Below are 57,671 nucleotides of genomic sequence, written 5' to 3'. Positions count from 1 at the left end.
CATGAAAACACAACAAGAAGACCAAGCTAGTGTGAAAAAAGATGTTGCAACGGTAAAAGAAAAACAAAAAGAATTAAAAGAAGCACAAGCTCAAATTGAAACTGCTAAGAAAGAACTTGACGCTGAAAAAGAGAAAAAAGCAACAGCGGTAAACGATTTAAGCGGTAAAATGGATACAGTTGTAACTTCAATGACAAGTACGGAAGGTCAATTGAAAGAGCTTGAGAAACAAGCATTACAATTACAACGCATTGCCGAAGAAGAAGCACAAGCAAAAGCTGCACAAGAAGCTGCTGCTCAAAAACAAGCAGAGCAAGCTGCACCAGCAAACAATGGTGGACAAGCTCAAAAAGAAGAGCCTAAAAAAGAGGCACCTAAAGCAGAAAAGAAAACACCAGAGCAAAACCCAGCACCAACTCCACCGGATACTGGCGTAATTGGTAAAGCTAAGCAATATTTAGGTAAGCCATATGTTTGGGGAAGTGCATCTCCATCAAACGGTGGTTTTGACTGTAGTGGATTCATTTCTTACATCTTTGGTGTAGGTCGTCAAGACGTTAGGGGTTACTGGAACTCAGTTTCTAAAGTAGATAGCCCACAACCAGGAGACTTAGTATTCTTCCAAGGTACTTATAAAGCAGGTCCATCTCACATCGGTATTTACGTTGGTAATGGCCAAATGATCCATGCTAGTGATAAAGGAATTGCGTACGGTGATATTAACAGTTCGTATAACAAAAAACATTTCTTAGGATACGGTCGATTCTAGGATTTATAAAAGAATAAAACATGTGTATAAAGTCGATAGCTTACTATTTTATAAGTAGGTTATCGGCTTTTTTGAGTTTTTACGAGATGATGAGAAAGGTTTATAGTAGTGCTGGAGGTGATTGTTGATGCTATCGGGGAAACAGTTGCTATTAGAAGAACTTTCTTCAGATTTACAGAGGGAATTAAACGATTTGAAAAAGAAGGGAGAGATCGTATGTGTACAAGGTGTAAAAAAGAAGAATTCTAAATATATGTGCCAACGCTGTGGAAATGTAGATCGGCGGCTATTTGCATCGTTTTTATGTAAAAGGTGCAGTAAAGTGTGCACATATTGCCGGAAGTGTATAACGATGGGGAGAGTAAGTGAATGTGCTGTACTTGTTCGCGGGATTGCTGAAAGAAAGAGAGAAAAGAATTCAAATTTGTTACAGTGGAACGGGACGTTGTCTACTGGCCAGAATTTGGCGGCGCAAGGAGTTATAGAGGCTATTAAGCAAAAAGAATCATTTTTTATTTGGGCTGTATGCGGGGCTGGGAAAACAGAGATGTTGTTTTACGGAATTAACGAAGCGCTTCAAAAAGGAGAAAGAGTTTGTATCGCAACGCCGAGAACGGATGTTGTTCTGGAATTAGCACCGAGATTGCAAGAAGTATTTCCATATATACAGGTAGCGGCTTTATATGGAGGGAGTGTGGATAAAGAAAAAGATGCAGTACTAGTCGTTGCGACTACGCATCAATTATTACGTTATTATAGGGCGTTTCATGTCATGGTTGTAGATGAGATAGATGCTTTTCCATATTGTGCAGATCAAATGTTACAGTACGCGGTAAAACAAGCGATGAAAGAAAAAGCGGCGCGTATTTATTTAACTGCGACTCCAGATGAAACATGGAAGCGAAAACTTAAACAAGGTAAACAAAAAGGTGTTATTGTTTCTGGACGATATCATCGTCATCCTTTGCCAGTTCCTTTATTTTGTTGGTGCGGGAATTGGAAAAAAAACCTCATTCATAAAAGAATTCCTCGAGTTTTACTACAGTGGTTACAAACATACTTAAATAAAAAATTCCCTATTTTTTTATTCGTCCCCCATGTGCGATATATAGAAGAAATAAGCTTGTTGTTAAAACCATTAAACAATCGAATTGAAGGTGTACATGCAGAAGATCCGGAGAGAAAAGAAAAAGTAGCGGCTTTCAGAAAGGGAGAAATCCCATTATTAGTTACAACGACAATTTTAGAGCGAGGCGTAACGGTGAAAAATTTGCAAGTCGCAGTTTTAGGGGCGGAAGAAGAAATATTTTCAGAAAGTGCGCTCGTACAAATTGCGGGCCGAGCAGGGCGGAGCTTTGAAGCACCGTATGGAGAGGTCATTTATTTTCACTATGGCAAGACAGAGGCGATGGTGCGCGCGAAAAAACATATTCAAGGTATGAATAAAAATGCGAAAGAACAAGGATTGATCGATTAATGCATTGTTTACTTTGTGATGAGTGTTTTGTAGAAAAGATTAGTTGGTACACTTTTTTTGTAAAGTGTCATAGAAAATATATATGTGATAGATGTGAGCAGAAACTTTCCTATATTATAGGAGAAATTTGCATGGAGTGCGGGTGACCTTTAGAATTTGTTCCTGCCTCATTTCAAGAAGACGGTATTTGTATAGATTGTATAAGGTGGACGAAAGAGGAGAAGTATCGTTCTTTTAAAAACCGTTCGTTATATATGTATGATGATGAGATGAAAGAAATAGTAGCACAGTTTAAGTTTCGGGGGGATGCAGAGTTAGTGCACATTTTTTATCGTCCTTTTCGAAGTTTATTTCAAAAGTATTTTGCCAATGTTTCAACCGTTATCGCTGTTCCGCTTAGTAAGGAAAGGGAAATTGAACGTGGTTTTAATCAAGCTGAGTTATTAGCAACTTGTTTGCCTGTCAAAATTTCTTATCCATCATTAAGAAGAAGGGAAACAGAAAAGCAAAGTAAGAAGACACGTAAAGAAAGGGTGTCAGGAAGCAATCCTTTTTATTTTCAGGGAGAAGAGATGTTTTCTGGGCAACATATTTTACTCGTTGATGACGTGTATACGACAGGGATTACAGTTAGGCAAATCGGAAGTTTGTTATATGAAAGAGGGGCAAGGGAAGTATCTAGTTTGACACTTTGTAGAAGTTAATATGGAAGTGTCGAAAGGGATAATAAAAAGGCGATAAGTCTTCTTTGACTTCATATGTTGTCATTCGTTATAGTCAAAATATGGGGCGAATGCCCTGATTTTTAGAGTGAAGGGAATGGAATGAACATGCAAGGAAGAGTGAAATGGTTCAATGCAGAAAAGGGATTTGGGTTTATTGAGCGTGAAGATGGTGACGATGTATTTGTCCATTTTTCTGCTATTCAACAAGATGGATATAAGTCATTAGAAGAAGGGCAACAAGTAGAGTTTGACATTGTAGATGGAGCACGTGGACCACAAGCAGCTAATGTTGTGAAACTGTAGGGTATATTGTTTTTGGAAGAGAAAGCTGCATTTGTGGCAACGTTATATATAGTAGAACCTCTTGTTTTTCGCAAGGGGTTTTTGTTATAGGATAAGTTGTCAAAAAGTTGTTTCTTTTCTGTAACGAATTGTCCACAGAAATATTCGTTATTCACGATGTTAATAGGATAAAATAAAGATAGAAACGATGCATCTTTTCATTTCAACAAAAAACGATAAAAAAATCGCAATTCCACTAATTTTTTTAAAAAAGTTAGAAGGAGTTTTTAAGCCAATGTCGAAATTATAATACATAGGCTTGAAAGGAGGAATTCATCTATGAAATTCAACATTCGTGGTGAAAATATTGAAGTAACTCCAGCATTAAAGGAATATGTAGAGAAAAAACTAAGTAAGTTAGAGCGTTATTTTGATACATTCCCAGAGATTAAAGTTAATTTAAAAGTATACTCTGACAAGCAACGTGTCGAAGTAACAATACCATTTACTGATTTATTACTTCGTGCAGAAGAAACTAATAGCGATATGTACGCTGCTATCGATTTAGTAGTTGATAAAATTGAGCGACAAATTCGTAAACATAAAACAAAAGTCAATCGTAAGTTACGTGAGAAAGGTTCTATGAAAACGAACTTTATCCTTCCAGAAGCAGTAGCTGTTTTGGATGAGGTAGAAGAAGATGAATTAGAACTTGTACGTACAAAACGATTCGATTTAAAACCGATGGACGTTGAAGAGGCAATCCTACAAATGGATATGCTAGGACATAATTTCTTCGTCTTCACAAATGCTGATACAAACGAAACTAATGTTGTATATGGCCGTAAAGATGGGAAATACGGTTTAATCGAAACTAAATAATAATTCGAAAGCGCAGCCGAAATGGCTGCGCTTTTTTGTATTTTTCGCAGCAAGGTTAAAAAAGTTTTATAAGTAGCCGATTTCATTAAGAAGTGATTTTTAGGCGGTATTTCCTCAAAACAGCAGGAGAAAATTCGAAACTTAGAGAGGTGAGTTACTCTTTATTATTTGGAACAAGCATAGGAATGTAGCTACCTTTACAAGTAATTCTTTGCTAGGGATATAGTATTGTTTTTAAAAATTTAACGAAATGTTCGCAAGTGTAAAAGTAATATTAAATATTCTGAAATCCATTGAAGGTGTGTTGAGGTGTTGTTACCATAATATTGTATTATATTGATTTTATTCATTCAGTGGAAAAATACAATCAATATAATGCTACAAATTATCGGAGGTGCTTTTAGTGAGCATTAAGAAAAAAAGTCGTTTTATGTTTGGATCTGTTTTATCGTTAGGTATTTTAGCTAGTACTTTCGCTTTAACCGAACCGGCTAAGGCTAGTACAAGGGATGACCATGTGAATTTTACCTTTAGACTTTGGAGTCCATATGATTATACTAATGCACGTCCTAAAGAGACGCCTACCTCTATGTATATGCGTGTGAAGAGCAGTGAGAAGGGCGGAGGTTCTTTCAATGTTTGGACAGAAGCAGATAAAAATAAAAATGTAGAAGATAGAAAATGGGTAAATGTTTCAGGTAAGCATGAAGGAACAGTGATACCAGGTAGAACATATCTTTTTCAAAATTATGCATATGAAAACCATGGGAAAAATGTGCCTGTGAGATTTGGTGGTTATTCTAGAGAAAATAATGCTTATCCTACTGCTTGGAGTCCTGATAGTGTAAGACCTAGTGGACCTTACATTGAATATTGATTTAGAAATTATAAATTGAAATTATTTATTTTATAGTGCTAGAAAAAGTCGTATAGTTTCAAATCCGGATTATACGACTTTTCCTGTTATTTCATTTTTAAAATAGGAGGAGCTGTAATGAGGTTTATTTCAAAAAATATTTTAGTTTGTTTTTTTATATTGAGTATTAGTTTCTTAGTTTCTTGTCAAAAGAAAGTAGATGAACCTATTGTACATATTGAAGATACTTTAACGGAAAAAGATAATTTGAAAAGTATTGAATTAAAAGGAATTAACAAAAATACTATTTTTGAACAAGTGTTTTTGGAAAGTGAAAATGGTGATGATTTCTTTCAAGGACAAATAGAAAAAAATGATAGTTTAATAGAGGATAAGCTTTCAAATAAAAAATTGAAATTAGGAGTTATACCAGAAAATTATTATGTTTTTTTGACGGGTGTTACGAATAAGAAAAAACCAACGTATCTCTTGGGACGGATTGAACAAACTGATGGAGAAGTAATTCAGTGGAAACAAGAAGTTAAGAGTGTAAAAAGAAAAGGCACAAATGATGTTTATCAGTATGAAGTTGGGTTTCCTAAATTTGAAGGAGAGAGAGCAAATGTTTCTTTTCGTTACATTTGGTTAAATAAAGAAAAGAAATGTTATGGTGTTGCGGATCAATTGTTCATATTAAAAAAGATTTAAATTTAATGGTTTATGGAGGAGCTATAGATGAGTTACTTTTTAGGAAGGATTTTAAAAGGTAGGATGTTTTGGTTGTCTTTATTTATTATGTTAGTAATTGTTATTGCTCAATATATTGCTATGTTTGTGACAACTAAAGGATTTAACGATGCTGGGATTATAAAGGTATCCCCATATTTATCTAATATTTTATATTTTAATAGATTATCGTTTTATAGTGAGTTTTATTTACTTATATTTCCTATGCTTTCCGCAATGGCTGTAGCAGGGATTTATAGAATTGATAAAAATTATGGATTTATTTATCCTGTTATTTCTAAGATGGGAACATGTTATTATTTTAAGCTGCTTTATTTTATTAATTTTATTGTATCTTTTTTTATTATAAGTGTCCCTTTACTATTTAATTTTTATTTATATGTGATGACTTATCCAACAGTTGCTCCGCATCCAATATTAAATTATATGGCTTCTACTGTTTCGCCAACAGCTCAATTTCATATAGTTTATTATAAGTACCCTACTTTATATTTTCTAATGTATGTATTTTTAAATGGTTTATACGGTGCGGTTTTTTCGAGTTTAGCTTTATCAGTTTCGTTTTTTATAAAACGAGTTTATTTTATTTATTTAGTTCCATTTATTTTACATATTTTTTGGCTTGGTATTGGAAAAGGGATTCTCAATCCTAAAGATTATTTAATTAAAGATTTTGGCTTTTTTGAATTACAAATTTTTCTTAGTGTACTGTTATGTATTTGGTTTTGTTCTGTAGTTCTTTATTTACGGGGGAGTAGGAAGCATGTTCTTTTATAATGTTATGAAAGAAACTATAAGGATGAAATATGTTTGGTTAAGTATTCTCTTTTTACTTAATGTCAGTATCATTGGTTGTTTGTTCAATTATTTTGAAACCGGAATTATAAAAGAGCAAATGAACGAATTGGAAGCTTTGTATAAGGTTATGTCGTTGTATAATTTGTCGACTATATTTATTCCTTTAACAATTGTTTTTTCTGTATATTCTATGTCGAACTTTTTTAGTATTTATGTTGTTTACAGAGTGAATAATGCATTGAAATTAGTTTCTATATATTATTTAAAATTATTCGTTTTTGTTTACTTTTTTGCTGGGAGTATGATTTTACAGTTGTTTTTGATGTCAACTATGATGGCTGTAACTAGTGTTGATGTAAATTATCCATTATTATTTTGCATTCAATTATTTGCGAGTGTTTTTATATGTATGATAAGTGCTTTATTGCAATTATTTTTACCTAGTTTACTTGTAATAATATGTATGATTACTGCTGTTTTATTAGATAGATTTATATTACATGGATTTTTATTTACAAATGCTTTTTATATAAATGTCTTTGAAGATGCTACTGGTTTATTTATACGCTTATTTGGCTGTTTTTTTATCTTTTTTATAAGTGTATGGATTTTATCTAAAAAAAGTTATATTTCTATGAATGATGAGACAGAGGTGGTCTAGTTTACATTATGATCTTATATTATTTGTTAAAAAGAGATTTATATGTAAGGTTTCGAGATTCCATCAAGATAATGGTTTTTTTATTCTTAATTTACGCTATTATTGCAATTGCTTTTTTATACAATCAGCCTCTTGGTAATGGTAAAGAATCTGTATTAGTAGATGTTACCTTTTATCGATTTTTTCATGGAGTAGACTTTGTGGATTTATCTTATTTTTATAAGGAGGGGCGATTTTCTATCCCTTTTTATTGGATATTCTTTCAAATCACTCCTTTGTTGCTTGTAGGGAATTTTGCTTTTTCAGATATTCAACAGAATGGTGTTTATTTATTTCCTCGTGTTAAGAAGAAGCATTTTCTGTGGTTAACGAAAATATTATCTTTGTTTTTTTATATAATTATTATTTGGATTGGTATGTATTTTATTTGGTTTAGCGCTTACTATTTGCTTTCTTTAGGCGAGTATAATTTTTTGAATTTATATAGTCAATTTCCTTATAAGATATTAGGTACTATGCTAATTCAAATAATTATAAGCTTTTTATTAGCTTTGATTTTTGAGTTTTTAACTTTTTATATACCGATAACTATTGTTTTTGTACTAATGTTGTTGTACCTATTTTTGTCTATTTTCTTTCATAGTATTTATTTTTTAGGCTCTTTTGTTATGCCAAATCGTTGGTATTTTGTTGATCACAGTTCAATTCAATTGACTTTAGGTAATAATCAATCTATTCAATATAATGATTTACTTTTAATAGGAGTAGTAATTGTTGTTGTAATGATTTTATTAGGTAGTTTTTGTTTTAAAAAACTAGATGTGATAGGTGAATAATTTATGGACAATTATATTAAATGTGAATGTATGACGAAAAGATTAAAAGGAAATATTGTGTTAGATAATATTAGTTTGTCAGTAAAAAAAGGCGAATTTTTAGTTTTGAAGGGGCATAATGGCTCTGGTAAAACGATGATTTTACGCGCTATATCAGGGTTAATGCGCTTGAATTCTGGAGTTGTTTATATAGATAATGAAATAATTGGAAAACAAAAGCAATTTCCTGATTCTATGGGAATATTGATTGAATATCCAAGTTTTATTCCAGGGTATACTGGTTTTCAGAATTTGAAATTTTTATCATCGATTAACAATAAAATCTCCGATGAGGAGATTTATAATATTATTCAAAGGGTTGGACTTGATAAAACAGATAAGAGAAAGTATAAAAGATACTCTTTAGGTATGAAACAACGTTTAGGGATAGCGCAAGCTTTAATGGAACAACCAAAATTACTGTTATTAGACGAGCCAACTAATGCTTTAGATAGTGATGGGATAAAAGATGTTTTAGATATTTTGAAAGTAGAAAAAGCCAAGGGAACGACTATTGTTGTAGCCAGTCATGATGTGCATGTTCTAGATAATGAAATGGTAGATCGTATTGTACATGTTAATAATGGAAAGTTGGTAGATTAAGAGTGACGAGAAAACATATCTTAATAAGTATTGGATTATGTCTGTTGCTATGTATATTTGCTAGTTTATTAAGATTTAAAACATTAAATCTTAATAATGAATCTTATAAAGTGGTAAAAGATGAGTTTTTATCTAATAGAACTTTTGAAGATGGGCAAGGAGTTACATTTCATGCACTCAATCCTCTTGATCCTACAAAAGTTTATGATCCCTATGAAGACCGTGAAGTAGTGACGTATGTTTTACCTTTAGATATTACAAATACAACAAATCGAGATATTAACTTGCTTAGTAATAAGTCTATTTCCGATACAATGTTTTATTCTAAAATAGGTGAGTTTTATAATTTAATCCCTTATTCAATGGAATTACCTAAAAAATATCAGTTTGATCCTGTAATACCTGCTGGTAAAACAGTACGAGGGTATATAGGGACAAATTATTTTATAGGAGATGACCCTTATAAAAATTATAAAAACTTTTCAAATGAATCAACTAAAGTGAAATTCATTTCTTGTATAAAGGATAAGAAAGGGAAATATCATGAATTAGAAATACCGATAAATTAATAAAATTTATGATTGATACAGCTATATTTTAATGGTGTTTGTAGATCTTGCAACATAACAATATCTTTTAAAGTCGGAGTTTTTTTGTAGGTGTAAGTATCTATGGATGCTGCACCTGCAAAGTTTCCGGCTTTTTGTAATTGTTGATTTAGATTTTATTAAGGAATTTCTGGTAGTCATATTCTTTAAAAGGAAACTTGAAAGAATATGACTTAGATTGAATACGAAATTTGTAACGTGAAATTGAAATAGCGAGACAGAGAAAAGGAACGTAACAAATGAAATAAAAACTTTTTTTGAATATAAGGCCCGACATCTTGCCGATTGTTGTCATAGTTATAAGACAAGTGTTACAATTATCATTAGGTATATACATTTTAGTTTTTTTAATTAGGAGAAAAATTGGCATAACATACATTTGATTTTTATAACGACTGATTGTAATAGAGAAAAAGAAAAACAATCGGAAGTTTTATTTTGATAAAAAGAGGAGCGTATTTCCTATGATCGGTATTTTAAAAAAGGTGTTTGATGTAAATCAACGCCAAATTAAACGTATGCAGAAAACAGTTGAGCAAATTGATGCATTAGAGTCATCTATTAAGCCACTAACTGATGAACAATTAAAAGGAAAGACGCTTGAATTTAAAGAACGTCTAACAAAAGGTGAAACAGTAGATGATCTACTACCTGAAGCTTTCGCGGTTGTTCGCGAAGCGGCAACTCGTGTTCTTGGAATGCGTCCATATGGCGTACAGTTAATGGGTGGTATTGCCTTACATGAAGGGAATATTTCTGAGATGAAAACGGGTGAAGGTAAAACGTTAACATCTACATTACCTGTATATTTAAATGCTTTAACAGGAAAAGGTGTTCATGTTGTTACAGTCAATGAATATTTAGCACAACGTGATGCGAGCGAAATGGGACAACTTCATGAGTTCCTCGGCTTAACGGTAGGAATTAACTTAAATAGTATGTCACGCGAAGAGAAACAAGAGGCTTATGCTGCTGATATTACGTATAGCACAAATAATGAGCTTGGATTCGATTACTTACGTGATAACATGGTTTTATATAAAGAGCAGTGCGTTCAACGTCCACTTCACTTTGCTATTATCGATGAAGTCGATTCTATTTTAGTCGATGAAGCACGTACGCCGCTTATTATTTCAGGACAAGCTCAAAAATCAACAGAGCTATACATGTTTGCAAATGCATTTGTTCGTACGTTAGAAAATGAAAAAGATTATTCATTTGATGTGAAAACGAAAAATGTAATGTTAACAGAAGATGGTATTACGAAAGCAGAGAAAGCTTTCCATATTGAAAACTTATTCGATTTAAAACATGTAGCACTTCTTCACCATATTAATCAGGGACTTCGTGCACACGTTGTTATGCACCGTGATACAGATTATGTTGTACAAGAAGGCGAAATCGTAATTGTAGACCAATTCACTGGTCGTCTTATGAAAGGTCGTCGTTATAGCGAAGGATTACACCAAGCGATTGAAGCAAAAGAAGGTGTAGAAATTCAAAATGAAAGCATGACGCTTGCAACAATTACATTCCAGAACTACTTCCGTATGTATGAAAAATTATCTGGTATGACTGGTACAGCGAAAACAGAGGAAGAGGAATTCCGTAACATTTACAATATGAACGTTATTGTAATTCCGACCAACAAACCGATTATTCGTGATGATCGTGCCGATTTAATCTTTAAATCAATGGAAGGTAAGTTCAATGCTGTTGTTGAGGATATTGTAAATCGTCATAAAAAAGGACAACCTGTTCTTGTAGGTACAGTTGCAATTGAAACTTCAGAGCTTATTTCAAAAATGTTAACGCGTAAAGGTGTACGTCATAACATCTTAAATGCGAAAAACCATGCTCGTGAAGCAGATATCATTGCAGAGGCTGGTATGAAAGGTGCTGTAACAATCGCGACGAACATGGCAGGTCGTGGTACAGATATTAAGCTTGGAGACGATGTGAAAAACGTTGGTTTAGCAGTTATCGGTACAGAGCGTCACGAAAGTCGTCGTATTGATAATCAGTTACGTGGTCGTGCTGGTCGTCAAGGGGACCCTGGTGTTACGCAGTTCTACTTATCGATGGAAGATGAATTAATGCGCCGATTTGGTTCAGATAATATGAAAGCAATGATGGACCGCCTTGGTATGGATGATTCTCAGCCAATTGAAAGTAAAATGGTTTCTCGTGCGGTAGAATCTGCACAAAAACGTGTTGAAGGAAATAACTATGATGCACGTAAGCAGTTACTGCAATATGATGATGTACTTCGTCAACAACGTGAAGTTATTTACAAACAGCGTCAAGAGGTAATGGAGTCTGACAACTTACGCGGCATTATTGAAGGTATGATGAAATCTACAGTAGAACGTGCTGTTGCCCTTCATACACAAGAGGAAATTGAAGAAGATTGGAACATTAAAGGTCTTGTTGACTACTTAAATACAAACCTTCTTCAAGACGGAGATGTAAAAGAAGAAGAATTACGTCGCCTTGCTCCTGAGGAAATGAGCGAACCGATTATCGCGAAATTAATAGAGCGATACAATGAAAAAGAAAAGCTTATGCCAGAAGAGCAAATGCGTGAGTTTGAGAAGGTTGTTGTATTCCGCGTTGTAGATACGAAATGGACAGAGCATATTGATGCGATGGATCACCTTCGTGAAGGTATTCATTTACGTGCTTACGGTCAAATCGATCCACTTCGTGAGTACCAAATGGACGGATTCGCGATGTTCGAGTCAATGGTTGCCTCTATTGAAGAGGAAATTTCTTGTTACATTATGAAAGCTGAAATTGAACAAAACTTAGAACGTCAAGAAGTTGTTCAAGGTGAAGCTGTTCATCCTTCTAGCGATGGCGAAGAAGCAAAGAAAAAGCCAGTTGTAAAAGGTGACCAAGTGGGCCGCAACGATTTATGTAAATGTGGTAGCGGTAAAAAATATAAAAACTGCTGTGGTATCGTTCAGTAATATAGGACGGTAGCTTTGGCTGTTTTGCAAACTTTTATATCAAAAATGTATAATCAAGAAGGATTAAACTCTCTCCGTAATAAGTGGAGAGAGTTTCCCTTGTTTTCATACGAAAGTAATAGCAATTACATAGAGGTGAAGGAAATGGAATTAGTAGAAATTAGACAGGAATTAGAGAAAATGGCTAAGCGATTAGCGGCTTTTAGGGGGTCTCTTTGACCTCCCTACTAAGGAGAAACAAATTGCAGAATTAGAAGAAAAAATGATGGGCGCAGGATTTTGGGATGACCAACAAGGCGCACAAGCTGTAATTAATGAAGCGAATGCGTTAAAAGATATGGTTGGAAAGTTCCGTCAGTTAGATGAGACGTTCGAAAATTTAGAAATCACGCATGAGCTTTTAAAAGAAGAGTATGATGAAGATTTACATGAGGAATTAGAATCAGAAGTAAAAGGCTTAATTCAAGAAATGAATGAGTATGAGCTTCAGTTACTATTAAGTGATCCTTATGATAAAAATAATGCGATTTTAGAATTACATCCAGGTGCAGGTGGAACTGAGTCACAAGACTGGGGTTCTATGTTATTACGTATGTACACACGCTGGGCTGAAAAACGCGGATTCAAAGTAGAAACGGTTGATTATTTACCAGGTGATGAAGCTGGTATTAAGAGTGTAACTTTATTAATTAAAGGTCATAACGCTTACGGTTACTTAAAAGCAGAGAAAGGTGTACATCGTCTTGTACGTATTTCACCATTCGATTCTTCAGGGCGCCGTCATACATCGTTCGTATCTTGTGAAGTTGTACCAGAGTTCAATGATGAAGTTGAAATCGAAGTACGTACAGAAGACTTAAAAATTGATACGTACCGAGCAAGTGGAGCTGGTGGGCAGCACGTAAATACGACAGATTCAGCAGTTCGTATTACACATACACCGACAAATACGGTTGTAACATGTCAGTCGGAGCGTTCTCAAATTAAAAACCGTGAGCATGCGATGAAAATGTTAAAAGCGAAATTATATCAAAAGAAACTAGAAGAGCAACAAGCAGAATTAGATGAAATTCGCGGAGAGCAAAAAGAAATCGGATGGGGTAGCCAAATCCGTTCTTACGTATTCCACCCGTATTCTCTTGTAAAAGACCATCGTACAAATACGGAGGTTGGTAACGTACAAGCTGTTATGGATGGAGAGATTGATCCATTTATTGATGCTTACTTACGTTCTCGTATCTAATAAGCGAAAAAAAGCCAACGAAATTGTTGGCGCATGCTGAGGACAATAGAGGATATAAAGAATTTGATTCTATTTTTATAGATGAAGTAAAGAGGAAGAGAAGTTGGAAACGACAACTTCTCTTTTTGATGGGATTATATGTAGATTACAATGCTGTATATTGTTTTGTAAAAAGTAGAGAATAGTAAAATAGAGCGGTAATAGGGTAAAGATTTATATAGAACTTTTCTAATTTTCCTTTTAAAAAGGATACTTTATAGAAGTTTTTTAAGTTGTTCACAGAATTGAAACAACTTATGAAAGCTTTATTTTATCAAGGTTCTCACTGTATTTTTGAGGAATATGAAATACACCTTAGTTTTTCTATATAAAGATAATGCTTATAATGAAAATGAGTGTGTTAGGAATAAAAAGAATATCAACAATGGGGAGCGATAGAAGTGAAAAAGAAATTGTTGGCTATTGCGCTAGGGACATCGGTTGTTTTTGCTTTAGGAGCATGCGGAAATAAAGAAGAGAGTAAGTCTTCGAAACAGTCTGCAAGCACAGACAGCGCAGAACAAATTTTCCAAAGAAGTTGTGCGGGATGTCACGCAACAGATTTATCAGGGGCAACTGGACCTGATTTAAGAAAAGTAGGCGGTAAGTACGACGCTGCAGATATCGAAGAGATTATTAAAAAAGGCCGTGGTTCAATGTCACCAGGACTTATTCAAGGTGAAGATGCGAAAAAAGTATCTGCATGGTTAGCTGAACATAAATAAAAAGGTGAAATGGGCGAGTTGATAATATAGTCAGCTCGTTTTCCTTTTTTCTGGTATGTAACATAACTGTAACAAAAATGTATCCAAATTGGAAACCGTTTGATGTTACAATGGGGTTTGTAGAATTTTGCTGAAATATATTACATAGAGTGGTATTGCTTATGAGAAAGCATAAGTAAACTACCTTCAACAAGGATGACTAAATGAAAATGAAGGATGTCTTTTATTTTCAGATGTACAGAAAAGTATTTCGAAAAAAATCATTAAGTATTGGGTGATAAATAATGATAAAAATGACGAATGTTTATAAGGAGTACCCGAATGGTATGAAAGCCATTGCTGGTCTTACAGTTAACATTAAACAAGGTGAATTCGTATACGTAGTTGGACCGAGTGGAGCCGGGAAATCTACATTTATTAAAATGATGTATCGTGAAGAGAAACCATCTACAGGATCTATTAATGTAAATGGACTTACTATCGAAACATTGGCAGAAAGAGACGTTCCGTATTTTCGTCGTCAATTAGGTGTAATTTTCCAAGATTTCAAATTGCTGCCTAAATTAACGGTATATGAGAATGTTTCGTTTGCTTTAGAAGTAATTGAAGAAGAACCGGATGCAATTCGTGAGCGTGTAACAGAAGTTCTAGGTCTTGTAGGCCTTGAAGATCGTGCAGACGCACTTCCAAGTGAGCTTTCAGGTGGGGAGCAACAACGTGTGGCTATTGCAAGAGCAATTGTAAATAGACCAAAGGTTGTAATTGCCGATGAGCCAACAGGTAACTTAGATATTGAAACAGCTCTTGATATTATGAATATTTTTACTCGCATTAATGAGCGCGGCACAACGATCGTTATGGCGACGCATAATGCAGATATCGTAAATACAATCCGTCATCGTGTAATCGCGATTGAAGGCGGAAAAATTGTTCGAGATGAGATTGAGGGAGGATACGGATATGAAGGCTAAGACCCTTAGTCGACATTTGCGAGAAGGTGTAAAGAATCTATCACGTAACGGATGGATGACATTTGCTTCTGTTAGTGCAGTAACAGTTACATTATTACTTGTAGGTGTCTTTTTAACAGCGATTATGAATATGAACCATTTTGCGACGAAAGTAGAGCAAGATGTAGAGATTCGTGTACACATTGATCCAGCTGCAAAAGAAGCGGATCAAAAGAAATTAGAAGAAGATATGAGTAAGATTGCAAAAGTAGATTCTATTAAATATTCTTCTAAAGAAGAAGAGTTAAAACGTTTAATTAAAAGCTTAGGTGATAGTGGAAAAACGTTTGAGTTATTTGAACAAGATAACCCACTTAAAAACGTATTCATTGTAAAAGCAAAAGAACCAACCGATACAGCGACAATCGCGAAGAAAGTTGAAAAAATGCAGTTTGTTAGTAATGTTCAGTACGGAAAAGGGCAAGTTGAACGATTATTTGATACTGTAAAAACTGGTCGTAACATTGGGATTGCGTTAATTGCTGGTCTTTTATTCACAGCGATGTTCTTAATCTCTAATACAATTAAAATTACAATTTATGCTCGTAGTACAGAAATTGAAATTATGAAACTTGTTGGTGCAACAAACTGGTTTATTCGTTGGCCATTCTTGCTAGAGGGATTATTCTTAGGAGTATTAGGATCAATTATTCCAATTGGCCTAATTCTAATTACGTATAATTCGTTGCAAGGTGTGTTTAACGAAAAACTTGGCGGAACAATTTTCGAGCTTCTACCATATAGTCCGTTCGTATTCCAATTAGCTGGTTTACTAGTGTTAATCGGTGCTTTAATCGGTATGTGGGGAAGTGTAATGTCAATTCGTCGCTTCTTAAAAGTATAAAAAGTTGCAAACATAATTCGTACAAGCTTATCATATAGTAGAAATAGGTAAAGGCATCACACACTGTGTGATGCCTTTTGCTACACCACCTGTGTGTTTTGGAAAGGGGAATTCCGCATTGAAACGTAGAGTTGCAATTATTGGAATGGTTGTTGCATTTTTAATTGGTGCTGGCGGAATGTTTGCAGGCATGTCTGTATTTGGGGTTACCCCATCAGAAGTAACGCAAACAATTTCGAGTGGGAATGCTAGCACTGCGCAAGGAAATTTGGCAAAAATTAATGAGGCGTATGCACTAATTGATTCACGTTATGTGGAAGACGTGAAAGATGAAAAGTTAGTTGAAGGTGCAATACAAGGTATGTTGTCTACGCTGAAGGACCCTTATTCCACGTATATGGATAAAGAAACAGCCAAACAGTTTAGTGAATCGCTTGATCCCGAATTAGAGGGGATTGGGGCTGAGGTGAACAAGACGGACGGTAAGCTTATTATCGTATCGCCAATTAAAGGTTCACCAGCAGAAAAGATAGGAATTAAACCGAATGACCAAATTTTATCTGTAGATGGAAACAGTGTGAAAGACTTATCACGTGAAGAAGCAGTATTAAAAATTCGTGGTAAAAAGGGAACGACTGTCGCAATTGAAATTAAACGTGCGGGAGTAACTGATCCGATCGTATTTAAAATTAAGCGTGAAAAAATTCCAATCTTTACAGTGTTTAGTTCTGTGAAGCAAGAGAGCGGAAAAGATATCGGTTATATGCAAATCACTTCTTTTGCTGAAAATACAGCGAAAGAATTTAAGGATCAGTTAAAAGAGTTAGAGAAGAAAAATATAAAAGGCTTAGTTATTGACGTGCGTGGTAATCCTGGTGGCTATTTAAATAGTGTAGAAGATATACTAGGGGAAATTATGACGAATAAAAAGCCGATGCTACAAGTAGAGCAGCGAAATGGTGAGAAGAAGAAATTCTCTACGGAACTGAAAGAGAGAAAACCATATCCAATTTCAGTATTAATTGATAATGGAAGTGCTTCTGCTTCAGAGATTTTAGCGGGTGCGCTAAAAGAAGGAGAAGGATACGATTTAATTGGTGAAAAGACATTTGGTAAAGGTACTGTCCAGCAAGCTGTTCCATTTAAAGACGGCAGCAACATTAAATTAACGATGTTTAAATGGTTAACACCGGATGGGAACTGGATTCATAAAAAAGGAATCGCGCCAACAGTAGAAGTGAAGCAACCAAATTATTATCATGCGACACCAATTCAAATTGAAAAAACACTTTCATACAATTCAAATGATGTACAAGTAAAACATGCTCAAGAAATGCTTAAGAGCTTAGGGTATGTACCAGGTCGTGAAGATGGATACTTTAGTAAAGAGACAGAATCGGCTCTGAAAGCATTCCAAAATGCAAATGAGATGGAAGCGACAGGACAGCTTGATAAAAAGACAGCTGAAGCGATTCAAACTAAAATTATCGAAAAAATTCGTTCTGGAGAAAATGATCTACAATTACAGTCAGCATTAAAATTAATGGCAAAATAAGAAGAAATACAGGCAGTTTGCTGCCTGTATTTTTTTGTGTTAAACAAACGTTTGTTTAGTTATGATAATATAAAAAGAAAGAATGATATAAATGGTGGTGAATGAGTTCATGGAGGCGTGGATTTTTGAAATAATGCGGGCAGTTGGACGTTTTTTCTTACACCCTGCTGTCTATATATTTGTAATAAGTAGTATCTTCGTTGGATACTTACGTATGTTAAGAGAACGAAAAGATTTTTCTTTTAAAGTTTATGATATTTGGTTTGAACTGCGAACCTCTCTATTTGCAGGGATTGGATACGGATTAGTAGTATCTATTATTACGATTGGGCTTGGACTTGTTGTTTCTAAAGCAAGCTTATGGGCCATTTTAATTTGGACGTTATTATTTGGATTAACGGCTATGTATCGATATTTATCGGCAGCTTATACATTTAGCATTGCGATTGTATGTGTTTTATTATCTTCTAAGCTACCAGTTTCCTTCTTACAGCTTCGAGAAGGTGAAGAGAGTACCATTGTATCCCTTGCTATTTTACTAGGCGTTATGCTTATTGTAGAAGGTTTATTGATTTCTAAAAACGCAGTAGGATATTCGACGCCGAGGATTAGGAAGGGGAAGCGTGGATTAAAGATTGGTTTACACGAATCAAAGCGTTTATGGATCGTTCCTATTTTTATTCTTGTACCGGGTGATGCGGTAACACAGTTTATTTCATGGTGGCCTGTCGTTTCAATAGGTTCAAATACATATTCTCTATTCCTCGTTCCATTTTTAATTGGATTTATGAGAAAGATTAAAAGTTATGAGCCGACGGAAGCTTTATTATTTACAGGAAGACGTGTTTATGGATTAGCAGGACTTGTGCTCATTTTAGGAATCGCAAGTTATTGGTGGCACGTACTTGCAATTATCGCGATGGGAGTCGCAATGCTTGGGCGTTTCACAATCTCGATGCAAGAGAAAATTGCCGATGAAACAAGACCAGCATATTTTGCTGCACGCAATGATGGGCTCGTTGTACTAGATACAATTCCAAATACAATTGGAGCAGAGCTGAAATTACTACCTGGAGAAATTATTACGAGAGTAAATGGAGTTATTCCAAAAAGCGCTGAGGAATTTTATGATGCGCTTCAAACGAAGACGACAGGAGCATTTTGTAAATTAGAAGTATTAGATACAAATGGTGAGCTTCGTCTTGCACAAACTGCATTATATGCTGGTGGGCATCACGAATTAGGTATTGTATTCGTTGAGCAGGAGCACGAGTGGGATTCGGAAGCGATGTAATAGAAGGAAAGGTATCACCTTGTGGTGGTACCTTTTTTGTTTTTTGGGGGGAGGATAGTTAGTAAATGAAATTTATATCGGCGATTATCCGAATATATCAGCGCAACTTGAAATATATCGGCGATTTTGCAAATATATCAGCGCAACTCGAAATATATCGGCGACTATTCGAATATATCGACTTTCCAGCAAAAAACGACAACTATCGCAAAGCTTATTTTCAGTTTCATAGACGGATAACTTGAATAATTATTTGATAATGGTTATCATTTAGGGAGTCTTTTTAATTTTGGAAAATGGAGGTAAGATATGCTGCGTAAATTTTTCTCGTACTATAAACCGTATAAAGGTTTATTTATACTCGACTTTTCTTGTGCGGTTGTCGCAGGATTATTAGAACTCGGCTTCCCGCTTATCGTAAATCAATTTATTGATAAGTTATTGCCAGGGCAAAACTGGACGCTTATTTTATGGGCTTGTTTCGGTTTACTCGCAGTTTATATGTTAAATGCAGGCTTACAATATGTCGTTACATATTGGGGACATATGCTTGGTGTTAACATTGAAACAGATATGAGGCAGAAATTATTTGATCATATTCAAAAGCTATCATTCAGATTTTTTGACAATAATAAAACAGGTCATTTAATTTCCCGCCTTACAAACGATTTAATGGAAATTGGGGAAATTGCTCATCATGGACCGGAAGATTTATTTATCGCCGTAATGACTTTAGTTGGGGCATTTTCATTTATGATGATGATTAACTGGAAGTTAGCGTTATTAACGTTCTTCGTCATTCCATTCCTATTATGGTTAGCACTTTACTTCAATAAAAAAATGACAGGTACATTTAGACGTTTATTCTCAGACGTTGCTGATTTTAATGCATGCATTGAGAACAATGTTGGGGGAATTCGTGTTGTACAAGCATTCGGAAATGAAAAGTTTGAGAAAGAGCAATTTGCTGTCAACAACGCTCGTTTCCGTACAACGAAATTAATGGCGTATAAAATTATGGCGTTAAATTCATCGATTAGTTATATGCTCATGCGGCTCGTAACGCTCTTCGTCTTAATATGCGGTACATGGTTTGTTCTGCAAGGAGAATTAACGTACGGTGGATTTATCGGATTCGTTCTATTAACGAATATTTTCTTCCGCCCAATTGAAAAAATTAACGCGGTAATCGAAAGCTATCCGAAGGGAATCGCTGGTTTTAAAAGGTATGTAGAGCTTCTTGAAACAGAGCCTGACATTGTAGACTCTAAAGATGCAATGGAAGTTAAACATGTACATGGTGATATTCAATATAACAACATTACGTTCGGATATGAAAATAAAGAACCAATTTTAAATGACATTAGTTTGAAAATACATGCAGGTGAAACGGTTGCGTTCGTTGGACCATCAGGAGCTGGGAAAACGACGTTATGTAGCCTATTACCACGTTTTTATGAGCAATCATCTGGATCAATTCAAATTGATGGGATTGATACGAAAGATATGACATTATCTTCACTTCGTAAGCAAATTGGAATTGTGCAGCAAGACGTGTTCTTATTTTCAGGAACAATTCGTGAAAATATAGCTTACGGAAATTTAAAGGCATCAGAGCCTGAAATTTGGCAGGCAGTAAAACGTGCGCAGTTAGAAGATTTAATTTACTCACAGCCGGAAGGTTTAGATACTGTTATCGGTGAGCGCGGCGTGAAACTTTCAGGTGGACAAAAGCAGCGTCTAGCTATTGCTCGTATGTTCTTGAAAAACCCACCAATTTTAATATTGGATGAAGCAACTTCTGCACTAGATACAGAGACAGAACTTGCGATTCAAAAATCGCTTGCTGAATTAGCTGTCGGTCGCACAACGCTAGTTATCGCTCACAGACTTGCAACGATTAAAAATGCAGATCGCATCGTCGTTGTAAATAAAGATGGCATTGCAGAACAAGGTTCACATAATGAATTAATTGAGCAAGGTGGAGGATACAGTAGGTTATACGAAGCTCAGTTTAGTTCGTAAATATAATTTGTACTGAATTAGTGCACCATAAGTAGGTAAAAATCTCATATGGGAGGCTATAAAGTATGATTGTAACAACAACGTCTACAATTCAAGGAAAAGAAATTATTGAGTATATTGATATTGTCAATGGAGAAGCGATTATGGGCGCGAATATCGTTCGTGACCTTTTCGCTTCTGTTCGTGACGTTGTCGGCGGTCGTGCTGGCGCTTATGAAAGTAAATTAAAAGAAGCGCGCGACATCGCAATGGAAGAGATGAAAACTTTCGCAAGACAAAAAAATGCAAATGCAATTGTTGGTATTGACGTGGATTACGAAGTAGTTCGCGAAGGTATGTTAATGGTTGCGGTGAGCGGGACTGCTGTCCGTATTTAAAGTAAAAAGCCGTGCTGATGCACGGCTTTTTACTTTGTATGTCGAAGTTTCAATATTTCTTGGGAAATGTGGAAGGCCCCGTCGATATATAGGGAAGACATCAGAGCGCTTCTTTACATTTTTGAATTTGAGTTAATAATTTTGCGTATTCTTGTTCGAGAGATGTGATGTCATCGTGCTGATTTGGTATGGAAATTCGGCCGATGATTTCTGTTAATTTTGTTTGTAATCGTAATAATTCTTGTTCAGTAACGTTTACAGAATCCCCGGTTGTTCTTTTTGTGTAATGCTCGTAATTACCGTGGAATACTGTTGGCTCACTCTCATCTACTTGTATAATATGGTCTGCAACAGAGCGAATAAAAGCACGGTCATGGCTAATGAAAAGTATTGTACCAGGGTATTCTTGTAACATGCTTTCTAATTCTTCTTGCGTTGCTAAATCTAGATAGTTTGTCGGTTCATCAAGCAGAAGCATATTATAGTTTCCTAAAAATATTTTTGCGAGCGCAACCTTCATCCGCTCGCCGCCGCTTAGAACGTGTACAGGCTTATGAACGTCTTCACGGCGGAATAGGAGCCTTGCCAGTATTGTGCGAACGAACGATTCTGTATAGTTTGTTTCTTCTAGAACGTTTTCTAAAATGGTTTTATTTGTTTTTAAAATAGATAGTGTTTGTTCGAAGTATCCAATTTTACAACTTTTCGAAAGCTGAATGCCACGCTCGTTTGCGAGAAGCATGTTGAACAAAGTTGTTTTGCCGCTTCCGTTTGCCCCTAAAACAGCAAGCTTTGCACCAGGAGCAATCGTTCCATTCATATTTTTAAATAGTGTGCGGTCACCTATTTTCTTTGTTGCTTTATTAAACTGTACTGCCACTTTACTATGAATCGGTGTATGGTATTGTACGTCAAACTGAGCTTGAGAAAAATCTTTCGGCTTTTCTTTCTTTTCTAATTTTTCGAGGCGTGTTTCTAATGCTTTTGCTGCTTTGCTAACCTGTTCTTGGCCGTGAGCCCCACTTAATTTATACAGTTTAGATTCAGATGAGCTGAACCGTTTTGGGATTTTTGTCATGTTAGAAGCACGTTGCTTTCTTTGTAAAATGGACTGCTCTAAACGATTTTTTTCTTGTACATATTGCTCATACTCTGCTTGTTTTTGTATTCGTTCACGTTCTTTTTGTTTTCGATAGTTGGAATAATTCCCTTTATACTCTTGAATCGTACCGTCTTCAATTTCAATAATTTTAGTACATATATTATCTAGAAATTCACGATCATGTGATATTAAAACAAGAGCCCCTTTATAAGATAAGAGTGCCTTTTCTAATTGCTCTGTACCAACCATATCTAAGTGGCTTGTTGGTTCATCAGCGAATAAAATGCCTGCATCCTGTTCGAGAGCATGGGCAATCTTTAGCCGCATTCGCTCACCGCCGCTCATTGCATCTGTAACATTTGAAATACTCCATTTTCCTTTTGAGAGAGAGGAAGCGGTTTCCGGTAGTTCCTCACTAAGCTGAGGAATGATGCTGATAGAACTATGATGAGTTACTATGCCATTGTCAGCTTCTATTTCTTTACTTAATATTTGTAATAACGTAGATTTACCAGCTCCGTTGACGCCGACAATTCCTATACGGTCATGTGCTTGTATTTCCAGTGATGGTAACGTAAATAGTGTGCGATCACCAAAGCTCTTCTCAATATTACTTGCGAATAATATAGTCATAAAAAAACCTCCCTAGTTTTACTAGAGAGGATAAACGTCGCCCTTGCATGTAAAAAATCGTACATAAATAAACGACTTTTTTACATGATCGCTTCGAAAGAAAGTATCGACAAATGGACAGACTAATCCCCTGCTAGTTTTCATCATTTTTTGTTCACTATTTGTGATGGATGAAATAAATAAGAGAATTAGAACTTCATTGGTCAAAGTACCTTCCTTTCATAATATTACTTTTATTGTATGCGCATACAAAAGGGTTTGTCAAACTTATTTCTGTTCGCTATTTTTGAATGTATCATTATACAATTGTGCTTTTGTCAGCGCCTCAGCATCGTTTTTAATTTCATCCAGTCCATTCGCATTCCCAATAACATAACCTTCAAATGAAGAGCCAACAAAATCAAAGATATATTGGAATTGAGCAATAAGCGGTAATGCTTTTACCTTTGGGTTGTCCCCGCCAACGATGACAACATACATTTTTTTGCCTTTCATTTTTTCTTTGAAATGAAGGGATGTATCGCGCAAGCTTTGTGACCAGCGATCAACAAAATTTTTCATATGTCCACTCATTCCGTACCAATATAATGGTGTAGCAAAGATAATCGTGTCGGGTTCTAGCATGCGTTTCGTTAACTGCTCATAGTCATCATTTACGGATTGGAATCCTTCTGCATCATGACGTTGGTCTGTAATAGGATAGACGGTATGATCACGCAAATAAATTTGTTCTGTTTCAATGTCCTCTATCATCATATGTGTTAAAGCTTCTGTATTTCCGTTTTGTCTTGAACTGCCATGTATAACAAACATGTAATCATCCCTTTTCTTTTGCATGTTTTAGGAGTGAAACGTGTTTTTGCAAATTCGTTTGGATGTTGGAAAGCAATGAGATTTGCTTTGTTACTTCATTGAGTTTATCTTCGTAAAGCGTAAGGATACTGCTGCACGGATTGTCGTACAGGTGCGGTTCAATTTCAAGGCAGCGCAGCATCCTTGCCGTCTCTTCTAAATTTAAGCCAATTTGTAAGTACATTTGAATAAGCTCCACTTTTTCGATGGCACTTTCATCAAAATCACGGTAACCATTTGCAAGGCGCGTAGAAGGGAGTAATCCCTTTTCTTCGTAATGTCTTAGTGATCTTTCACTAACGCCAGTTTCTTTTGATAATTCTCCAATTCGCAATGTATTTCACTCCTTTTACATGTATTGTAAACCTTCACACTAATGTGAAGGTCAACTCTGTTTTTTTGCAAAAGAATGTACATGATTTAAGAACACTTGAATGGCTTTAGATGGAATGAAATATTTACCGCGCACGATGGAGAATGGACGGATTAGTTGTTCATTGGGAACTTCGACGTGGAATAGTTCTTTTGCTAATAGCTCTTTCCGTACAGTCCAATCAGAAAGGATAGCGATGCCAAGCCCGGCACTAACAGCTTCCTTTACGCTTTGTATACTACTGAATGTAAAGAATCGTTTCATTTTTAAATGGTGTTGATGAATAAAGCGGTCACTATAAGCGCGTGTACCAGAACCACTTTCTCTTAATACCCATACTTGATCTTGGAGTGTACTTTCATTTATTTCATTTGTGCGGAGCAATGGATGATTTGGCGGGACGACGAGCTTCATTTCATCTTGCATAAATGTTTCAACATCTACGTCGGCGTATACGACTTGTCCTTCCACTAGGCCGATATCAATTTGATTAGAGCGAAGGCTTTGCAAAACGTCTTCTGTATTTGAGATGAAAGTATGAACTTCGACGTGTGGATTTTCATTCGCATAGTTAGCCAGTATTTTTGGAAGTAAGTATTCGCCAATTGTAAAACTAGCACCAATGCGAAGTGTTCCTGTTACAACGTTATGTAGTTCGTTAATTTCTTGTTTCGCATCTTCGTAAAGAGAGAGCATTTGCTTTGCATGTATATATAATATGTTTCCTGCTTCCGTAACTTGGACGTGCTTCGGGGAGCGTTGAATAAGTGTAGTGCCAAATTCGTTTTCTAAGTTGCGTATATGCATACTTACTCCAGGCTGTGAAAGGTTTAATAATTCTGCTGCACGGGAGAAGTGTTTCTGTTCAACGACAGTAACAAAAATTTTTAAAATGTCTACGTTCATATAATAGGCTCCTTTCTTTTTCTATCATCTTATCATAAGTATTTCTGATGATAGAGATTTGGTATTGGTATTAAACTTATTATAGAAACTCTCTTATAATGTAAGTAGAAAGAACATGCATGTTCCAATACGATTATTGGAGTGGTTCAAAATGGAACAAACACTTGTTATACAAAAGAAGAAGCGTTTTGGATTTTCGCAAGGGATTGGGATTACGCTATTAATCGCAATTGCCGCGAAATATTTAGCAGAGCTTCCATTTTTAAATATTATGGGACAATTAGTAATTGCTATTCTAATTGGGATGGTTTGGCGTGCGGCAATTGGAGTCCCTCAAGATGCGATTGCAGGGACGAACTTTGCGAGTAAGAAGTTGCTGCGCTTTGGAATCATCTTACTTGGAATGCGATTAAATCTTGTTGATATTGCGAAGGCAGGGCCGAAAGTATTGGTCATCGCAGCGGTTGTTATTACATTTACGATTTTCGTTGTATATGGACTAACGAAAGTATTTAAGGTAGAAAAGAAACTTGGGATTTTAACAGCATGTGGTACAGCAATTTGCGGGGCGGCAGCGGTCGTGGCAATTGCGCCGCAAGTGAAAGCAAAAGATGATGAAACGGCAGTTGGGGCTGCAATTATTGCTATTTTAGGTACGATATTTACGCTTATTTATACGTTATTATATCCAGTGCTTGGCTTCTCGCCGTACGGCTACGGTGTATTCTCAGGTGCGACGCTGCATGAAATTGCTCATGTTATCGCAGCTGCGGCGCCAGGAGGAAGTAAAGCTGTAGACATCGCAGTTATCGTGAAGTTAACGCGCGTTGCAATGCTCGTACCAGTAGCAATTTTAATTGGATTATGGTTTGGAAAGAGTGAAGGAAGCAAGGAAAAAGGATCGTGGCGCGACCTTCCAATTCCATGGTTCATTTTCGGATTTTTAGCGATGAGTGCAGTGCATTCGCTCGGGATTATTCCAGAAGTTGTTGCGGGATACATTGTTGTCATTGCTTATATGCTAATCGCAATGGCGATGGCAGGACTTGGTTTAAATGTAGAGTTTAAAACGTTCCGTAAGTTAGGAAGCAAAGCGTTCGTGGCGGGGCTGATTGGCTCGGTTTGCTTATCGGTTCTTGGATACGTTCTTGTATATGCGTTAGGATTTATGTAGTAGGAAGAAGCTGTTCCCGAAGGTATTTGGGGACAGCTTTTTCTTATGATTATAGTAGCGCTACGGATGTCAATATTTGTCGGTAAGTCGATATATTTGAAAAATCGCCGATATAAATGGAGTTGCGCTGATATATTTGGGAAATCGCCGATATAATTTAAGTTGCGCTGATATAAATTGAATTACTCTTGTACTTTATTAGAGTAGGTGTTCAGTGAAACGTTTTTCTAAAATTTGTAAAGATATCTTTACTTGTAACTGGAAAATATTTATAATTTAAGTAAAGATATCTTTACTTTTGAAGGTGGAGCCTATGGGTGTGAAAAATAAAATAAAAGAGTTAAGAAAGCAAAATCATATAACGCAAGTTGAAATGGCAAAGGCGATGCAAGTGACGCGGCAGACGATAGTGGCGATTGAAAACCATCATTACAATCCGAGTCTAGAGTTATCTTTAAAAATCGCCAAGTATTTTGGAGTGAAGGTGGAGGAAATATTTACGCTGGAGTAAGGGGAGAGAAAATGAACGATAGGTTTGAGAGATTTCAATTAGAGTAAACGTTTAAATATATAAGGATTGGTTTTGATTTATTAATTAGTATCGCATCAACGAGCGTGTTAGCAACAAAGAATAATAGATAGAAAAAGGGGAACTGGGATGGGATTACCGGTGTTATGTGTCGCTACAGCTATATTTGCGCTTCTTTGGGGAATGCAAAATTTTTCTCGTAATCCAGTGCCAAGCATTTGCATTATGATTGGTACTGTAGGTTTATCGTATTATTTATTATTATTAGCCCATTATCATAAAACGGCAACGAGTGTTGTTGTTGGGGCACTTATTTTATTTTGTGGGCGCGCCATACAAAAGGGGTTATTCCCATAAAAGCTGTTTATACACTTTGTATAAACAGTTTTTTGTATTTTTTTTACAAAACGCTTGAAAGTTACGTAACGTCATCTTTTATAATGAGGGGGAAGAGGTGATGGTAGTGATTTCAATACAAGAATTGACGAGAGAAACAGGGGTTACAGTACGTACACTACGTTATTATGATCAAATAGATTTATTAAAGCCGAGCGGAAAAACAGAGGGCGGACATCGGTTATATAGTGAAAATGACGTTATTCGTTTGCAACAAATTTTATTTTTAAAAGAAATGGGATTCTCATTAAAAGAAGCTGCGAATATGTTAGTAAAAGGTGAGCTGGATTTGAAAAATTCGCTTGAAAAACAACTTCGGTTTGTACAGGAAGAACACAAGAAATTTAATCGAATGGAGCGTGTTTTACAAGCAGTTGTTTATTCGGTAGATGTAGAGGGAGAACTTGATTGGAAAGTTATGTTTGAACTGATTCAGCTTTCGAAACAGTCGTCTCGTATACGTGAAATATTTCAAAATGAAGTATTTTCAAAGGAAGAACAAAAATTGCTTCATAATTTGCCAAATATGAGTGAAGAAGATCCGAATGTTTTAGAATGGGTAGATTTATTAAAGCAATTTCGCACTTTTATGAAAGATGGTAAAGAAACTGCAAATGATGAGGTACAAGGGGCAACGAAGAGATTAATGCAGAAGTGTTTAGAAATGGCCAATGGTGATGAAGCATTTTTAGATAAGTTATGGGAAGTTAGAAAATCGAAGGAAGATTCACAGAAAATGAGCATGTATCCAATTGAAGAAGAACTTTTATTATATATGGATGAAGCTTTTCGTATATATGATGAAAAGGAGAAGGGTAAATGAGTATACTTGCAGAATATCGTTGGTATTTTTTAATTGGGGCAGAAATTGTATTTTGGTTATCAGCTATTGGTTTCTTTTTACTTCGCTACGGATTCCGTTTGAAAAGGGCGAGTTTTATTATGGGGATTGTACTCCTCGTAAATGAAGTATTTATTTTAACTTTAGGGGTAGTGGACTATTATCAAACAGGAAAGTTCTCTAACTTTCAGATTATTACTGTAATCATTTTATTATATGCAGTTTTCTACGGGAAAAAGGATTTAAAGAAGCTTGATATATTTGTACAAAAATCAGTTGCGAAATGGCGTAATGAACCGGCGCCTATTATTGAAGAACAGGTAGAATTAACAGGCATGGCCTATGCAAAGCAGGAAATAAAAAATTGGGTATTACATCTTGTTTTATTTGTTGTTGTGCATATTTTCTTTTTCTTTCTGTATGGTTTTGTCCCGTTTGAACAATGGCATAATTGGTTAGAAACGGGGATTGTTTTAAATGAAAAAGCAAGTCGTGTTAGCCAAGTTTGGGCGATTATACTCTTAGTGGATACAGTTATTTCATTTTCATATGTTTTTTTCCCGAAGAAGGAAAAAGGAAAAAAGAAGCTACTTTCGTAGAGGAAAGTAGCTTTTTTAGTATACCAATAGTTTGTATAGGAGAGGATGACAGTAGGAAAAAGAGCTAGTTTTATATGTCTATTTGAAATGAATTAGGTTTTTAATTAGTGTGTTGTTTACTTTCTGTTCATGTGGGAGAAGGTTTGATAAGGAAGGAAGTATGCTCTCCTTCCTTTTTCTATGTATATATTGTCGAAAGTTTTACCGAATATCTGTTCGTTTTTTTAGGTTTTTTGGGGGTATTCGTGGTAAAATAATAATACAGATTTTTATGAGGAGGTCGGATTTTCTTGGAACGTCAATTTGAAATTGTCTCAGCGTATTCCCCGCAAGGTGATCAGCCGGTAGCTATAGAGAAGCTTGTAGAGGGAATTAATAGTGGAAAGAAAAAGCAAGTGTTGCTTGGAGCGACAGGAACGGGTAAGACATTTACGATTTCAAATGTCATTAAAGAAGTGCAAAAGCCAACACTTGTTATGGCTCATAATAAAACGTTAGCAGGGCAGTTATATAGTGAGTTGAAAGACTTTTTCCCGAATAATGCAGTTGAATATTTTGTTAGTTACTACGATTATTATCAGCCAGAAGCATATGTGCCGCAAACAGATACGTTTATTGAAAAAGATGCGCAGATTAATGATGAAATTGATAAATTGCGTCACTCGGCAACGTCTGCATTATTTGAACGGGACGATGTAATTATCGTTGCGAGTGTTTCGTGTATATATGGCTTAGGTTCTCCAGAAGAATACCGCGAGCTAGTTGTTTCGCTTCGAGTTGGTATGGAAAAAGACCGCAATCAATTGCTTCGTGAACTTGTTGATGTACAGTATGGACGTAATGATATTGATTTCAAGCGTGGTACATTCCGTGTGCGCGGAGATGTAGTTGAAATCTTCCCGGCATCACTTGATGAGCATTGTATTCGAATCGAATTTTTCGGTGATGAAATCGATCGTATTCGAGAAGTAAATGCGTTAACAGGTGAAGTATTAGCAGAACGTGATCATGTAGCAATCTTCCCAGCATCTCACTTCGTTACACGTGAAGAGAAAATGAAGGTCGCTATTGAAAATATCGAAAAAGAATTAGAAGAACGTTTAAAGGAGTTAAATGATAACGGTAAGTTGTTAGAAGCGCAGCGTATAGAGCAACGTACACGTTATGATTTAGAAATGATGCGCGAGATGGGCTTTTGTTCAGGTATTGAAAACTACTCCCGTCATTTAACGCTTCGTCCGGCGGGTGCAACGCCATATACGTTATTAGACTATTTCCCAGAAGATTTCTTAATCGTTATGGATGAGTCGCACGTATCAGTACCGCAAGTAAGAGCGATGTATAACGGTGACCAAGCACGTAAACAAGTGCTTGTGGATCATGGATTCCGTCTGCCATCGGCTTTAGATAATAGACCGCTTATGTTTGATGAGTTTGAAGAGAAAACGAATCAAGTTATTTACGTTTCGGCAACGCCAGGGCCGTACGAGTTAGAGCAGTCACCAGAAGTAATAGAACAAATTATTCGTCCAACAGGACTCTTAGATCCGCCAATTGATATACGACCAATTGAAGGGCAAATTGACGATTTATTAGGAGAGATTCAAGATCGCATTGCAAAAAATGAACGTGTATTAATTACGACTTTAACGAAGAAAATGTCAGAGGATTTAACGGATTACTTAAAAGATGTAGGAATTAAAGTTAACTATCTTCACTCTGAAATTAAAACGTTAGAACGTATTGAAATTATCCGTGATCTTCGCCTCGGTAAATTTGATGTACTTGTCGGTATTAACTTATTGCGAGAAGGATTAGATATTCCGGAAGTATCACTTGTAGCTATTTTAGATGCTGATAAGGAAGGATTTTTGCGTTCAGAACGTTCATTAATTCAAACAATTGGTCGTGCAGCACGTAATGAAAACGGCCGCGTTATTATGTATGCAGATCGTATCACGAAATCTATGGGGATTGCGATTGAAGAAACGAAGCGTCGTCGTAGTATACAAGAAGCTTACAATGAAGAGCATGGTATTACGCCGAAAACGATTCAAAAAGGCGTTCGTGATGTTATCCGTGCAACGACAGCTGCTGAAGAGACAGAAACATACGAAGCAGCACCAGCTAAGAAGATGACGAAAAAAGAGCGCGAAAAGACAATTGCGAAGATGGAAGCAGAGATGAAAGAAGCAGCAAAAGCGTTAGACTTCGAGCGTGCAGCTGAACTAAGAGATTTACTATTAGAATTAAAAGCGGAAGGGTGAAAAGAGTGAGTAAGAGCAAGGATTTTATCGTTGTAAAAGGTGCTAGAGCACATAACTTAAAAAATATTGATGTAACCATTCCGAGAAATCAGCTTGTCGTTGTAACGGGATTGTCTGGTTCGGGGAAATCATCATTAGCATTTGATACGATTTATGCAGAAGGGCAGCGCAGATACGTAGAATCATTATCTGCGTATGCGCGCCAGTTTTTAGGACAAATGGATAAGCCGGATGTGGACACGATTGAAGGATTGTCACCAGCGATTTCAATCGATCAAAAAACAACGAGTCGTAATCCACGTTCAACTGTCGGAACGGTAACGGAGATTTATGATTATTTACGTTTATTATTTGCGCGAATTGGTACGCCAATTTGTCCAAATCATGGGATTGAAATTACATCACAAACAGTAGAGCAGATGGTAGACCGTGTTCTTGAATATCCTGAACGTACGAAATTACAAGTGTTAGCTCCTATCGTGTCTGGGCGTAAAGGTGCACATGTGAAAGTACTTGAAGATATTAAGAAGCAAGGATATGTTCGTGTACGTGTTGATGGTGAAATGCTTGATGTATCTGAAGATATTACGTTAGATAAAAATAAGAAGCATTCCATTGAAGTTGTAATTGACCGTATTGTTGTAAAAGAAGGAATCGCAAGCCGTCTTGCTGATTCACTTGAAAGTGCATTAAAGCTTGGCGGAGGCCGCGTGTTAATTGATGTAATGGGAGAAGAGGAACTTCTATTTAGTGAACATCATGCTTGTCCGCATTGTGGTTTTTCAATCGGAGAATTAGAGCCGCGTATGTTCTCATTCAACAGTCCGTTCGGAGCATGTCCTTCTTGTGATGGACTTGGTTCAAAGCTAGAGGTAGATTTAGAGCTTGTTATCCCGAACTGGGATTTATCATTAAATGAACATGCAATTGCACCTTGGGAACCGACAAGTTCACAATACTATCCACAACTTTTACAATCTGTATGTAATCACTACGGCGTTGATATGGATGTGCCTGTGAAAAATATACCGAAAGATTTATTTGATAAAGTGTTGTACGGAAGCGGGGAAGAGAAGGTTTATTTCCGCTATGTAAATGAATTTGGTCAAGTAAAGGAAAATGAGATTTTATTTGAAGGTGTTATTCCAAACATTGAACGTCGTTATCGTGAAACGAGCTCCGATTACATTCGTGAGCAAATGGAAAAGTATATGGCAGAACAAGCTTGTCCGAAGTGTAAAGGTGGACGCTTAAAGCCTGAGAGCTTAGCTGTATTTGTTGGCAATAAAACGATTGCTGACGTAACGAAGTATTCAGTTCAAGAAGTACAAGAATTCTTCTCGAATGTAGAGCTAACGGAGAAGCAACAAAAAATAGCTCATTTAATTTTAAGAGAAATTCAGGAGCGCGTTGGGTTCTTAGTGAACGTTGGTTTAGATTATTTAACGTTAAGTCGTGCCGCAGGAACTTTATCAGGTGGTGAGGCGCAGCGTATTCGTTTAGCGACGCAAATTGGTTCTCGTCTAACTGGCGTACTTTATATTCTTGATGAACCTTCAATTGGTTTACACCAGCGTGATAACGATCGTCTTATTCGTACATTGCAAGAAATGCGCGATTTAGGTAATACGTTAATTGTTGTTGAACATGATGAAGATACGATGATGGCTGCTGACTATTTACTTGATATAGGGCCTGGTGCAGGTATTCACGGTGGACAAGTCGTATCAGCAGGTACACCGGCTGAAGTGATGCAAGATGATAATTCATTAACAGGGAAGTATTTAAGCGGTAAAGAGTTTATTCCTGTTCCACTTGAAAGACGTAAAGGTGACGGAAGGAAAGTGGAAATTGTCGGCGCAAAAGAGAATAACTTAAAGAATGCGAAGATGTCATTCCCGCTTGGTACGTTTGTAGCGGTAACAGGTGTATCTGGATCAGGTAAAAGTACGATGATTAATGAAGTACTATATAAATCGTTAGCGCAAAAGTTATATAAAGCGAAAGCGAAGCCGGGTACGCATAAAGAAATTAAAGGTCTTGAACATTTAGATAAAGTAATTGATATTGACCAATCACCAATCGGTCGTACACCACGTTCTAATCCAGCGACGTACACAGGTGTATTTGATGATATTCGTGATGTGTTTGCACAAACGAATGAAGCGAAAGTGCGCGGATATCAAAAAGGACGTTTCAGCTTTAACGTAAAAGGTGGCCGTTGTGAAGCGTGCCGTGGTGATGGAATTATTAAAATCGAAATGCACTTCTTACCAGACGTATACGTTCCATGTGAAGTTTGTCATGGTAAACGTTATAACCGCGAAACGTTAGAAGTGAAGTATAAAGATAAGAATATTTCTGAAGTGTTAGGGATGACAATTGAAGATGGAGTAGAGTTCTTCGCTAATATCCCAAAAATTAAGCGTAAACTTCAAACGCTTGTAGACGTTGGGCTTGGTTATATGAAATTAGGTCAACCAGCAACAACATTATCTGGTGGGGAAGCACAGCGTGTGAAATTAGCTTCTGAATTACATCGTCGTTCTACAGGACGTACGTTATACATTTTAGATGAACCAACGACTGGTTTGCATGCGCATGATATTGCACGTCTTCTAGAAGTGTTGCAACGTCTTGTTGAGAGCGGTGAGACAGTACTTGTAATTGAACATAATTTAGATGTGATAAAAACAGCTGATTATATAGTTGACCTTGGACCAGAGGGTGGAGATAAAGGTGGACAAATCGTTGCTTCCGGAACGCCAGAGCAAGTAGTGAAAGAAGAGCGCTCGTACACAGGTAAATATTTAAAAGAGATTTTAAATCGTGATAAAGCAAGAATGAAAGAGAAAATAAAAGAAGTAGAGTTATCGCAATAAGTTTATTTATGAAAACCGGGTGGAAATGACGCTCGGTTTTTATTGTATAGGGGGAGAAGATGGAGTTTTTAGAGGTGTTAAGGAAGAAAAATATGAAGGTAAGAGAGTTTCAAAGTTGGGGTGTATATTTTCGAAAGCTCTGGGAGGATCACTTTGCAAATCATTTAAGTGATGAAGAAAAAGAAGACATTTTTCTTTATGGAGATAAGTATGGATGTGGGTATCTTTGGCACATATTTAGTTATGAGAAAAAGAAGTGTTTAGAGGGGAAAGAAGCAAAGAACGCGTTTCATAATGAAGTGAAAAAGGATTGCTACATTTTCTATCAACACTGTGATGAGGTACTGTTAATAAAGGATGCGAGTTTGTTACATATGGATGATATATTGTGTGAGACGGATGATATGTATAAGGGTGATATCTATATTGTAGATAAAGAGTTCACTTGGACTTTTGTAAAAACTCATGAACATAGATGGTGCGGCCCTTATTTTACTAAGAAATGTTAGTAGGTATACAAGCATGAAAGATAGAATAAGTTGATATAAGTGTTCGTATCATACTTGCGTTTCTTATCTATTAGCGTATGATGAAATATATATGTTTAAAAGGATGTGTAACGAAATGAGATGGATTGTATCACTTCTTGTAAATAGCGTTGTGTTAATCGCTGTATCGGGACTTTTAAAAGGGATTGCACCAGATGCATTTTACGTAGCAAATATACAAACTGCAATTATTGCGAGTATTATATTGGCGGTTTTAAATGTGTTCGTAAAGCCATTTTTAATTTTAATTACGCTACCAATTACTGTTGTAACTTTCGGCTTCTTCTTAATTGTTATTAATGCGATTACGTTAAAAATAGCAGATTCATTATTAGGAGATGCTTTTAATATATCAGGATTTGGTGTAGCGATTGTTGCGGCAATTTGTATTTCAATTTTTAATATGATAATTGAAAAGGCAATTGTTGAGCCTCTATATGAAAAAAAGAGAAAGTGACAAAAAGAAAAACATTTCATTATTCGTATGAAATGTTTTTTTCTATTTATTAGAAACCGTATTTCTTGTTTCCAGAAAAAAATGGTACAATATCCGATAGAATGGAATTTTACATCAAACGAGACTGAACCCGCAGCGGAGTGGAGGTTTATACATATGCCGAAAGTAAGGACAAAAGATTTAATTGAACAATTTCAATTGGAGTTAATCAGTGGTGAAGAAGGTATTCATCGTCCAATTGATACAAGTGATTTATCACGACCTGGAATTGAAATGGCAGGATTTTTTACATACTATCCAGCAGATCGTGTGCAGCTTCTTGGTAAAACGGAGCTTACTTTCTTTGACACGTTAACGTCAGAGCAAAAACAAGAGAGAATGAAAGCGCTTTGTACTGAGGAGACGCCATGTATTATTGTAACTCGTAATCAAGATGTACCAGATGAGTTATTACAAGCATCACGTGAATCAGGTATGCCTTTATTACGTTCTTCTCAAACGACAACGAGATTATCAAGTCGTTTAACAAACTATTTAGAAGGTAAGTTAGCACCAACAACAGCTGTTCATGGTGTGTTAGTAGATATTTACGGCGTTGGTGTTTTAATTACAGGTCAAAGTGGTGTTGGTAAAAGTGAGACAGCTCTTGAGCTTGTAAAGCGTGGTCACCGTCTTGTTGCGGATGATAGTGTAGAAATTCGTCAAGAAGATGAAGATATGTTAGTCGGAAGTTCACCAGATTTAATTGAGCATTTATTAGAAATTCGTGGTCTAGGTATTATTAACGTTATGACGTTATTCGGTGCAGGGGCAGTGCGAAATTATAAGCGTATTACACTTGTTATTAATCTTGAAATTTGGGATCAAAAGAAAAATTACGATCGCTTAGGTCTTGATGAAGAGAAGATGAAGATTATTGATACAGAACTTACGAAGATTACACTTCCAGTTCGTCCTGGTCGAAACTTGGCTGTTATTATTGAAGTAGCAGCGATGAACTTCCGTTTGAAACGTATGGGAGTCAATGCAGCACAGCAGTTCTCTGAACGATTAATGAGTGCAATTGAGTTAGGAAATCAGGAGTAAACTTTGGAGAGGGAGGTCATATACATATGCTGTTAGCTTCTGTACCACAGCTTGACCGTGTAGCTATCCAACTTGGGCCGTTTCCTGTGTATTGGTACGGGATTATTATCGGTACAGGTGTGCTATTAGGTCTTTGGCTGGCAACTCGCGAGGGAGAAAGGCTAGGTATTCCAAAAGATACATTTGTTGACCTTGTATTAATTGCAGTACCGATCGCTATTCTTTTTGCGAGAATGTACTATGTTATTTTTGAATGGGAATATTACGCACAAAATCCGAGTCAAATTATTAATATTCGTCAAGGTGGTTTGGCGATTCATGGTGGTTTAATCGGAGCTGTTATTACCGGAATTCTTTTTGCGAAGCGACGCGGGGTTTCCTTCTGGAAGTTGGCTGATATTGCTGCACCAAGTATTTTACTAGGACAAGCAATTGGCCGATGGGGAAACTTTATGAACCAAGAGGCGCATGGTGATGAAGTAACGAGACAGTTTTTAGAAGGTCTTCATTTACCAGACTTCATTATTAATCAAATGTATATTGAGGGTGTGTACTATCATCCGACGTTTTTATATGAATCATTATGGAATTTTGCAGGTGTAATTTTACTACTTGCATTAAGAAAAGTGAATTTACGTCGCGGGGAGTTATTCTTCACATATTTAATTTGGTATTCAGTAGGACGCTTCTTCGTAGAAGGCTTACGTACAGATAGTTTAATGCTAGGACCACTTCGTATTGCACAAGTAATGTCAATTGGACTTGTTGTTATTTCTATTATTTTCATTATTGTGAGACGAAAAATGGGGCAAGCTGATAAAAGATATTTAGAAAATTAGAGACAAGTAGCATCTTATTATAAGATGCTGCTTCTTTCATATTCAGGAAGGCGAAAGGACTAAGGCGATGAGAATAAATACCGTGTTATTTGATTTAGATGGAACTTTAATTAATACAAATGAACTTATTATTTCTTCGTTTTTACATACTTTAAATACATATTATCCAAATCAATATAAGCGTGAAGATGTGTTGCCATTTATCGGTTCATCTTTGCATGATACTTTCAGCAAGATTGATGAAAGTAAGGTTGAAGAGATGATTACTAGCTATCGCAAATTTAACCATGATCATCATGATGAATTAGTAGAAGAATATGAAACTGTATATGAAACAGTTCGAGAGTTGAAGAAGCAAGGTTATAAAGTTGGTATTGTTACAACGAAAGCGAGACAAACCGTTGAGATGGGATTACAGTTGTCAAAGCTTGATGAATTTTTTGATGTTGTCGTGACAATTGATGATGTAGAGCATGTGAAACCACATCCGGAGCCACTTCAAAAAGCGCTTGAATTATTAGATGCAAAACCAGAAGAGGCATTGATGGTTGGGGATAATCATCATGATATTGTCGGTGGTCAAAATGCGGGGACGAAAACAGCTGCGGTTTCATGGACGTTGAAAGGTAGAGCGTATTTAGAGGCTTATAAGCCGGACTTTATGCTAGATAAAATGAGTGATTTGCTACCGATTTTGTCTAATATGAACCGTTCATAAAGGTCCAAGTAAGTTAGTAGAGGAGCGAGCTAAGTGCGACGGACAACGCGCTATCCTGTTTCAGGAGAAAATTCGTTATGGAATGTATATAAAACAGTGTCTTTTTGGAAGGTAATGAAAAACTTTATTATTATCCAAATTGCGCGTTACACACCATTTTTATCCGTCAAAAATTGGTTGTACCGCACTTTTTTACGGATGAAAGTAGGAAAGAAAACATCATTTGCGCTTATGGTAATGCCGGATATTATGTTCCCAGAAAAGATAACTGTGGGAGAGAATTCGATTATTGGCTATAACACAACGCTTTTAGCACATGAATATTTAATTCGTGAATATCGACTTGGCGAAATCGTCATTGGAAATGAAGTAATGATTGGAGCGAATGTAACAATATTACCAGGTGTGAAAATTGGAGACGGTGCGACTGTCTCAGCTGGCACACTTGTTCATAGAGATGTACCGAGCGGTGCTTTCGTAGGTGGAAATCCAATGCGTATTATTTATACGAAAGAGCAAATGACCGCAAGAGAAGGTTCATGGTGAAAATGTAACATTTCTCCTCTTTTTTTATGAATAAAAAGGAAATAATTGAGTATAATATACTGTTTTGTTTTTTACGGAATCGTTTATACTTATAGATAGAAGAATGTGTGAACGAAGAAAACAAAAAACTGGAGGATATATGGGGAAAAATCAAAGGATATATAAGGAGAACGGACAAGTTATCTCTTTTAATCAATTAGCGGACTTCTTTTATAAAAAAGGGATGAGAGCTTACAAAGGACAAAAATTGCAAGATGCAATTAAATATTTTCGAAGAGCGGCACAAAGTGAGAAGGAGCCGTTTATTTTATGTCAATTAGCATCAGTATTATCTGAGGCTGGTGAATATCAAGAATCGAATCAAATCTTCTTAAAGTTAGTTAGATCTAATCCAGAACTTGAACAGTGCTATTATTTTATTGCAAATAATTATGCATATATGGGGTTATTTCAACAGGCGAAGAAATATGCAGATCGTTATTTAGAAGTTGCAAAAGAGAAGGAATTCGTAGAAGATACATTAGAACTTCTTGAGATTATGGAAGAAGAAGCAATGGGTGCGGAAGAGATTGAAGATGAAGATGATTTAATTGTTATGCAGGAAGAAGCGAATCGCTATATTCGTAATGGACAATTGGAAGAAGCAATTGCTACATTAGAAATTGTTACGAAAGATTATCCGGAATTTTGGTCAGGTCATAATAATTTAGCCATTGCACATTTTCAATCTGGTAATGTAGACAAAGCACTGAAGTTAACAGAAATGATTTTAGAGAAAAACCCTGGTAATATACATGCGCTTTGTAATACGCTTATTTTTCTATATTCAATTGGAGAGCATAAACAAGTAGAGGCATTAGCGGGACAGCTAGTTTCGGTATATCCGATTTCATTTGAACATCGTTTGAAACTGGGAACTACACTCGCAACAATTGGTTATTTCGAGCATGCATATAAGTGGTTCAAACTATTAAAGCGTCAAGGATATGAGGGAGACGTTAGTTTTTATTATTGGTTTGCATATTCTGCGTATATGGTGAAAGATCAGCAACTAGCTGAAAAAATGTGGCAATATGTCGTGGAATTACATCCTGATAAAAAGGGAAAAGAACCGTGGAATGCGCTGAATTTAGCAGATGAAGGACAAAACGTGTTATTTGAAGAATTACGAAAATCATTTCAGCAAAGTGCGACGCTAGAAGAACAAATGCTAGCTTTATATTTAATGAATGAATTGTCAACGCCGGAGAAGGTTGGATTCTTCTTTGATATAACGCAAGCGAAGAATGGTGTTCCCATCGTATCGCAACTTGCAAAGTACTTCTTTTTACTTAATAGTCATAAGAGTATTCCAGCTGATTTACAGCAATTTGAGCAGTGCGCGAGAATTGCGGATGCATTATATAATTATACGAAAAAAGATGATGAATTAATTGAAGAGTGTTTACACTTTTGGTTTTGTACGTTCATACGTTTATATACATCTGGAGACATATTTACAAATGTGTACGGCTGGTCAGCTGCGATTGAATACATTGTACGCGGCGAACAAGGAAATAAAATGACACAGTCGGAGCTTGGAGATGTATATAATGTATCTGTAGCGACTGTCCGAAAGTATGTGCAAGCTGTTAAGCGTACGCACACATAAGATAAGCAAATCATTGGGAAAAAAATGATGCTAACAGTATAATGAGGGTAACTTAATTGTGTAGGAATGGATAGGAGTGAATAGTGTGTCAGAAGAAAAAATTTATGATGTCGTTATTATTGGTGCAGGACCAGCTGGTATGACAGCTGCAGTATATACATCTCGTGCAAATTTAAGCACATTAATGCTTGAGCGTGGTATTCCAGGTGGCCAAATGGCAAACACGGAAGATGTAGAAAACTACCCAGGTTATGAGTCTATTTTAGGGCCAGATTTATCAAATAAAATGTTTGAGCATGCGAAGAAATTTGGTGCTGAATATGCATACGGTGATGTGAAAGAAGTCATCGATGGTAAAGAATACAAAACAATTATTGCTGGTAAAAAAGAATATAAAGCACGTGCAATTATCGTTGCAAGCGGTGCAGAGTATAAAAAAATTGGTGTACCGGGTGAAACAGAACTTGGCGGCCGCGGTGTATCATATTGTGCAGTATGTGACGGAGCATTCTTTAAAGGAAAAGAGCTTATCGTAATTGGTGGCGGAGATTCTGCTGTTGAAGAGGGTGTGTTCTTAACACGCTTCGCATCAAAAGTAACGATCGTTCACCGTCGTGACACGCTTCGTGCACAGAAAATTTTACAAGACCGTGCTTTCCAAAACGAAAAAGTAGATTTCATTTGGAATCACACTATAAAAGAAATCAACGAAGCAAGTGGTAAAGTAGGAAGTGTAACACTTGTGGATGTAAATAGTGGAGAAGAGAAAGAAGTCAAAACTGACGGCGTATTCGTATACATCGGTATGTTACCTTTATCAAAACCATTTGTTGAACTAGGTATTACAAATGAAAATGGTTACCTTGAAACGAACGAGCGTATGGAAACGAAAATCCCTGGTATTTTCGCAGCTGGTGATGTTCGTGAAAAAATGCTTCGTCAAATTGTAACTGCAACAGGTGACGGTAGTATTGCAGCGCAAAGTGCACAACATTACGTAGAAGAATTATTAGAGGAATTAAAAACTGTATCAGAAAAATAAGGGATAATATACCTTGTGAGAAGAAAGCTACCGACAGGAGCTTTCTTCTTTTTTTATGTGAAAATATCAAAGTTTTGTCAAAAAATATAAGGATTATAAGCTTTCTTATTGATATACTGGACTTTACGGAAAAAATCACTATAAGAAATGAGGAATTTATTCAGTATGGAATGGCGTAATATATATCGTGGATTTTGTATGGGCGTTAGTGATTTAATTCCTGGTGTGAGCGGCGGTACAATCGCTGTTGTGTTAGGGATTTATGAACAATTGCTTGCGGCAATTAGTGGATTCTTTAGTCGTGAATGGAAAAAACATTTAGGATTTTTAATTCCCCTTGCAGCTGGTGTGGCAGCGGCATTTTTAACGTTAAGTCACGTTATTAAATATTTACTTGCAAATCATTATGAACCGACTCAATTTTTCTTCCTCGGTTTAATTATTAGTATATTACCGATGTTAATGAGGGAAGCTGATGCAAAGTCGTCGTTTAAAGGTAAGCACATCGTTTTATTAATAGTTGCAGCAATTCTTGTTGCGATTACAGCTTTCTTTAAACCAGATAAGGCAGCAGATCCAATTACGACGTTAACAATTTTAAATGCAATTGGTTTATTTTTCGCAGGATGGATGGCTAGTATGGCCATGCTGCTTCCTGGGATTAGTGGATCGTTTATTTTATTAATTATTGGTGTGTATCCAACAGCAATTAACGCTTTAACTACACTTAATTTACCTTTAATCGTGGTTATCGGTGCTGGTGTTATGGTTGGATTTGTTGTAAGTAGTAAAGGCATTAGTTTTTTATTAGATCGTTATAAAAGTATGACATTTGCGGCAATTATTGGACTTGTAATCGGTTCGATTGTAATTGTATTCCCTGGGATTCCGACTGGTGGATTTTCAATTATAAGTTCAATCATTACCTTTATTTTAGGATTTGCGATTGTTACTTATTTCGGTAAGAAATAAGGGCTTTAATCCCCTTGGCGATAAAAATCGTTAAGGGGATTTTTCATGCTATTCATTAAAAGTATAAGCTTGTTATAGAAAGCTTTTTTAAAATTGCTGAGTAGCATATGCTTAGCGAAAGAGGACTGGCTCCTTCGTTGTAGCAAACTGTTTTTGATAGTATAATGAAAGAAGTATGCAGTGAGGAATTTTACTGCAAGTAGCTGAGGTGAAGAAACATGCAAAGAGTGACAAACTGTGTGTTAATTAGAGATAATGAAGTACTCTTACTCCAAAAACCTCGCCGGAATTGGTGGGTTGCACCAGGCGGGAAAATGGAGCGTGGGGAGACTGTAAGAGATTCCGTTGTTCGCGAGTATCGTGAAGAAACAGGTATTTATTTGAAAAATCCAGCGTTAAAGGGGGTCTTCACCTTTGTCATCCAAGAAGGTGATAAAGTTGTTTCTGAATGGATGATGTTCTCCTTTTTAGCGACAGATTTTGCAGGAGAAAACAAACTAGAGAGCGAAGAAGGCATCATTGGTTGGCATACATTTGATAAAATTGATGATTTAGCAATGGCGCCAGGAGATTATCACATTATTGATTATTTAATTAAAGGAAATGGCATAATCTACGGTACATTTGTATATACCCCAGATTTTGAGTTGCTTTCATATCGATTAGATCCGAGTTAAACCGTCAAGGAGAGGATACGATGACAGAGAATAATGATATAAAAATGGTAATTATTACAGGGATGTCTGGAGCTGGAAAAACAGTAGCTTTACAAAGTTTTGAAGATTTAGGATATTTTTGTGTAGATAATTTACCACCGATGTTATTGCCAAAGTTTATTGAGCTTATGGCGGATTCAAAAGGGAAAATGAATAAAGTGGCACTTGGTATTGATTTACGTGGCCGCGAGTTTTTCGAACATTTATGGGGAGCACTTGATGATTTATCAGAACGTACATGGATTATTCCTCATATTTTATTTTTAGATGCGAAAGATAGTACGCTTGTAACTCGTTATAAAGAAACGAGACGTTCGCATCCACTTGCACCAACTGGTTTGCCGTTAAAGGGAATCGAAGCAGAGCGCAATTTATTAACAGATATGAAAGCACGAGCGAATATTGTGCTTGATACATCGGATTTAAAACCAAAAGAATTACGTGAAAAAATTGTTCACTTGTTCTCAACAGAAACTGAGCAAGCATTTCGTGTAAATGTTATGTCATTTGGATTTAAGTACGGTATTCCAATTGATGCAGATTTAGTATTTGATGTTCGGTTTTTACCAAATCCATATTACATTCCACATATGAAGCCATTAACAGGACTAGATGAAGAAGTTTCTTCGTATGTACTGAAATTTAATGAGACACATAAGTTTTTAGAGAAGTTGACGGATCTGATTACTTTCATGCTGCCTCATTATAAAAGAGAAGGCAAAAGTCAACTTGTAATTGCAATTGGATGTACAGGTGGACAGCATCGTTCTGTTACGCTTACAGAATACCTTGGGAAACATTTGAAACCAGAGTATAGTGTTCATGTATCTCATCGTGATGTGGAGAAGAGAAAGGGCCATTAAGGGATGAAAAAAGAGAGAAAGCCTAAAATTGTCATCATGGGAGGCGGAACTGGACTCTCTGTTTTATTAAGAGGATTAAAGCAATATCCTGTTGATATTACAGCAGTTGTTACAATTGCTGATGATGGTGGCAGTTCAGGTAGATTACGTGATGAGCTAGAAATTCCACCTCCAGGTGACATCCGTAACGTACTTGTTGCGTTATCGGATGTAGAGCCATTGGTGGAAGCTTTATTTCAGCACCGTTTCACCACAGGAGACGGACTGAAAGGTCATGCGTTAGGAAATCTATTGTTGGCAGGTATGACCTCGATTACAGGAGACTTTTTCCATGCGATTACGGAAACAAGTAAAGTATTAAATGTCAGAGGACGTGTATTACCAGCAGCGAATCAAAGTGCGGTACTTCATGCGGAACTTGAAGATGGAGAAATTGTAACAGGTGAATCAAAGATTCCTTATTACGGAAAGAAGATTAATCGCGTCTTTTTGACTCCAGAAGATGTAGAGCCATTGCATGAAACGTTGGCTGAGATTAAACGAGCTGATTTACTTGTTTTCGGCCCAGGAAGTTTGTATACGAGTATATTACCCAATTTAGTTGTTAACAAAATTGGAGACGCTGTTCTTGCTGCAAAGGCGAAGAAGGTATATGTATGTAACGTTATGACACAAGCGGGTGAAACGATGGGATATACTGCTTTTGATCATGTGCAGGCGTTACACGATCATTTAGGGCAACCATTTATCAATACTGCAATTGTAAATAACCGTGAGATTCCTTGTGAATTACGTAAGTTATATGATGAAGAAATGTCTACACCAGTTGTAGTGGATGAAGAACGTTTTGTTGAAAATAATATTGATGTTATTCAAGAGGGATTAGCGAAGTATGATGATCATGTTGTAAGGCATGATACGTTAAAGTTAGCTTCGATTTTATATTCATTGTTATAAATATGCGTTGCCTCGTTTGAGGTAGCGCTCCTCATTCATATAGGACAAGAATTTTGTTCCGCAATAATCGTATAAGGAGGTGTTGACTGTGTCATTTGCATCAGAAACAAAGAAAGAGTTGACGAATCTTGAGATGAAGGAATGCTGTGAGAAAGCAGAATTATCAGCGCTACTTCGAATGAACGGGTCGCTTTCTTTTTCAAACCGTCGTCTATCTATCGATATTCAAACGGAAAATGCGGCAATTGCAAGAAGGATTTATACGCTTTTGAAAAAAGGATATGACGTGACGGTAGAATTACTTGTTCGTAAAAAAATGCGATTGAAGAAAAATAATGTATATATTGTGCGGCTTGTTGAGAAGTCTCGCGAAATATTAGCTGATCTTCATATCGTTCGAGATGACTTTTCATTTATTCGAAATATATCACAAGAACTGATTGAGAAGAAATGTTGTAAACGATCGTATTTACGCGGTGCATTTTTAGCAGGTGGTTCAGTAAATAACCCAGAAACATCATCTTATCATTTAGAAATCTTTTCGTTATATAAGGAACATAATGATGCTATATGTGAACTGATGAACGGATTTGATTTAAATAGTAAGACGCTGGAGAGAAGAAAAGGGTACATTACGTATTTGAAAGAAGCAGAAAAAATTACAGAGTTTTTAAATATTATAGGTGCTCATAATGCACTTTTAAGATTTGAAGATATTCGAATCGTACGTGATATGCGTAATTCTGTAAATCGTTTAGTGAACTGCGAAACAGCTAATTTAAATAAAACAATTGGTGCAGCACTAAGGCAGATTGAAAATATTCGTTACATTGATGAGACAGTTGGTCTTGATATATTGCCGGATAAACTACAAGAGATTGCACAATTACGAAGAGATTATCAAGATGTAACATTGAAAGAGTTAGGTGAGATGGTATCCGGGGGGAAGATTAGTAAGTCGGGTATTAATCATCGTTTGCGTAAAATCGATGAAATTGCAGAGAAATTACGCGCGGGGGAAACGGTAGCAAAAAAATAAGAGGTTAAAGGGGAAATGGAGCTGTGGTTCAAAAAAGAGTTCAGGTTTCATTAAAAAACGGTTTACAAGCACGTCCGGCTGCGTTGTTTGTACAAGAGGCAAATCGCTTTCATGCAGATATCTTCATCGAGAAAGATGGAAAGACAGTAAATGCAAAGAGCATAATGGGGATTATGAGCTTAGCAATTGGAACTGGAAGCATGATAACAATTACAACAGAAGGTTCAGATGCAGAAGAGGCTTTAGAAGCATTAGCTGCATATGTACAATAAAAAGCTATCGCGTATATGCGATAGCTTTTTTGTTTTGTTGTCTGTGCGAATTAGCGGGGAGGGGTATTTAAGGGGGATGTGCTTGTCGAGGATTGTCGGTAAGTCGATAAGTGGTGTCGAAACGTCGATATATTAAAATAATCGCCGATATAATCGGAGTTACGGTCGATATATTTGAAAAATCGCTGATATATTTAGGTGAATACCAGGATGGGTATCCAGACGGAGGTGCATGATAATAAAAAAGCGCCCTGTAATAGGGTGCTTTTTTATGTATCTAGCTTCAGCGGCTAGAATCTCCGGTCGCTTCGCCCCTTCATTCGAGGCAAAAAGCGCCTCGGAATCAGGGGCTCCATCGCCCTGCGATTTTGAACGAGCTGCTTCCGCTTTTAGTTATTAACGATTTGTAAAGATCTTATCGATTAAACCGTATTCTAAAGCTTTTTCCGCTGTCATGAAGTTGTCGCGGTCTGTGTCGCGTTGTAGTACTTCAAGTGGTTGACCAGTGCGGTCAGCAAGAATTTGGTTTAGTTTTTCACGTAAGAATAGGATACGTTTTGCAGCGATTTCGATTTCAGTCGCTTGACCTTGTGCTCCTCCAAGTGGTTGGTGAATCATTACTTCACTGTTTGGAAGTGCATAACGTTTTCCTTTTTCACCTGCTGCAAGTAAGAATGCACCCATAGATGCTGCCATACCGATACAGATTGTTGATACTTGTGGCTTAATAAACTGCATTGTATCATAGATTGCCATACCTGCTGTGATAGAACCACCAGGGCTGTTGATGTAGATGTGAATATCTTTTTCTGGATCTTGAGATTCCAAGAATAAAAGCTGGGAAACGATTGAGTTAGCTACGTTGTCATCAATTGCACTACCAAGCATAATGATGCGGTCTTTTAATAGTCGAGAGTAAATATCGTAAGCGCGTTCTCCACGATTTGTTTGTTCAATTACTGTAGGAATTAAATTCATCTGTTATTTCCTCCTTATAAAGCTTTCTTAGTCTTATAATACAATTATGGTCAATAAAGGTCAAACGAAACCACTTTAAATCAAAAAAATATGTAGTTGTACTATGAAATATTCGCTATGTTTTCGAAATTCCCTGCTTATGTATCTTCAACATCATAACCGAATTACATAAATTTAAACGTTATAAAAACTGGAGAAAAAAGAAAAGAACGCCTTTTAACTGAAGCGTTCTTTCGATAATTAGTCTTTTAAAAGATAGGTTACTTTATTTAAAATCTTTTCGATTTGTTTCGCGTTTTTACTATACATTTCGCTTGCTGATTTCGACTTTGTTTCTAGGGAAAATAGTTCAAGATCAGCATGACATTTTTTTAAAGATGCTAATAATAAAGGTTTGTTTTGAGGAGAAGGCATTTGGAGTTTGTCATTGTAAATGTCGATAGTAAGTTGTCCGTATGAATCCACTTGACCGAGGAAGACATTTTCAATAACAACACCGAGTTTTTCTAATTCTGAATGTAGCCAAGCGCGGTTATGTCCGCTTGCTGAAAGAGGTTCATCTAGTATATTTCCATCCATAATAACAGTTTGTGGTTCTTTCTCGTTTGGTACTTTTAAACCGATGTCTTTTGCTGTAAGTGGCTGGGAATCTTTCTTTAATAATACATTTAATTCTCCGCTCGGTTCTAAGACAGCAAATTCGACTTCAGCTACGCTGAACGCACTTTTTCCACGGAGAAGTTCCAGTAATTCGTCACTCGTATATTTTTCTTTCTTTAAGTTATCTTCGAGTATCTTTCCGTCTTTTATTAATACGGTAGATTTCCCTTCAAAGAAGTCCCGAGCTGTTTTGTTCTTTAAAGAGAGGATTCCTGTTAAAAAAGGTACCACAGCGAAAATGAGTATCGCAAAGACGCCGTGAAAAAATTTTGAATCGAGCCCTGTAGATACTTGGGCAGCGATGTCACCAATCGTCATTCCGGCTATGTATTCAAAAAAGGAAAGCTGAGAGATTTGTCTTTTGCCTAACCATTTCGTAATAGCGAATAAAATAATTAATATGAATACAGAGCGAAGAATGACAAGTGTCCATTCCGGCAGGTGAGACATAGTCGTTTCCTCCAGTCTACTTAAAACCCTTTATATTGAGGTTCTTCACGTTCTAATACTGAAATTCTATCCTTTAAATCAGCGATGACGCTGTCCATTTCTAACATACATTCATGAAATACGCGTTTTGATTCTTCGTCTTGTGAATTTAATGAAAGGGAGCTTAAACTTGCTTGAGCGCCCCTTACACTAGCAAGGCAAGTTTTTACGCTAGCGATAACAGTCATATAAACACCTCTTATCCTTTCGGTTTGAATAACAATGCTCCAATGAAGCCGAAAATAATAGCCGCTGATACACCGGCGCTCGTTACTTTAAACATGCCGGTAATAACGCCAACGATGCCATGTTTTGCAGCTTCTTCCATTGCGCCATGAACGAGGGCATTACCAAAGCTTGTAATAGGTACAGTTGCCCCGGCTCCAGCGAAATCAATTAATGGCTCATACAAATTAAATCCATCTAATATAGCTCCAGCAACAACGAGTGTTGCCATTGTATGAGCAGGTGTTAGTTTGCCGACATCAAACATAAGTTGGCCGATTACACATATGAGTCCGCCAATGACGAAAGCCCAGAAAAAAATCATTGCGTTGCACCTCCAAATTCAATCGAAACGGCGTGAGCGATACACGGAATCGTTTCTTCTTGTTGGAATGTAAGTGGAGATAGTAAAGCGCCTGTCGCAACGACAAGTATTTTTTTGAACTCTCCTCTTTTCATTCGGTTTAATAAATGACCGTACACGACTGTTGCGGAACATCCAGGTCCGCTAGCACCAGCTATGACAGGTTGTCCTTCTCTATAAATGATAATTCCGCAATCTTGAAATTGTTCGCTCGTTACTTTCGTTCCGTGTTTATGTAGTAAGTCATAAGCAATTTCGCGTCCTACATGTCCGAGATCGCCTGTTACGATTAAATCGTAGTAAGAGGCATCAATTTGACGTTCACGTAAATGGGCTTCAATTGTATCAACTGCAGCTGGAGCCATTGCGCCTCCCATATTAAACGGATCCGTTAATCCCATATCAACCACTCGGCCGATTGTTGCAGAGGTTACTCTTGGACCGTGTCCAGTATCGCTTAAAATAGCGGCTCCTGCTCCGGTTACTGTCCACTGTGCAGTAGGCGGCTTTTGTCCACCGTATTCGGTAGGGTAGCGGAACTGTTTTTCTACAGCTGTATTATGGCTTGAAGCTCCAGTTAATAAATATTTTGCACCTTTTGCATTTACGATACTTGCCCCAAGTGCTAAACCTTCCATAGAAGTAGAGCAAGCCCCGAATAATCCGAGATAAGGAGTCCCAAGTGTGCGGCAAGCAAAGCTTGTTGGAGTAATTTGATTAATTAAATCTCCTGCGAGTACGAATTGAATATCATCTTTACGAAGCTCTGCTTTTTCAGTAGCGCGACTACAAGCTTCTTCGAATAAAATCTTATGTGCTTTTTCATAGGAATCTTGTCCAAGCCATAAATCTTCATGAAGGATATCGAAGTCTTCTGGGATGTTCCCCTTTGCTTCAAATGGTCCACCGACAACCCCTGTTGAGATAATGACTGGTTTGTTTTCAAATACCCACGTTCGGTGTCCTTGTAACATTTATAGCCCTCCCCATTGAACGAGAATAGTTTTAATAAGTGCGATGACGAAAGCGGAAAATACACCAAATAAAATAACAGAACCAGCTAGTTTAAACATATTGCCGCCAACGCCAAGGACAAATCCTTCCGTTCGATGCTCAATACATGCGGCAATAACAGAGTTACCAAATCCAGTAACAGGTACAGCTGTACCAGCACCGGCAAACTGTCCAAAACGATCGTATATACCAAATCCAGTTAGTAACATGGAGATGAAAATGAGAGTTGCGACTGTTGGATTGCCTGCTGAGCGTTCAGTGAAATCAAAATATGTGATGTAAAAAGTAGAAATGAGTTGTCCGATGAAGCAAATAAAACCACCGACGAAAAAGGCTTTTATACAATTTTTTAAGACAGGTCGTTTCGGTTCGCGTTCTTGTTCGAATTTTTTATACTCCTGTTGTACAGGGGTTAAGTTTTTATCTTTACTAGACATTGCAATCCTTCCTTTTCTTTTAAAAAGCGTTAAGTGTTAGACTCCATTTTTTACCAATGAATTTTAATTGTTTATTAATTTCATCTTTAGATACTTCTTTTTCCTTAATTTTTCTTTCGAGTTTTTCGAGTAACATAAAGATTTTTTTATCTGTACTGACACGAACATCGAAAGTAGGGTGCTCATCACTTAGTTGCTTTTGAAGTTTGCTGCGCAGCGGCTTTAATCCAAACCTTTCGTGATGCTCAGGTGTAACTGCTATGTAGAGATCTAAATTTGAATTCACTGCTGTGCTTTTTATAATTTCATCCATAGCGAGAGCTCTTTTCTTCGCTCCTTGTGATATAGATTGATTAAAGGATTCCGTACTCGTCTTTGTTAACTTTGGACCTTTTTCTTTCTCCGTTCGTTTTGCTTCTTCTTTCACTTTTTTATCTAAAGGACTATTATCACATCCGGTAAAAGAGCTAAATAGAAGTGCAAATAATGCGGTTATGAGGCCGAGTTTTCGCATAATTATCATTCCATTTCTATTGCAATATGTAATGTGATAGAAAAAGGATGACTGCATATCATCCTTTTTCTATTTCACAGCAAGATTGGTTCGTTATTGCTGTGAGTATTGTGGTTCTTCTTGTTGGACTTCTTCAACACGTGGGTTTAAAGAATCGATAATCGTTTGTGTTTGCTGCGCAGCTGTTTGGAAAAGGTGCTTAGCTTGTTGGTTATCCGTATCAAGAGCGAATCCCTCTAAGCTAGCTTGGGCACTTTTTAATCCAGAAACAGTCTGCTTTAATTTTGTAATTACAGTCATTGAATGAAGCCCCCTTTGGAATATCAATTCAAAGATTATAATTTGTGAGTTGGGGAGAATTTATGATTGGAAAATTTAGGGGTGGAATGGATTTTATATGCTTTTAGCTAAGATGCATAAGGTATTACGGGGATATTTTTATTGATTTAAATGGATTTTATTGCTATTATTATGAGAAGAAAATGAAGTGTTTTCTATAATCATGCGCCCATAGCTCAGTCGGATAGAGCGGTGGTTTCCGGTACCACGTCTGCCGGGGGTTCGAATCCCTCTGGGCGCGTCAAAAAGTCCTAACTTACGTTTTGTAGGTTAGGACTTTTTTATTTATCTCATTATTTGAGGGTTAAACAAAACAAACTGATGGAAGTCTCATTTTATATGTGTACTTTCAAAATGCCTTGTCTCATTGCTTCTGTTAAAGCTTCGGAGCGTGATCCTACTTTTAATTTTTTGAAGATTTTTGTTAGGTTGTATTCTACAGCTCTTGAACTCATGTACAGTTCATCAGCAATTTGTTTATTGCTACTTCCTTTAGAGACGGATTCTAAGATTTCTAATTCTTTTTGTGTAAGAAGAGCGGTTTTATTTTCAAGTTGTTGAGTCATTATATCGTCTTTACGTAGTTGACGTAATAACGAAATAGGAAGTAAAGTATATCCGTTTACAGCGGCACGAATTGCCATTAATAGCTCTTGTTGAGAAGCTGATTTACTAATAATGCCGCTGATACCAGAGTTTATTAATAAATTGAATTGGGATACGTATTCAAAACCTGTATATAAAATGATTTTTGCATCTGTTTGAATATGTAATATTTTCTGGGCGAGTTCAATACCACTACAATTGGGCATATTCATATCTAAGAGGTATACGTCAAAAGGTGTAGCGTCACTTTTTATAAGTGCTTCCTGTTCATTTAAAATATATTCTGCTTGCATATCTTCTTCTAATTCAATCATGTTCTTTGTTCCTTCGCCTACAATTTGATGATCATCTACGATTAATACTCGAATCATTATTTACCACCTCGGAACTGTAATGTTTATTTGAAGTCCTTTTTTAGCTTCGGATACTATATGTATTTCTCCACCAATTGATTGAAGCCTTCCTTTTATACCGGAAAGTCCCATATGCTGATTAGGAGAGTAGGGAGTGTCTATATTAAAACCTTTGCCGTTGTCTCGGTAGTCTAGGAAAATACAGTTATTCTCTTCCCATAAAAAAATCGATACGATGGTTGCCTCGGAATGTTTATCTGCGTTTGTTAGTAGTTCTTGAATGATACGATATAAAGATAAAATTTTGTCAAAATCGTAATGATGTTCTTGAATTGATTCGTGATCAAATTGAATTTGAAACTGCACACGTAATTGTGTTTGGGCTAGCAATTCTCTTAATGCACCAATTAAACCAGCATCTGATAAAAGTGATGGACGCAATTCATTACATGTGTCGCGAATTTGTTGTATTACATCGTGCATACCGAAGTGGATTTTTTTTAGTTCATTTTTTAATTCTAGTGGAACGGATTTGTTTTTTAGTAAAGAGTCTAGTTTGCGGTACCATACGATTTGATCTTGTAATGCAGAGTCGTGTAAATCTGAAGCGAGTCGGCGCCTTTCTTGTTCAGAAATTTGAAAGAGTAGGCGTGATAAGCTTGCAGAATTTGTTTTGGATTCTAAACTCTCCTGCTCTAGAGAATGAATAATTTCATTAATGGTATACAAGTTTTCGTAAATAAGACGGACGTATGTCGTGACAGTGATGAACCATGATTTTTCATGCGTATTATATTTAATATTATTCACTTTTGTTCCAATCCAGATGTAGTGCTTTATATGTTTAGTAGAGTATAAGTAAATACCGATGCATCCATCATCCTCTAATAAATCATTAATTAGTAATGCTGCCATACTCCATTTTTTCTTTTTAGAAAGTGTGAAATCTTTCGTTTGTCCATATCCGTTGCATTGTGTATATGTGTTGTCTTTCATATCATATTGAACAAATTGAACAAAAGAAGGTTTCAACATCGAAACGATTTCATTAGTGAATTTTTTCTCTAACTCTTCTGTTTTCATAATAGATGATAGCTGTGCGGTAAACTGTTCAATGTTTACGTATAAGTTTGTTTTAGTCCGAAAGAGGTGATTACGGAATGTAAAATCTAATCTTTCTTTTAATATGAGAAATAGAATGTTTAACGGGAAAATAATAATAAAACTTTGCAGCAGTCGAGAGAGAAAATTGTCTTTGTAATAAATGCTCCAGCTCGTAATGATTGCAATTAATAGAGTTGGGATTAGTGACAGAAATGCGTAATATCGTAAACGATCAAATACAAAATCTATATCAAAAATCTGCTTAGTCGCTACTAAATAAAAATAACCGATTGGAAGAGCGATTAGGAACATAGCTCCAATATCTGCTGAGAGAATCGGTGTACTGAATATTGCATCTGGAAGAGCATAGAGTGTAACGAACGGAAAGAAGGCAATGGAATGAATCGTGAGCATTAATTTTAAAAATGGTTTATGTACTGTATTGTGATATTTGATATAGGCACGGATTAAAAAGTATATGCAAAAGATAATATTTATTGAAAGGTAAATTAGTTCTAATCCATCGGTATTAACTACGGGAAATGGAATGAACATCATTAAAATAGAGAGTGATAATAAAATAATGCCAATTGCAATGTCGATTTTTAGAAATCTCATAGAAATGACGTATAGTTGCTTTTTCTTAAATAATTCATTCAACAATAAAATGAGAGACATAGGTGTACCTTGAAATACAATACTTAAAATAATGAGGGCGATAAAATCACCTTTACCAGATTCAACTGCAATTAGAAGACTTGAGGAAGTCATGAATAGAAACGTGATCAAAAAGAATTTTTCCCGGTTCAAAGGCTTCTTTGTATAAAGAAAAATAGATAACCCTAAACAAATAAAAGCGAGTAGGAAGGGGAAGTATACAGAAATGATTTTGTCACGATAATCAATGAAATGTTGTGTTCCTTTATAAGTTTGGGTGATATCATCTTTTTTAACTTGTATTTCTGATGCATTTAGTGATTGGTTTTGATATCCAGGAAGTATTCCTAAATGAGGCTTTTCTTTATTAATCGAATAGATTATATCTCCTTCTTTTAAGTCCGTATGAAAAGCCCAACCGGAGGATTTAATTTTTTCTATTGTGTATGTAGCTGAGTCTGTTTTAGAAATAAGAACTCCACTATATGGTTGGTTTATTTTATATAAGATATAGCCTTGTAAACAAAAATACAGGATAGTTACACATGAAATGAAAATGAAATTACGTTGTATCTGCAACGGTTTGGACACCTCTCTTTGTAGGTACATCATTTAATTTCTGAATATTTTTATAATAACATTTAAGAAGTTTTCATACAATCAACTTCATCTGTTGAAATTGCGGTGAACCACATAAGAGTGGTTCGCTTTTTTTACGGTAAATACAGTACGGATTGCGGACAATAGCATCAGAAAGAAGTCTATGATAAAGATACAACTTAACAAGTAAATGAAAGGGGAAATAGTTATGAAAAAGTTTTTGTTGATGGTAGGCGGGATTGTATTAGGAATGGCGGTTATTTATTTCGTAAAAAGCTAAAAGGAGCTGTTAAGGGTGGCATTTGAAATTCAAGGATTAAATAAAACATTTGGTGAATATAAAGCCGTTAATGATTTAAATATACGTGTAGAAGAAGGTGGAATTTTAGGGATGCTGGGCCGAAATGGTGCTGGTAAGACGACAACGATTCGTATGATCTTAGATTTAATCAAACCGGATAGCGGCCAAATTCTATGGAATAATCGCCCTTTTTCAAAGAAAGACCTATCTATTGGCTATTTACCAGAAGAGCGTGGATTATACCCGAAAATGAATGTAGTGGAGCAATTGGTGTATTTCGGCAAGTTAGAAGGAATGCCAGCTAATCTTGCAAAAAGGCATGCGTTACAATGGCTAGAAAAATTAGAAATGACACCACATTTAAAGAAGAAAACAGAGGAATTGTCAAAGGGAAATCAACAAAAAATCCAATTGATTTCAGCGATATTGCATAATCCGGAATTCATCATACTAGATGAACCATTTAGTGGATTGGATCCTGTAAATGCAGAGGTGTTAAAAAATGTTGTGCTCGAGTTAATCGCGCAAAGAAAAACGATTATCTTCTGTAGTCATCAAATGGACAGTGTAGAAACGTTCTGTGAGGAAATTTGTATTATGAAAAATGGTCAACTTGTATTATCGGGTGCCTTGTCAGATATTAAGAAAAGTTATCAATACAAATATATGACGTTGCAAACGGAAGGGGATATTGAACCTATTCTTAAGAAGAAAAATTTCAATTTTGAAAAAGTTAATCGTACGTTCATGATTAAAGTTAATGATGGAGAGGATGCATTTTCGCTGCTTGAAGATATTAAAACTAAACAATATATCCGAGATGTTTCTATTAAAGAACCTTCTTTACATCAAATCTTTGTTGAAAAGGCGGGTGCATAAGTAATGAGGAATTTCTGGATTGTTTTAGGGCAAACGTATTGGGATCGTGTGAGGACGAAAATATTTATTGGGATGACATTGTTATTAATAGGGGGAGGGATATTCTTATTCTCCTTTCCAACTTTAGTACAAAAGTTTTCTGGAGAGAAAGAAAAAGCAAAAGTTGTATTTATTTCCGAAGCACCTAATGTTACTTTGGATCAATCTAATCTTAGTAAAGCTCTTCCAGAATGGGATTGGTCTTTAGGTGATAAAACAAAATTAAATCAATATAAGCAAGATTTGTTAGATAAGAAAGTCGAAGCGCTCTTTATATTAAAAGAGGGTGCGGGTGCTGAACCAGTATTAGATTACTTTATGAAGGTGGATAATCCTAAGTTGATTCAAAGTGCGCAGGTATTTGTACAAAATCAGTATTTTCAAAGTGCGGTAGTTAAACAACAGTTATCAGAAGAGGCTGTGAAATCACTGACGATGAACGTGCAAGCGAAAAAGCAAAACTTAAATAACGAAGAAACAAGCTCATTCTTACTGGTGTATTTATTAGTAGCGATTATGTACTTAGCAATTACTTCGTATGGAAATGCGATTGCTACAGCGGTAGCGTCAGAGAAGGCGTCGCGTGTTATGGAAGTGATGGTAACGAAGGTGTCGCCTGTTCACATGGTCTTTGGGAAGATATTAGGAGTCGGTCTTGCTAGTTTGACACAGTTATTTATTTTCTTCCTTAGTATGGCGCTATATATTAAATCTGGAATTTTCAAGGTATCGGATTCGTTTTTTGGAGTGAATATTGATGTAAATATGATTACAGGTGAGCATGCTGCATATTTCTTGTTATATTTTGTTCTCGGTTACTTCGTTTATGCGGCACTTTTCGCAGTGTTTGGTTCTATGGTAAGCAGGCCAGAAGAATTATCTGGAACAACGATGCCAATTACTCTTATATTGATGGGAAGCTTAGTGGTGGAGTTATTAGTAGTACTTGATCACCCTGAAGGGTTAGTATCAAGAGTGACATCATATGTACCGTTTACAGCTCCAATCAGTATGGTAGTTAGGATTATTAATGGATCCGTTGGGAGTTTAGAAATTATTACATCTATAGTTGTATTAGTAGCTAGTATCAGCTTAATTGCTATGTTTGCAGCAGAGGTCTATCCGAAAGGCGTGTTAAGAAGTGGTAAGAGCCTTAAATTTAGTCAATTGTTAAAAAATAATTAATTGTAGGGGGGAATAAATAATGAGATTTTTTTCGAAAAGAAAACAAAAAATGATGGATAGTAGTGGCGAGAGAAGCGTGAAAAAAATAGTTGAGTTGTCTGTGGAAGAGATGGGGGGAATTCAAGGAGCGTCTAGTGAATCAAATGATTATCTCTATGATTCCTATGTAATTAGGAATCAAAGTTCCTTAGCGTTGAATAAAAGGTTTCTTCCTTAATAAAAATCATAAAAGAGTAGTTAGGCATAGTGAAGCGTCACTATACCTAAACTGCTCTTTTTATTTTGGAATTGAACAGAGAGAAATTTAATGTTGTTATATATAGAATTAAGAGTTACTATTAGTATGTGGTTATAAAAAGTTTATCCCGCATTAACGGGCAGTAAGACCCCCACCTCAAAATTCAGCGGAAGCAAAGAAGTTAGGTGGGGATCGGACTGCCCGTAAAAGCCCGATTGGTAAGGGCTAATAATCAGTGGGGATGGACAAAACCCCCCACTGATTAAAGTTTCACTTTATTATTTTCTTTCAATATTATTCAAATTTCGGTTGTAAGTTGTAAATCTCATTAATACATATAAATTAATAATATTTTGGAATGGGTGTCTGCGTGAGGATTCTCCTTTTACCAAACTTATTGTACAATAGAAACAAGGGGGAGATTAGTTTGAAGGCAAGTCTTTTACAAGAACAAAGCTTACGTTTGGCAATGACACAAGAGTTAAGGCAAGCGATTACAATGCTCCAGTATAATGTACAAGAATTATCGGAGTTTTTGTATGAGCAATCGTTAGAGAATCCCCTTATTGAGTTAGGTGGTTTTGAGAGGGAGAAGAAAAAGAGCTCTAACAACAGTAAAAGTACCAGCAAACAAGTCGAGAATCAGATGGAAATCTACAGTGTGGATTCTACAACGATTCAGCAACATTTATTAAATCAAATACAGTATTATAAAATAGATGAAGAAGAGCGAAAAGTAGCTTCTTTCATTATTATGAACATGGATGGAAATGGATATTTACAAGAAACGAATGAAGAGTTAGCAGAGATCCTTTCTGCACATATTCATGTAGTCGACCGTTCTGTAGAGCTTGTCCAATCACTGGAGCCAGCAGGGGTAGGGGCGCGTAATATTCAGGAATGTTTAACCTTACAATTGAAGCGCTTACAAAGGCGAAATGGATTAGCAGAAGAGGTTGTAGAAGATCATTTCGCTTATTTTGTGAAGAAAGATTGGCGAAAGCTCGTTCAAGTGTTGAAATGTAGTAATGAGGAATTACAGAGTGCGGTAAATTGTATAAC

The 57,671-nt window shown here is 36.3% G+C and carries 59 protein-coding genes, 1 tRNA gene and 1 pseudogene (2 of these 61 cut by a window edge); 47 read left to right on the top strand and 14 right to left on the bottom strand.

Annotated elements, in window-relative coordinates:
- The 21 genes and pseudogenes from MR169_RS06445 to MR169_RS06345 all read left to right on the top strand — a co-directional run.
- A protein-coding gene (locus tag MR169_RS06445) for a coiled-coil domain-containing protein (RefSeq protein ID WP_242319135.1) crosses the window boundary here: on the top strand, nucleotides 1–769 show its 3' portion. The gene continues 584 nt to the left of window position 1, outside the view; only the last 769 of its 1,353 coding nucleotides appear in the window; the start codon falls outside the window, past its left edge; it ends in the stop codon at nucleotides 767–769.
- Nucleotides 770–896: 127 nt separating this feature from the next.
- Complete coding sequence (comFA, locus tag MR169_RS06440) at nucleotides 897–2,246, top strand: ATP-dependent helicase ComFA (protein WP_086424210.1); 1,350 nt, start codon at nucleotides 897–899, stop codon at nucleotides 2,244–2,246.
- A pseudogene (locus tag MR169_RS06435) lies at nucleotides 2,246–2,950 on the top strand (phosphoribosyltransferase family protein). The gene comFA and the pseudogene MR169_RS06435 overlap by 1 nt, the downstream one beginning before the upstream one ends.
- A 126-nt stretch (nucleotides 2,951–3,076) precedes the next feature.
- Complete coding sequence (gene cspC, locus MR169_RS06430) at nucleotides 3,077–3,274, top strand: cold shock protein CspC (RefSeq protein ID WP_001990088.1); 198 nt, start codon at nucleotides 3,077–3,079, stop codon at nucleotides 3,272–3,274.
- A 318-nt stretch (nucleotides 3,275–3,592) separates the two neighbouring features.
- On the top strand, nucleotides 3,593–4,135 hold the full coding sequence (gene hpf, locus MR169_RS06425; RefSeq protein WP_000671186.1) for a ribosome hibernation-promoting factor, HPF/YfiA family: 543 nt from the start codon (nucleotides 3,593–3,595) through the stop codon (nucleotides 4,133–4,135).
- Between the two features lie 403 nt (nucleotides 4,136–4,538).
- Nucleotides 4,539–5,012, top strand: a complete 474-nt coding sequence (locus tag MR169_RS06420) for a hypothetical protein (protein ID WP_242319134.1) — start codon at nucleotides 4,539–4,541, stop codon at nucleotides 5,010–5,012.
- A gap of 117 nt (nucleotides 5,013–5,129) precedes the next feature.
- Complete coding sequence (locus tag MR169_RS06415; RefSeq protein ID WP_242319133.1) at nucleotides 5,130–5,699, top strand: hypothetical protein; 570 nt, start codon at nucleotides 5,130–5,132, stop codon at nucleotides 5,697–5,699.
- Nucleotides 5,700–5,726: 27 nt separating this feature from the next.
- A complete protein-coding gene (locus MR169_RS06410; RefSeq protein ID WP_000120044.1) occupies nucleotides 5,727–6,515 on the top strand; it encodes a hypothetical protein in 789 nt (262 codons plus the stop codon).
- The gene (locus MR169_RS06405; RefSeq protein WP_000466507.1) at nucleotides 6,502–7,197 is read left to right on the top strand and encodes a hypothetical protein; all 696 of its coding nucleotides are present in this window, start codon (nucleotides 6,502–6,504) and stop codon (nucleotides 7,195–7,197) included. Before MR169_RS06410 ends, MR169_RS06405 begins: the two co-directional genes overlap by 14 nt.
- Before the next feature lie 71 nt (nucleotides 7,198–7,268).
- Nucleotides 7,269–8,033, top strand: coding sequence for a hypothetical protein (locus MR169_RS06400; RefSeq protein ID WP_086424227.1), 765 nt, complete (start codon nucleotides 7,269–7,271; stop codon nucleotides 8,031–8,033).
- A gap of 3 nt (nucleotides 8,034–8,036) precedes the next feature.
- Nucleotides 8,037–8,675, top strand: coding sequence for an ATP-binding cassette domain-containing protein (locus tag MR169_RS06395; RefSeq protein WP_000371027.1), 639 nt, complete (start codon nucleotides 8,037–8,039; stop codon nucleotides 8,673–8,675).
- Between the two features lie 41 nt (nucleotides 8,676–8,716).
- A complete protein-coding gene (locus MR169_RS06390; RefSeq protein ID WP_033668381.1) occupies nucleotides 8,717–9,244 on the top strand; it encodes a hypothetical protein in 528 nt (175 codons plus the stop codon).
- Nucleotides 9,245–9,747: 503 nt separating this feature from the next.
- The gene (gene secA, locus MR169_RS06385) at nucleotides 9,748–12,255 is read left to right on the top strand and encodes a preprotein translocase subunit SecA (RefSeq protein ID WP_242319132.1); all 2,508 of its coding nucleotides are present in this window, start codon (nucleotides 9,748–9,750) and stop codon (nucleotides 12,253–12,255) included.
- A gap of 144 nt (nucleotides 12,256–12,399) precedes the next feature.
- Nucleotides 12,400–13,498 (top strand): peptide chain release factor 2 gene (gene prfB, locus MR169_RS06380; RefSeq protein WP_096001716.1). Its coding sequence is split into 2 segments (ribosomal slippage): nucleotides 12,400–12,471 and nucleotides 12,473–13,498, totalling 1,098 coding nucleotides; the frame shifts between segments, so codons are not numbered across the junction.
- Between the two features lie 440 nt (nucleotides 13,499–13,938).
- A complete protein-coding gene (cccB, locus tag MR169_RS06375; RefSeq protein ID WP_000727970.1) occupies nucleotides 13,939–14,262 on the top strand; it encodes a cytochrome c551 in 324 nt (107 codons plus the stop codon).
- Between the two features lie 284 nt (nucleotides 14,263–14,546).
- On the top strand, nucleotides 14,547–15,233 hold the full coding sequence (gene ftsE / locus MR169_RS06370) for a cell division ATP-binding protein FtsE (RefSeq protein ID WP_000594321.1): 687 nt from the start codon (nucleotides 14,547–14,549) through the stop codon (nucleotides 15,231–15,233).
- Complete coding sequence (ftsX, locus tag MR169_RS06365) at nucleotides 15,223–16,116, top strand: permease-like cell division protein FtsX (protein WP_000645025.1); 894 nt, start codon at nucleotides 15,223–15,225, stop codon at nucleotides 16,114–16,116. Before ftsE ends, ftsX begins: the two co-directional genes overlap by 11 nt.
- Before the next feature lie 118 nt (nucleotides 16,117–16,234).
- Nucleotides 16,235–17,671: a S41 family peptidase gene (locus MR169_RS06360; protein WP_086424206.1), complete on the top strand. Its 1,437-nt coding sequence runs from the start codon at nucleotides 16,235–16,237 to the stop codon at nucleotides 17,669–17,671.
- A gap of 109 nt (nucleotides 17,672–17,780) precedes the next feature.
- Nucleotides 17,781–18,965: a PDZ domain-containing protein gene (locus MR169_RS06355; protein ID WP_140159118.1), complete on the top strand. Its 1,185-nt coding sequence runs from the start codon at nucleotides 17,781–17,783 to the stop codon at nucleotides 18,963–18,965.
- Between the two features lie 309 nt (nucleotides 18,966–19,274).
- Nucleotides 19,275–20,990 carry an ABC transporter ATP-binding protein gene (locus tag MR169_RS06350; protein WP_000944624.1) on the top strand — a complete coding sequence of 572 codons (1,716 nt, stop codon included), beginning with the start codon at nucleotides 19,275–19,277 and terminating at the stop codon, nucleotides 20,988–20,990.
- A 65-nt stretch (nucleotides 20,991–21,055) separates the two neighbouring features.
- Entirely contained in the window at nucleotides 21,056–21,367 is a 312-nt protein-coding gene (locus MR169_RS06345; RefSeq protein WP_000637523.1) for a heavy metal-binding domain-containing protein, read from the top strand.
- Between the two features lie 100 nt (nucleotides 21,368–21,467).
- Here the strand turns inward: MR169_RS06345 and abc-f are convergent, their stop codons facing one another.
- The 4 genes from abc-f to MR169_RS06325 form a co-directional block, all read right to left on the bottom strand.
- Nucleotides 21,468–23,102 carry a ribosomal protection-like ABC-F family protein gene (gene abc-f, locus MR169_RS06340; RefSeq protein WP_086424204.1) on the bottom strand — a complete coding sequence of 545 codons (1,635 nt, stop codon included), beginning with the start codon at nucleotides 23,100–23,102 and terminating at the stop codon, nucleotides 21,468–21,470.
- A gap of 267 nt (nucleotides 23,103–23,369) precedes the next feature.
- Entirely contained in the window at nucleotides 23,370–23,915 is a 546-nt protein-coding gene (locus MR169_RS06335) for a flavodoxin family protein (protein ID WP_242319131.1), read from the bottom strand.
- 4 nt (nucleotides 23,916–23,919) lie between these two features.
- On the bottom strand, nucleotides 23,920–24,288 hold the full coding sequence (locus tag MR169_RS06330; protein ID WP_242319130.1) for a MerR family transcriptional regulator: 369 nt from the start codon (nucleotides 24,286–24,288) through the stop codon (nucleotides 23,920–23,922).
- 51 nt (nucleotides 24,289–24,339) lie between these two features.
- Entirely contained in the window at nucleotides 24,340–25,233 is an 894-nt protein-coding gene (locus MR169_RS06325) for a LysR family transcriptional regulator (protein WP_001099988.1), read from the bottom strand.
- A 151-nt stretch (nucleotides 25,234–25,384) separates the two neighbouring features.
- Here MR169_RS06325 and MR169_RS06320 point away from each other — a divergent pair, with 151 nt between their 5' ends.
- The 21 genes from MR169_RS06320 to MR169_RS06220 all read left to right on the top strand — a co-directional run bounded on the left by MR169_RS06320 (nucleotide 25,385) and on the right by MR169_RS06220 (nucleotide 45,627).
- Nucleotides 25,385–26,407 carry a YeiH family protein gene (locus MR169_RS06320; RefSeq protein ID WP_242319129.1) on the top strand — a complete coding sequence of 341 codons (1,023 nt, stop codon included), beginning with the start codon at nucleotides 25,385–25,387 and terminating at the stop codon, nucleotides 26,405–26,407.
- A 313-nt stretch (nucleotides 26,408–26,720) separates the two neighbouring features.
- Nucleotides 26,721–26,918, top strand: a complete 198-nt coding sequence (locus MR169_RS06315; RefSeq protein WP_000538364.1) for a helix-turn-helix transcriptional regulator — start codon at nucleotides 26,721–26,723, stop codon at nucleotides 26,916–26,918.
- Between the two features lie 147 nt (nucleotides 26,919–27,065).
- Complete coding sequence (locus tag MR169_RS06310) at nucleotides 27,066–27,293, top strand: hypothetical protein (RefSeq protein ID WP_000524131.1); 228 nt, start codon at nucleotides 27,066–27,068, stop codon at nucleotides 27,291–27,293.
- A gap of 100 nt (nucleotides 27,294–27,393) precedes the next feature.
- Nucleotides 27,394–28,155: a MerR family transcriptional regulator gene (locus tag MR169_RS06305; RefSeq protein WP_061664400.1), complete on the top strand. Its 762-nt coding sequence runs from the start codon at nucleotides 27,394–27,396 to the stop codon at nucleotides 28,153–28,155.
- A complete protein-coding gene (locus MR169_RS06300; protein WP_061664399.1) occupies nucleotides 28,152–28,772 on the top strand; it encodes a hypothetical protein in 621 nt (206 codons plus the stop codon). Before MR169_RS06305 ends, MR169_RS06300 begins: the two co-directional genes overlap by 4 nt.
- A 290-nt stretch (nucleotides 28,773–29,062) precedes the next feature.
- Nucleotides 29,063–31,039: an excinuclease ABC subunit B gene (gene uvrB / locus MR169_RS06295; RefSeq protein ID WP_061664397.1), complete on the top strand. Its 1,977-nt coding sequence runs from the start codon at nucleotides 29,063–29,065 to the stop codon at nucleotides 31,037–31,039.
- A 5-nt stretch (nucleotides 31,040–31,044) separates the two neighbouring features.
- Nucleotides 31,045–33,921 carry an excinuclease ABC subunit UvrA gene (uvrA, locus tag MR169_RS06290; protein WP_000045583.1) on the top strand — a complete coding sequence of 959 codons (2,877 nt, stop codon included), beginning with the start codon at nucleotides 31,045–31,047 and terminating at the stop codon, nucleotides 33,919–33,921.
- 59 nt (nucleotides 33,922–33,980) lie between these two features.
- Nucleotides 33,981–34,430 (top strand): DUF4275 family protein, encoded by a 450-nt coding sequence (locus tag MR169_RS06285; protein ID WP_044795020.1) that lies wholly within the window; start codon nucleotides 33,981–33,983, stop codon nucleotides 34,428–34,430.
- A gap of 115 nt (nucleotides 34,431–34,545) precedes the next feature.
- Complete coding sequence (locus MR169_RS06280; protein ID WP_001267308.1) at nucleotides 34,546–34,926, top strand: phage holin family protein; 381 nt, start codon at nucleotides 34,546–34,548, stop codon at nucleotides 34,924–34,926.
- 156 nt (nucleotides 34,927–35,082) lie between these two features.
- Nucleotides 35,083–36,012 (top strand): HPr(Ser) kinase/phosphatase, encoded by a 930-nt coding sequence (gene hprK / locus MR169_RS06275; RefSeq protein WP_001127250.1) that lies wholly within the window; start codon nucleotides 35,083–35,085, stop codon nucleotides 36,010–36,012.
- A 26-nt stretch (nucleotides 36,013–36,038) separates the two neighbouring features.
- On the top strand, nucleotides 36,039–36,851 hold the full coding sequence (lgt, locus tag MR169_RS06270) for a prolipoprotein diacylglyceryl transferase (protein ID WP_000922848.1): 813 nt from the start codon (nucleotides 36,039–36,041) through the stop codon (nucleotides 36,849–36,851).
- 67 nt (nucleotides 36,852–36,918) lie between these two features.
- A complete protein-coding gene (ppaX, locus tag MR169_RS06265; RefSeq protein ID WP_242319128.1) occupies nucleotides 36,919–37,569 on the top strand; it encodes a pyrophosphatase PpaX in 651 nt (216 codons plus the stop codon).
- Between the two features lie 33 nt (nucleotides 37,570–37,602).
- Entirely contained in the window at nucleotides 37,603–38,115 is a 513-nt protein-coding gene (locus tag MR169_RS06260) for an acyltransferase (protein ID WP_001255070.1), read from the top strand.
- Between the two features lie 139 nt (nucleotides 38,116–38,254).
- Nucleotides 38,255–39,766: a tetratricopeptide repeat protein gene (locus tag MR169_RS06255; RefSeq protein ID WP_000517720.1), complete on the top strand. Its 1,512-nt coding sequence runs from the start codon at nucleotides 38,255–38,257 to the stop codon at nucleotides 39,764–39,766.
- A gap of 85 nt (nucleotides 39,767–39,851) precedes the next feature.
- Entirely contained in the window at nucleotides 39,852–40,808 is a 957-nt protein-coding gene (trxB, locus tag MR169_RS06250) for a thioredoxin-disulfide reductase (protein WP_001288078.1), read from the top strand.
- 165 nt (nucleotides 40,809–40,973) lie between these two features.
- Complete coding sequence (locus MR169_RS06245) at nucleotides 40,974–41,780, top strand: DUF368 domain-containing protein (protein ID WP_000455196.1); 807 nt, start codon at nucleotides 40,974–40,976, stop codon at nucleotides 41,778–41,780.
- A gap of 218 nt (nucleotides 41,781–41,998) precedes the next feature.
- Complete coding sequence (locus MR169_RS06240) at nucleotides 41,999–42,457, top strand: NUDIX hydrolase (RefSeq protein ID WP_001190080.1); 459 nt, start codon at nucleotides 41,999–42,001, stop codon at nucleotides 42,455–42,457.
- 20 nt (nucleotides 42,458–42,477) lie between these two features.
- The gene (gene rapZ / locus MR169_RS06235) at nucleotides 42,478–43,359 is read left to right on the top strand and encodes an RNase adapter RapZ (protein ID WP_000138459.1); all 882 of its coding nucleotides are present in this window, start codon (nucleotides 42,478–42,480) and stop codon (nucleotides 43,357–43,359) included.
- A 3-nt stretch (nucleotides 43,360–43,362) separates the two neighbouring features.
- Nucleotides 43,363–44,316: a gluconeogenesis factor YvcK family protein gene (locus MR169_RS06230; protein WP_000712186.1), complete on the top strand. Its 954-nt coding sequence runs from the start codon at nucleotides 43,363–43,365 to the stop codon at nucleotides 44,314–44,316.
- 88 nt (nucleotides 44,317–44,404) lie between these two features.
- Nucleotides 44,405–45,355, top strand: a complete 951-nt coding sequence (whiA, locus tag MR169_RS06225) for a DNA-binding protein WhiA (protein WP_000006560.1) — start codon at nucleotides 44,405–44,407, stop codon at nucleotides 45,353–45,355.
- 23 nt (nucleotides 45,356–45,378) lie between these two features.
- Complete coding sequence (locus MR169_RS06220; RefSeq protein ID WP_000250307.1) at nucleotides 45,379–45,627, top strand: HPr family phosphocarrier protein; 249 nt, start codon at nucleotides 45,379–45,381, stop codon at nucleotides 45,625–45,627.
- 396 nt (nucleotides 45,628–46,023) lie between these two features.
- Here MR169_RS06220 and clpP read toward each other — a convergent pair whose 3' ends face one another.
- From clpP to MR169_RS06180, 8 genes are all read right to left on the bottom strand, one after another.
- Nucleotides 46,024–46,605 carry an ATP-dependent Clp endopeptidase proteolytic subunit ClpP gene (gene clpP / locus MR169_RS06215; RefSeq protein WP_001049162.1) on the bottom strand — a complete coding sequence of 194 codons (582 nt, stop codon included), beginning with the start codon at nucleotides 46,603–46,605 and terminating at the stop codon, nucleotides 46,024–46,026.
- Between the two features lie 240 nt (nucleotides 46,606–46,845).
- Nucleotides 46,846–47,715 (bottom strand): DUF421 domain-containing protein, encoded by an 870-nt coding sequence (locus MR169_RS06210; protein WP_016118878.1) that lies wholly within the window; start codon nucleotides 47,713–47,715, stop codon nucleotides 46,846–46,848.
- A 20-nt stretch (nucleotides 47,716–47,735) separates the two neighbouring features.
- The gene (locus tag MR169_RS06205; protein ID WP_000215909.1) at nucleotides 47,736–47,942 is read right to left on the bottom strand and encodes a DUF1657 domain-containing protein; all 207 of its coding nucleotides are present in this window, start codon (nucleotides 47,940–47,942) and stop codon (nucleotides 47,736–47,738) included.
- A gap of 11 nt (nucleotides 47,943–47,953) precedes the next feature.
- Nucleotides 47,954–48,304: a stage V sporulation protein AE gene (gene spoVAE, locus MR169_RS06200; protein ID WP_000575919.1), complete on the bottom strand. Its 351-nt coding sequence runs from the start codon at nucleotides 48,302–48,304 to the stop codon at nucleotides 47,954–47,956.
- Complete coding sequence (gene spoVAD / locus MR169_RS06195; RefSeq protein ID WP_000938972.1) at nucleotides 48,301–49,317, bottom strand: stage V sporulation protein AD; 1,017 nt, start codon at nucleotides 49,315–49,317, stop codon at nucleotides 48,301–48,303. Before spoVAD ends, spoVAE begins: the two co-directional genes overlap by 4 nt.
- Nucleotides 49,318–49,794, bottom strand: coding sequence for a stage V sporulation protein AC (spoVAC, locus tag MR169_RS06190; protein ID WP_000095399.1), 477 nt, complete (start codon nucleotides 49,792–49,794; stop codon nucleotides 49,318–49,320).
- Nucleotides 49,795–49,813: 19 nt separating this feature from the next.
- On the bottom strand, nucleotides 49,814–50,308 hold the full coding sequence (locus MR169_RS06185; protein ID WP_242319127.1) for a YhcN/YlaJ family sporulation lipoprotein: 495 nt from the start codon (nucleotides 50,306–50,308) through the stop codon (nucleotides 49,814–49,816).
- 93 nt (nucleotides 50,309–50,401) lie between these two features.
- Nucleotides 50,402–50,608, bottom strand: a complete 207-nt coding sequence (locus MR169_RS06180) for a DUF1657 domain-containing protein (protein WP_242319126.1) — start codon at nucleotides 50,606–50,608, stop codon at nucleotides 50,402–50,404.
- A gap of 204 nt (nucleotides 50,609–50,812) precedes the next feature.
- Here MR169_RS06180 and MR169_RS06175 point away from each other — a divergent pair.
- Nucleotides 50,813–50,888: transfer RNA gene (locus MR169_RS06175), tRNA-Arg, on the top strand.
- 94 nt (nucleotides 50,889–50,982) lie between these two features.
- On the opposite strand, the gene MR169_RS06170 is transcribed toward MR169_RS06175, so the two are convergent.
- Both MR169_RS06170 and MR169_RS06165 read right to left on the bottom strand, forming a co-directional pair.
- The gene (locus MR169_RS06170) at nucleotides 50,983–51,624 is read right to left on the bottom strand and encodes a response regulator transcription factor (protein WP_000621762.1); all 642 of its coding nucleotides are present in this window, start codon (nucleotides 51,622–51,624) and stop codon (nucleotides 50,983–50,985) included.
- 3 nt (nucleotides 51,625–51,627) lie between these two features.
- Entirely contained in the window at nucleotides 51,628–53,979 is a 2,352-nt protein-coding gene (locus MR169_RS06165) for a sensor histidine kinase (protein ID WP_002001439.1), read from the bottom strand.
- Between the two features lie 283 nt (nucleotides 53,980–54,262).
- Here MR169_RS06165 and MR169_RS06160 point away from each other — a divergent pair, with 283 nt between their 5' ends.
- From MR169_RS06160 to rpoN, 4 genes are all read left to right on the top strand, one after another.
- The gene (locus MR169_RS06160; RefSeq protein ID WP_242319125.1) at nucleotides 54,263–55,147 is read left to right on the top strand and encodes an ABC transporter ATP-binding protein; all 885 of its coding nucleotides are present in this window, start codon (nucleotides 54,263–54,265) and stop codon (nucleotides 55,145–55,147) included.
- A 3-nt stretch (nucleotides 55,148–55,150) separates the two neighbouring features.
- Nucleotides 55,151–56,371, top strand: coding sequence for an ABC transporter permease (locus MR169_RS06155; protein ID WP_242319124.1), 1,221 nt, complete (start codon nucleotides 55,151–55,153; stop codon nucleotides 56,369–56,371).
- 19 nt (nucleotides 56,372–56,390) lie between these two features.
- A complete protein-coding gene (locus MR169_RS06150; protein ID WP_242319123.1) occupies nucleotides 56,391–56,588 on the top strand; it encodes a hypothetical protein in 198 nt (65 codons plus the stop codon).
- A gap of 448 nt (nucleotides 56,589–57,036) precedes the next feature.
- Nucleotides 57,037–57,671, top strand: the 5' portion of a protein-coding gene (gene rpoN, locus MR169_RS06145) for an RNA polymerase factor sigma-54 (RefSeq protein WP_242319122.1). It continues 673 nt past the right edge of the window; only the first 635 of its 1,308 coding nucleotides appear in the window; it begins with the start codon at nucleotides 57,037–57,039; its stop codon lies off the right edge, out of view.

The organism is Bacillus cereus group sp. BfR-BA-01349, assembly GCF_022663795.1.
GTDB lineage: Bacteria > Bacillota > Bacilli > Bacillales > Bacillaceae_G > Bacillus_A > Bacillus_A cereus.
This window is presented reverse-complemented; position numbering and strand designations above follow the sequence as displayed.

Bases quoted from the DNA above. Each gene is read 5' to 3' on its own strand.
- MR169_RS06240 (WP_001190080.1), top strand. From the start codon at position 41,999: ATGCAAAGAGTGACAAACTGTGTGTTAATTAGAGATAATGAAGTACTC.
- MR169_RS06395 (WP_000371027.1), top strand. From the start codon at position 8,037: ATGGACAATTATATTAAATGTGAATGTATGACGAAAAGATTAAAAGGA.
- secA (WP_242319132.1), top strand. From the start codon at position 9,748: ATGATCGGTATTTTAAAAAAGGTGTTTGATGTAAATCAACGCCAAATT.
- rapZ (WP_000138459.1), top strand. From the start codon at position 42,478: ATGACAGAGAATAATGATATAAAAATGGTAATTATTACAGGGATGTCT.
- spoVAE (WP_000575919.1), bottom strand. From the start codon at position 48,304: ATGATTTTTTTCTGGGCTTTCGTCATTGGCGGACTCATATGTGTAATC.
- lgt (WP_000922848.1), top strand. From the start codon at position 36,039: ATGCTGTTAGCTTCTGTACCACAGCTTGACCGTGTAGCTATCCAACTT.
- MR169_RS06310 (WP_000524131.1), top strand. From the start codon at position 27,066: ATGGGATTACCGGTGTTATGTGTCGCTACAGCTATATTTGCGCTTCTT.
- MR169_RS06180 (WP_242319126.1), bottom strand. From the start codon at position 50,608: ATGACTGTAATTACAAAATTAAAGCAGACTGTTTCTGGATTAAAAAGT.
- comFA (WP_086424210.1), top strand. From the start codon at position 897: ATGCTATCGGGGAAACAGTTGCTATTAGAAGAACTTTCTTCAGATTTA.
- spoVAC (WP_000095399.1), bottom strand. From the start codon at position 49,794: ATGTCTAGTAAAGATAAAAACTTAACCCCTGTACAACAGGAGTATAAA.
- hprK (WP_001127250.1), top strand. From the start codon at position 35,083: ATGCCGAAAGTAAGGACAAAAGATTTAATTGAACAATTTCAATTGGAG.
- MR169_RS06345 (WP_000637523.1), top strand. From the start codon at position 21,056: ATGATTGTAACAACAACGTCTACAATTCAAGGAAAAGAAATTATTGAG.
- hpf (WP_000671186.1), top strand. From the start codon at position 3,593: ATGAAATTCAACATTCGTGGTGAAAATATTGAAGTAACTCCAGCATTA.
- MR169_RS06325 (WP_001099988.1), bottom strand. From the start codon at position 25,233: ATGAACGTAGACATTTTAAAAATTTTTGTTACTGTCGTTGAACAGAAA.
- MR169_RS06210 (WP_016118878.1), bottom strand. From the start codon at position 47,715: ATGTCTCACCTGCCGGAATGGACACTTGTCATTCTTCGCTCTGTATTC.
- MR169_RS06280 (WP_001267308.1), top strand. From the start codon at position 34,546: ATGAGATGGATTGTATCACTTCTTGTAAATAGCGTTGTGTTAATCGCT.
- MR169_RS06170 (WP_000621762.1), bottom strand. From the start codon at position 51,624: ATGATTCGAGTATTAATCGTAGATGATCATCAAATTGTAGGCGAAGGA.
- abc-f (WP_086424204.1), bottom strand. From the start codon at position 23,102: ATGACTATATTATTCGCAAGTAATATTGAGAAGAGCTTTGGTGATCGC.
- MR169_RS06300 (WP_061664399.1), top strand. From the start codon at position 28,152: ATGAGTATACTTGCAGAATATCGTTGGTATTTTTTAATTGGGGCAGAA.
- MR169_RS06315 (WP_000538364.1), top strand. From the start codon at position 26,721: ATGGGTGTGAAAAATAAAATAAAAGAGTTAAGAAAGCAAAATCATATA.
- MR169_RS06350 (WP_000944624.1), top strand. From the start codon at position 19,275: ATGCTGCGTAAATTTTTCTCGTACTATAAACCGTATAAAGGTTTATTT.
- MR169_RS06320 (WP_242319129.1), top strand. From the start codon at position 25,385: ATGGAACAAACACTTGTTATACAAAAGAAGAAGCGTTTTGGATTTTCG.
- MR169_RS06185 (WP_242319127.1), bottom strand. From the start codon at position 50,308: ATGCGAAAACTCGGCCTCATAACCGCATTATTTGCACTTCTATTTAGC.
- MR169_RS06230 (WP_000712186.1), top strand. From the start codon at position 43,363: ATGAAAAAAGAGAGAAAGCCTAAAATTGTCATCATGGGAGGCGGAACT.
- MR169_RS06400 (WP_086424227.1), top strand. From the start codon at position 7,269: ATGGTTTTTTTATTCTTAATTTACGCTATTATTGCAATTGCTTTTTTA.
- MR169_RS06335 (WP_242319131.1), bottom strand. From the start codon at position 23,915: ATGTTTGTTATACATGGCAGTTCAAGACAAAACGGAAATACAGAAGCT.
- clpP (WP_001049162.1), bottom strand. From the start codon at position 46,605: ATGAATTTAATTCCTACAGTAATTGAACAAACAAATCGTGGAGAACGC.
- MR169_RS06205 (WP_000215909.1), bottom strand. From the start codon at position 47,942: ATGACTGTTATCGCTAGCGTAAAAACTTGCCTTGCTAGTGTAAGGGGC.
- MR169_RS06410 (WP_000120044.1), top strand. From the start codon at position 5,727: ATGAGTTACTTTTTAGGAAGGATTTTAAAAGGTAGGATGTTTTGGTTG.
- MR169_RS06305 (WP_061664400.1), top strand. From the start codon at position 27,394: ATGGTAGTGATTTCAATACAAGAATTGACGAGAGAAACAGGGGTTACA.
- ftsX (WP_000645025.1), top strand. From the start codon at position 15,223: ATGAAGGCTAAGACCCTTAGTCGACATTTGCGAGAAGGTGTAAAGAAT.
- MR169_RS06245 (WP_000455196.1), top strand. From the start codon at position 40,974: ATGGAATGGCGTAATATATATCGTGGATTTTGTATGGGCGTTAGTGAT.
- MR169_RS06255 (WP_000517720.1), top strand. From the start codon at position 38,255: ATGGGGAAAAATCAAAGGATATATAAGGAGAACGGACAAGTTATCTCT.
- MR169_RS06165 (WP_002001439.1), bottom strand. From the start codon at position 53,979: ATGATGTACCTACAAAGAGAGGTGTCCAAACCGTTGCAGATACAACGT.
- MR169_RS06285 (WP_044795020.1), top strand. From the start codon at position 33,981: ATGGAGTTTTTAGAGGTGTTAAGGAAGAAAAATATGAAGGTAAGAGAG.
- ppaX (WP_242319128.1), top strand. From the start codon at position 36,919: ATGAGAATAAATACCGTGTTATTTGATTTAGATGGAACTTTAATTAAT.
- MR169_RS06415 (WP_242319133.1), top strand. From the start codon at position 5,130: ATGAGGTTTATTTCAAAAAATATTTTAGTTTGTTTTTTTATATTGAGT.
- MR169_RS06155 (WP_242319124.1), top strand. From the start codon at position 55,151: ATGAGGAATTTCTGGATTGTTTTAGGGCAAACGTATTGGGATCGTGTG.
- cspC (WP_001990088.1), top strand. From the start codon at position 3,077: ATGCAAGGAAGAGTGAAATGGTTCAATGCAGAAAAGGGATTTGGGTTT.
- MR169_RS06150 (WP_242319123.1), top strand. From the start codon at position 56,391: ATGAGATTTTTTTCGAAAAGAAAACAAAAAATGATGGATAGTAGTGGC.
- spoVAD (WP_000938972.1), bottom strand. From the start codon at position 49,317: ATGTTACAAGGACACCGAACGTGGGTATTTGAAAACAAACCAGTCATT.
- MR169_RS06355 (WP_140159118.1), top strand. From the start codon at position 17,781: ATGGAGGCGTGGATTTTTGAAATAATGCGGGCAGTTGGACGTTTTTTC.
- MR169_RS06405 (WP_000466507.1), top strand. From the start codon at position 6,502: ATGTTCTTTTATAATGTTATGAAAGAAACTATAAGGATGAAATATGTT.
- ftsE (WP_000594321.1), top strand. From the start codon at position 14,547: ATGATAAAAATGACGAATGTTTATAAGGAGTACCCGAATGGTATGAAA.